The following is a 57,671-nucleotide window of genomic DNA, read 5'->3' on the forward strand; positions in this document are numbered from 1 at the left end:
TTGCAGAAACGGTATGTGCTGCCTGTCACGGTGTTGACGGTGTGAGTGCCATTCCAGCCCAGCCTAATCTTGGCGGTCAAAATGTAAAGTACTTATATAAGCAATTGGTCAACTTCAAGTCAGGGTATCGTAAAAACGGTATTATGCAGTCACAGGTTGCCAATTTGTCCCAGCAAGACCTTGCTAACGTGGCAGGATATTATTCTAGCCAAGCACCTTGGGGTGTAGGTTTTGGTAATCCTGCGACTAACCAAGAAGCGACTAAGCTGTACTTGGGTGGCGACAAATCACGCGGTGTGATTGGCTGTGCTGGTTGTCATGGTCCCGATGCTGCTGGTAATGAGTTTGCCGCTTTTCCACGTTTGGGTGGACAGCATGCTGAATATATCGCTACTCAACTGAAATTGTTCCGCGCTGCTGGCCGTGTAGATGATATTGCAAGCGATGACCAAAAACGTGTCAATGATGGAGCGAAAGAAGGCGAAATGGGTATGATGCAGACGGTAGCAGCAAGACTGTCAGATCGTGATATTCGTATTTTGTCAGACTATGTTAGCGCCATTCACTAAGCAGCTTTCATTTAGTTATTAAACCCCGTTTTCGGGGTTTTTTTATAGGTGCATATCCCCTATATTATAGAAAATCATACAGCGTCTTATAATTGGCCTGTACTATTACATTTTATTATTATTCACTTTAGATCGTTTGGATTGAGATTATGATGATCCGCTATGCCTCTTATTTTATGGCAGCATTGTTGCCGCTATTGCTATTTCGTTGGTTTGCACCAGCTTCAATTGGTGAGATAGACTTTTGGCTACTCTGGTTATTTGCGATGGTGCTGGTATCATTGCCAGTCATTTATGCAGAGATAGCTTTAGCCTATCGTAGCGTTGAGGCACCCTTAGCGGGCATGCAGAAACTCACTCGTGAGGCTGATGCTAGTCCGTTATGGCGTAGTTTTGGCTGGTTAGCAGCGATAGTAGCGATTATTATTGCTGCCCTCGTTATATCAGGAGCGAGCAGCGCTATATTAGCCGCTTTAATTGATCTTAATAGTGCACCTAACTTACCGAGCTTTGCAGTCGCTGGTGGCTTAATGGTCATTGCATTATTGCTCAGCTTACTCGGTGTCGCACCTTTACCAATAGGTTTGGGTTTGATGGTTGTAGGTTTGATGATGGGATTGGCAGGTGGTCTACCGCAAGTTGAATTTGCTATGACTAATATCAGCTTGACTGAATGGGCGCGTGCTGTTGCACTTGCTTTGGTAAGTGTAGGGGCAGGTACGGGGCTGTATTGGTTTGGTCAGCATTTGGTCGCAAAGCAGACGATAACGGCAGTAGAGTCCGGCAATCTAAACGCAGCTAGTTCGAATTCTCCTAAAGCTGCTAACGTTTACCGAGCTACTAAACTGGTGCTACCGATTTGGATACTACAGCTGGTTGTTGGGGTTGTAGCATTATTAAGTAGTGGCTTGGCGTTGCCACCCATTGGACAATTATTATACTGGGCTGGAGTATTGTTCGTAGCAAGCTATCTGTTGCATTACAGTGCTCAGCAACTGGCGCATAAATTTGGATTATTGGTCAGCTTGCTTATTACGTTGGCGGTAGGTTTGCTGTTAGTGATAGTGGTACCGACGTCTTGGTTGGTTGGTCTACTGGTTGTGATTAGTAGCGTAGCAGTATTATTGCTATCTGTATTTGCTGGTTGGCGTATGAAGATCAGTCATTTGCGTAAATCTTTAAACTTTGGCAATGAAGCCCTATACAATTTATGGCGAGTAGCTATTCGCCTTGTTGTACCGTTAGCATTGATTTTAGCATTGATAGGTTGGATGATACTGTGGTTGAGTTAACGGAGGCAATATCTAAAATACCACTCATGATAACAGTGCATTTGGCCTATGCTGAGGATATACAACAGCAACATTATATGACGTTGCAAGTGGTTGAGGGTACGACGTTATATGAAGCACTGGAACAGGCAGGCTGGCTGGCTCAGTTTCCTAATTTGGCATTGTGGTGTCAGCAGGTGGTAGATATCAAAACACCTGCTGCTAAGCTCTGGCACGTTGGTATTTATGCACAGAAGCAACCTACAAGCTATATACTACAACCATTGGATCGCATTGAGGTATATCGTAGCTTGAGCGCTGATCCAATGTCCCAGCGCAAAAGTAGAGGTAAGAAAAAGTAGCAGCGACCAGTTAAGACTGAGGTAGAGTTTCCATACCTTCAATACGGTTAACAATACCGTTTGCATCAAAGTAGATAATCAAATGCTGGCTGGCGTTTTTAACATTTGCTATACCTTTACGCTCACCCTCTGTGCCCGCTTGATAGTCATAGATATAATCCCAGCGATTGGGCGCTAATGTATCTTTGATAGCTGGGCTGCCAAGTATATACAGCACTTGGTTTTGATTCATTCCTACTTTTAACTTTTGCGCTTGAGTCTGTGTGATTGGCGTACCTTGCGGCAAATCAATTTTATAGACGCTAAACAATGAGCAACCAGATAGGGCGACAGTGGCGCCAAGAGTTGCTGTAATCATAAGTTTGCGCAGGCTACTGGAGTAGCTAAACGATTGGTGGCTAAGCGGAAGACGGTTTGATAGCTTTATCATGGTAAGATGACTCACAAAAATGGGTTAGGCGCGGCTAGGTGCATTTGGTGCAAGACTTGCCGGCAATCTTGGACAAATGATACGTCATTTACTTGCAATTGCCTACCACTTACGACATTATTTATCAAATGCTACCTGATATACTTAATGATTTATAGTGTTAATTCATAAGCTTATGGTCATACTATCAAGTGACGACAACCTATAATTTAGGTATGTTAGGTTAAATTATCAATATTATTATTTCAAATAGTTGGCAGCTGCTAACCTATCACAATTATTCATAATTTATTTTTGAGTTTTTATTTGCTAAGACTTTAATAGTCAGAAGGGACATTATGGCTTCTTTTACCAATCAAGATTTACGTAAAGCAGGATTAAAAGTAACTTTACCACGTATCAAAATTTTAGAGCTGCTTGAGCGCGCAGAGCTCCATCATATGAGTGCAGAAGAGGTGTACAAGGCACTAATTGAGCAAGGCGAAGATGTAGGGTTGGCAACAGTATATCGGGTGCTAACACAGTTCGAACAAGCTGGCATCGTTGAGCGTCATAATTTTGAAAATAACTTGTCAGTATTTGAGATTACCCAAGAAGAGCATCATGACCATCTGGTTTGTGATGTTTGTGGCAAGATTATCGAGTTTCATAATGAAGTCATTGAAGAAGAGCAGCTAAAAGTAGCGGCAGAACACGGCTTCAAACTATCTGGGCATTCGCTAGTGCTATACGGTATTTGTAATAATCAAGAATGTAAGGATAGCGCGAAGTAATAAATAGCATTAACTATAATAAAAACAGCCCTCAATTTGAGGGCTGTTTTTGGTTTAAGCATTTAGATTTTTCAGCATTTAGGCTTCTTTAATAAACAACCACTAGCCAATATTTAAAGACAAACCACTAGCATTTTCATCAATATCTTTACTACCGTTTTTACTATTCAGTTTGATTTTTAGGCGTAAGTCGTTTGGTGAGTCAGCGTGTTTAATCGCATCTTGGTAGGTAATATCACCATTTTCGTAAAGATCAAACAGCGCTTGATCAAATGTTTGCATACCACTATCACGTGAGCGCGTCATGACCTCTTTAATTTCATGTAGCTCACCCTTACGGATATAGTCACTAATTAGCTGCGAGTTCAGTAGAACTTCAATAGCGGCACGGTAGCCTTTACCGTCTGGGGTTGGAATAAGCTGTTGAGCAACAATGGCCTGTAAGTTAAGTGATAAATCCATAAATAACTGATTATGACGATCAGCCTCAAAGAAATGAATGATGCGATCAATAGCTTGGTTGGCATTATTTGCATGTAACGTTGCAAAAACTAAATGCCCTGTTTCAGCATATTGAATGGCATAATCCATAACTTCACGATTACGAATCTCGCCAATTAGAATAACGTCAGGGGCTTGGCGCAAAGTGTTTTTTAGACCTGCTTCAAACGATAAAGTATCGACACCAACTTCGCGTTGCGTAATAATACAGCCTTTATGCTCATGTACGAACTCTATCGGATCTTCGATGGTAATAATATGACCATGGGAGTTTTGATTACGATGACCTATCATCGAAGCAAGCGTTGTTGATTTGCCGGTACCCGTTGCACCTACCAATAAAATAATACCACGCTTTCTCATTGCCAACTCTTTTAGAGAGGGCGGCAAGCGCAGCTCTTCAACCGTTGGTATTTTATTTTCAATCTTTCTTAGAACCATCCCTGCCATATCACGCTGCATAAAAGCACTAACCCGAAAGCGTGCTAGCTGCGATTTATCTGAGATGGCAAATTGACATTCATTAGTGTCTTCAAACTCTTTTTGCTGATTGTAGGTCATAAGGCTTTTGACCAAAAGTAGCGTTTGCTCACCAGTCAATGGCGCCTGTCCCACAGGGCAGATAGTGCCATTTATTTTCATAGAAGGGGCTACGCCAGCTGTGATAAATAGATCAGAGCCGTTCTTTTTAACCATGAGTTGTAGTAGTTTGTCGAAGTCCATATCATATCCAAATTAAAAGTGTGTTATAAGAGAATAAAGTGAAAATATTAACAATATTGTAAAACATATTTGGGTGCCATCAGCACTATATAAACGCTTCAGGCTGCTTAGCATAAGGTCGGGCAACCTCTTTACTAATAGTACCTTTAGTCACTAAATTTTTGAGCGTTTGATCGAGGGTAATCATGCCGTCACCAGCACCAGTCTGGATAGCGGAATACATCTGGGCAATTTTGTTTTCGCGTATTAGGTTACGAATAGCTGGTGTACCTAACATAATTTCGTGAGCAGCAACACGTCCGCCTGTTTGTTTTGGTAGTAACGTTTGTGAAATAACGGCCTGTAAAGATTCAGATAACATTGCGCGAATCATATCTTTTTCAGCAGCAGGAAAAACATCAATCACACGGTCAATCGTCTTGGCAGCGGAGCTGGTGTGCAAGGTGCCAAATACTAAGTGACCAGTTTCAGCAGCGGTTAAGGCCAAACGAATAGTTTCAAGGTCACGTAGCTCACCAACCAAGATAACATCTGGATCTTCACGTAGCGCTGAGCGCAATGCAGGCTCAAAACCTAAGGTATCACGGTGAACTTCACGCTGGTTAATGAGGCTTTTTTTGGATTGATGGACAAATTCGATAGGATCTTCAATGGTCAAAATATGCTCTTTACGCGTATCATTGATATAGTCGATCATCGCAGCAAGTGTCGTAGATTTACCAGAACCAGTAGGACCAGTGACAAGAACCACACCGCGTTTGAAGTTCGATACACGCTTAAATACCTCTCCCATGCCTAGATCTTCTAAGGTTAGAACTTCTGATGGAATAGTACGAAATACAGCACCTGCACCGCGATTTTGGTTAAAAGCGTTTACCCGAAAGCGAGCTAGATTTGGAATCTCAAAAGAGAAATCCGTCTCAAAGAATTCCTCAAAATCTGCACGCTGTTTATCATTCATGATGTCATAAATTAGCTGATGTACTGCTTGATGACTCATCACTGGCATGTTAATACGGGTAATCTCACCATCGGCTCGAATAACGGCCGGCATTCCAGCTGAGAGATGTAAATCTGACGCTTTATGCTTAACAGTGAATCGCAACAGATCTTCGATGCTTAAATTGCTTTTTTCAGCCATGGTCAAACATTCCTATCAATCAATACAGTAAGTAAAACGAGTAACAAAGTAGCTCTATATCAAAATTATTTTGGCGCTTCCACAACCATATCAACGTAAAAGTGCTAAGTGGCCGCATTTAATAGAATAAGAATATCGAAGTTACTCTTTTTACAATCAATGCTAATTTTAGCAGCATAAGCTAGGTAAAGTAACAATATAATAACAATAATAGTCAAATTTAATCATAAAAGAAACAGATTAAATGTAAATATAGGCGACCAACGGTTCACTTTCCTAAAGTTTTTGATAATTGTGCGGTTTAAGCACTATTTAGTGGATAATATTTTTAATAAAGATGAGAGTAATATGAATGACGATATTTTGATTGCCAATTGGCAACGGGTGAATAAACAAGTTAGCGACGCTTGTGTACAAGCAGGTAATTTAACAGCAGATCATGAATCCTTTGATAAGCTAGAGTCTAGTAGAGTCATATCCAGCAAGGTAAAATTGCTCGCAGTCTCAAAAACCAAACCTGCAAGCATGATTGCGACACTAGCTAAGCAAGGTCAGCGTGACTTTGGTGAAAATTATCTTCAAGAAGCCATTGAAAAGATTAAAGCGTTGCAACAGCAACCCGAAACTGAGCAGATCGTATGGCATTATATTGGGCATATTCAACGTAATAAGACTCGTGATATCGCTGAAAATTTCGATTGGGTACAAACGCTTGAGCGCGACATCATTGCTAAGCGTTTGAATGATCAACGTCCAGAAGGTATGGCGCCACTCAACGTGTTAATTCAGCTAAATATAGATGACGAGGACAGTAAATCAGGTTGTCGTCCTGAGGATTTGCCAGACTTAATAGCGGCTATCAAAGAATACGAACGTCTGCAATTGCGAGGCTTAATGATTATTCCTGCCAAAGCTGACACCAATGCCTTTGAGCGCACTAAACAGTTATTTGAAGAGGTAAAGCAAAGACATCCTGACTTACAGTCGTGGGATACCCTAAGTATGGGTATGAGTAATGATATGGTTGCCGCCATTGCTAGTGGCTCTACTATGGTACGAGTTGGCACAGCAATATTTGGCGAACGTGAATGAATTAAAGTATCTGCTCATTAGCAATCAGTATGTTAGGCCATTCAGTCCTATATTAGCGAAAGAAGGTTTTATGCCCCTTACACAGTTTCTTCAAGTTTGGTCACTAACATTTGATTGATTTTTAACTTATCAGTATCTAATATTTCGAAGCGATAATTGGCATATTCGATAGTGTCAGTTTTCTTAGGGATTTTACGTAGCATGTACATCATAAAGCCGCTAATGGTTTCATAGTTTTGGTTACGAGGTAGGTTAACAATGTCTAAAGCACGAATCACGTCTTCAATTGGTGTCATACCATCGATTAACCAAGAGTTATCAGTTCGTTGGACAATAGGCTGATCTTCCAGAGTGACAAGCTCGCCCATGACGATACTCATGACATCCTTGAGAGTGATGACACCAACCACCATGGCATATTCATTGACGATAACAGCAAAGTCAGCACCAGTAGATTTAAACATCTCTAATACTTCAAACAAAGACAACGTATCAGGAACGAAGAGCGCCGGTTTCAGTAACGCTTTGTCTGTTAAGCTGACCTCTTGCTGATTAAGTACTAAAGCTAAAAAACTACGTGACTCTACATAACCAACAATATGTTCTAAATCATCATCGCTGCAAACCAAAAACTTATTATGCGGTTGCTCAATCATGACCTCGACTACTTTTTCAGTGCTTGTGTTGGTATCAAAATAAACGATATGTTCGCGTGGATTCATAACTGAGGTTACGGTACGCTCTTGCATCTCAAAGATATTTTCTATCAGGTGATGCTCTTGCTTCTTAAGGACACCAGCTTCGGCTCCAGCATCCATCATTGCATAGATATCTTCTGGCGTCATATCGTCTTGACGTGTGGTTGATATGCCCAGCATCTCAAAAATGATATTTGCTGCGCCATCAAATATCCAGATAACTGGTTTGAATATAAAAATTAAAAGCATCATTGGTCGTACGAGCCGTACAGCTATAATCTCAGTGTTAGACATCGCTAAGCGTCTAGGCATCAAATCAGCGAGCAGAGAGAACAAACTCGTGATTAATACGAACGATATAATGGAAGCCGCTGCTTCATTATTGAACAGAAGCTGTAGATAAGGACTAATTGCTGACTCACCCACCGCACCAGCTGAAATAGCAACTGCGTTTAGAACGACTTGCACCACAGTGATAAAGCTACCAGGGTTTTCCTGCATATGAAGAACATCAAGTGCACGGACTTCTCCTTCTTTTGCCATGATTTGCAGTTTAATTTTGCGGCCAGCTGCGATTGCAATTTCGGCAGCAGAAACAAAGGCGCTCAAAGCAAGCAATAAAAGAAGAAAAATACTAGCGGTTAGCAGACTCATGAAGTACTCAAAGGAAGGAAGGTTTGAAAATAAATGAAGGTATAGCATAATAAGTAATACTAAGCACAGTCATAGTTTATACATTGATAGATGCTATGCCAGATAGCCTTACTCAAATAAAGTCTTTAAAAAAAATACTTAAACTTAGTGTACTGCTACTAAAAAAGCTGAGCAAGTGCCCAGCTAATAATAAAAAGTGATGTCAATAATATAGTTTTACTAAAGCTTTAAGTACTTAGCCATTGACTGACCATTTATTAACCAATGGATAGCGACGCTCACGTCCAAAAGCTCTCTGGCTAATTTTAGTACCAATCGGTGCCTGACGACGTTTATGTTCGCTATTGTCTACCATCTTAATCACTTTGGCGACCATATCGGCATCAAAACCCTTATCGACAATCGCTTGATAACCCATATCTTCATCGACATACAAGGTTAAAATGCCATCTAATACGTCATAATCAGGTAAGCTATCTTGATCTTTTTGATCAGGACGCAGCTCAGCTGACGGCGGGCGAGTAATGACGCGCTCAGGAATCACTGGCGTATCTTCTAAGCGGTTACGGTAGCTTGCTAAGTTATAAACTTGCGATTTGTAAACGTCTTTTAGGACATCAAAGCCGCCAGCCATATCGCCATACAACGTCGAGTAGCCCACTGCCATCTCAGACTTGTTGCCCGTCGTGATGACTAAATGTCCAAACTTATTAGACAATGCCATTAAGATGACACCGCGCGCACGTGCTTGAATGTTTTCTTCAGTAGTATCAGCAGGTGACTTGTTAAATAGCGGCGCTAGCGTATGACGAATACCTTCAACTGCATCAAAAATAGGGCAAACCGTATAAGAGACATTTAAGCGGCGAGCTTGTGCTTGGGCGTCCTCTAAACTAATCTTTGAGGTAAACTCGTAAGGCATCATAACGGCATAGACCTTGTCCGCACCTAGTGCATCCACTGCAATACATAAGGTTAAGGCTGAATCAATACCGCCTGACAGACCAACGAGAACTCCGGTAAATCCTGAGTGATTAACGTAATCACGTAATCCAACGACTAAAGCTTGATACATCTCCGACTCACGGCTAAGTGTCAGCGGTGCTTTGGATTGAGTGTCAAACTTGCAAGTGTCAACGTTCAAGGTAGCAAGCATTAACTGATCCATAAAGCGCGATGCTTCGTGAGCGATAGAGCCATCGGCTTGCGTAACGATAGAACCACCATCGAATACTAAATCGTCTTGACCGCCAACGGCATTAACATAAACAATCGGCATTTTATGCTCGCGGCTACGCTTAGTCAGCATGGCTTTACGTACATTTTGCTTATCCACTTCGAACGGTGAGGCATTTAGACTAACAATAAGATCTACGCCTTGCTGCTTAAGATCAGCAATGGGGGTTTTTTCCCATAAATCTTCGCAGATAAGTAACCCGATAGTGATGCCTTTATAATCAAATAAAACTTGATTACGCCCTTTATCAAAATAACGGCGCTCATCAAACACACCATAGTTTGGCAAAAACTGCTTATGATAAAAGCCTTTTTGATGGCCATTATGTAAGATAGCTGCTGAGTTAAAGGTGCCATGGTGATCAACATGTGGATAGCCAACAATCATTACAATATCTTGGATATCACTCAAAGTCGATAAGGCGCTTTTAATACGTCCAGATAGGCTTGGGCGCAATAGCAAATCCTGAGGGGGATAGCCTAATAAGGCTAGTTCTGGAAAGATAATAACGTCAGCGCCTTGGTCACGCGCTTGAATAGCAAGTTGACGCATTTTGTCAGCATTGGCAGTAATATCACCTACTAAGAAATGTGATTGAGCTAAAGCAAAGGTGACAGCGTTGGGCGGTATATTGGTCGTATTAGCAGAATTTTCTGCCGTAAGGTTAGAGTTATCAGTGTCTTTTGACATTGTTGTTGTTCCTGTAGATATATCAATGAAAATTTGGAGGACTATTATTAGCCCAAAACAAGATATCTGTAGAATTGTGCTAGCAGTTATGCCCTGCCTAAGCACTTTGCCTTAAATGTTAGGCTGTATTCTAAGAGTTTTCCGTAGAATGGTGGTAATTAATCAATACTAATAGCATGTTTATAACCTACAATGCTGGCATTTGCTCAGGATATTGTACGAAAAATTTGCATAGTATTATAAAAAATAAAGTAATAGCTTTAGTATAACATCAATTTTATAGCCTACGAGAACGTAGCAGTGATTTACCTTTACAGATGACTCATCGGTTGTTTCAGCCTAGAGTATTTAACAGTAATCTTTATAAACCATCTAAACGTTCGTTTTTAATTGATAAAAACGAAATTGTAAGTAAAAATTACAACACATCATTGTTTATTTGCAGGACGCTATTGCATAATAGGTGCTCATAATTAAGTTTTTTTACTAAATTAGCACAGTTGAGTGGATAATTTTAATTAGCAAATTATTTGTTATCGTATGTGAGTTATTACGCCGTTAATAAGATATAGTTGATGGTATTAATCACAAAAATCGATGTTTGAGTACCTTTAAATTTATTGAACAACGTCCTCGTATATGGATATAGTTTATAGACGTCATCTATAGGCTGTTGCCTACACATTTATAAATTTTGCAGTAAAAGCGTGCTAAGTTTTTGCTGTCAGTTCTTGGTTCAAAAGCTATGATTGAAAACTGGACAAAAGAAGTTGTAATTCAACGCCTGCTCGCTATTACACTATTAGTAATGCTATTTATTTTGTGCTTTCAAGTGGTGCAGTTTTTTATTGTACCTGCATTATGGGCAGCGATTTTGGCCTACGTTACGTTTCCAATTTATAAGTTTTTTCATGAGAAAGTCAGGTTAAGTCCAGATTTCAGTGCTGCTATCATGACGATAAGTATCTCTTTGATTATTGGGGTGCCATTAGTAATAGGGGTGTTTATTTTGCAACAAGAGGCGCTTAGTCTCTACAGTAACTTAATTTACCGTGTCAAAGTTGGCTACCTCGATGTACCAGATTATTTCAAAGAGCTACCGGTAATCGGTCAGCAGGTCAAAGATATATTATGGCAAATTAATAAAAACCCTGAAGGTACGCTTGAAGCATTCCGCGCGTGGATTCAGTCGCATTTGTACTATGGTAAGGTAGCACTGGACGTGGTGCTCAGCACTTTAGCTAAACTTGGCATGGCGCTAATGACCTTGTTTTTCTTTTATCGTGATGGTACCAGCCTAGTTCGTCAGATTCGTCAGGCTCTGCGCAATATCATTGGCAATCGAATTGATGGTTATATTGACTCGGTTGGTACGACCACCCGCGCGGTAGTTTACGGTATCGGTCTAACAGCATTGGCACAAGCACTGCTTGCGGGCATTGGTTATTATTTTTCAGGATCACCAAGTCCTATTCTATTGACGATTGTGACCTTCATGGTAGCGCTAATACCTTTTGGTACGCCATTTGCGTGGGGTGCGGTAGCGCTTTGGCTGCTGAGTCAAGGTCATACAACAGAAGGTATCGGTTTAGCATTGTGGGGAATCTTAGTCATTAGCTGGGTGGACAATTTGATTCGTCCTATCGTTATTAGTGGCGCGACTAAAATTCCTTTTATTATTATTTTCATTGGTGTATTAGGTGGTCTTACGGCTTTTGGTTTTGTAGGTTTGTTTATCGGACCAGTAGTGCTAGCTATCGGGCTTGCTGTATGGCGTGAATGGATATCTCAGCATAGAGACGAAATTTTTGCGCCAAAAGAGGTGGTACTGACAGACAATCAGATGCTGTTAGACTTTGATGATCAAGTGAAGAATAAGAGAGTAAATAAAAATAGTTAAATCTCTACCTAGCAGTATTGCAAGCTATTTACTATTTTTCCCTATTGCGTATGCTAAGGTGGGTGTTGTAATTAGGCCTTGTTGGCAGCTCGGCAGTAAATATCACTACCTATCTATCAAAAGCATATATTAATATTATCTATCCACAATCAAAAGAGGCGCTCATCTATGCCTAATGTTATAAGCTCTGGCTCTGTTACACCTACCACTCTCTCATCTGACGAGTTAGCTCATAAACCATCTAAAGCTGCCAACAAGCTCACTATCATTGCTGATAGCAACATCGCTGGTCTTGAAGATTTTTTTAATGAGCAAACGCTAGGTCAAGATATTTATCAGACGGTCAATATTATCAAAGTTGCTGGACGAGATATCAACGCCCAGTTAGTTGACGAGCTGCAACCAGATGTTTTATTAATCCGTTCTGTGACAACAGTAGCCAAGCAGTTATTAGCAAATAATCACAGTGTTAAGTTTATCGGCTCAGCAACGATTGGCACCGATCATGTAGACCAAGGCTACTTAGCAGAGCGCAATATAACCTTTGCTAATGCGGCTGGTTGTAGCAAGCATTCGGTCGCGCAATATGTATTGACGGCTATCTTAACCTTACGTCCAGAGTATTGGCAGCAGACATTGACGCCACCAACATTGGGTATTATTGGGCTTGGCAATATTGGTAGCGTACTTGCGCAATACGCTACTGATCTTGGCTGGCAAGTAATGGGTTATGATCCGCTACTACCTGCATCGAATATTAATAATGCTAGCTTTGAGCAGGTCATTAGCCAAAGTGACGTTATCAGCTTACATGTACCGCTGACGGACAAAAAAGACAATAATAACTCTACTGGTAGCGATTATCCAACGCGGCACTTAATTAATAAAACTGCGCTAGATGCTATGCCGTCAGAAACTTTGCTGATTAATAGTGCACGCGGTCCAGTTATCGATGCAGCAGCATTACAAGCTGACATTGAGGAAAATAAGCGCCAAGTAGTGCTCGATGTATTTGAGCACGAACCACAAGTATCGGAGCAGTTATTATCAAAGTTGGCTATCGCCACACCGCATATCGCTGGTTATACCTTAGAAGGTAAGCTGCGCGGTACGCAAATGGTCTATGATGCATTATGTGAAGAATTTTCGGTCACACCTACACAATCTATGCAGCAGCTATTACCAGTCAATATGTATTTATGGTCTGAGCTTAAAACCTATCCAGATAGGCTGATAAAGTTTTATGACATTATGCGAGATGATAGAGATCTGCGCAAAAAAGTAACTGATGGGCAAGTAAGTGGCGCTGATTTTGATCAGCTGCGTCGTGATTATCATCTGCGCCGTGAGTGGCAGTTTTAAATCTTAAAAATGCTAATTTCAAAAATACATTGTTCAAAAATATAGTCAATAAACCATGTTGGATAGTAATGAATCAGTCAAGCAATACCTCTACCCATACTTCTAAGCCTACCTACGCCCCAACTATGACGCTTGCAATGGCACAAAAGCGCGCAAAATTGCTTAATGATATCCGCCAGTTTTTTGCAACGCGTCAAGTGCTCGAGGTGCAGACGCCACTGTTATCGCAAGCAGGCAATACCGATACCTTTTTGCAGTCAGTGGCTGCGCAAGTAACTTATCAAGATAGGCCACGTACTTATTATCTACATACTTCGCCTGAGTTTGCAATGAAGCGTCTTCTGGCCAGCTGGCAGGTTCCTATTTATCAGATTTGCTCTGTATTTCGCGATAATGAGATAGGGACACGGCATAATACTGAATTTACCATGCTTGAATGGTATCAACCGTATTACAGCCTGACAGATTTGGCTGACGAACTGGGTCAATTGTTAGAGATGTTATATGGCTATCCGGTGGTCATGAATCACTATCGTTATGTTGACGCATTTATGGACTTTGTAGGTATTCATCCGCTGACGGCTAGTATAGAAGCACTGAGAGCGGTAGCAGAAGACAAAGGTTTGACAGGTTTTGATTTCAGTACTGATATAGATAACAAAGAGGACAGTCGGCAAGGGTGGTTGGATTTACTATTCAGTCATGCTGTTGAGCCAAATCTAGGGCACGAGTTACCGACGTTAATTATCGACTATCCGCCTGCAACGGCGGCACTCGCAAAAACCGACCTAGACAAGGATGGCAACCTAGTCGCTAAACGATTTGAGCTATATATCAATGGGATTGAGATTGCCAATGCCTATGATGAACTGGCAGACGGTACAGCATTAAAGCAGCGTTTTGAACAAGACAATCTATTGCGTCAACGTCATGGCTTACCGCCAATGCCTATAGATGAGCATCTGCTTACTGCTTGTGATGATTTGCCAGCTTGTAGCGGTATTGCGTTAGGTCTAGATAGACTGCTAATGGTAATAACAGGAGCAACTTGCTTAGAAGAAGTTATTACTTTTCCAAGCGACTTAGCCTAGCACTAATTTGTCTAGCCACCAATTTGCCTTGCAACAATTCTCTCCGTTACTCTAGCTTTTAAGAATAAAATTACTTTACAAAACATTCCAAAATTAAAGCGAGCAAACCTTTCGGCTTACTCGCTTTTCTATTGCTTTAACTATTATAGCGCTACGCTTTATTATAGTTTTTCAATAGCGTCACTAATAGCGGTGTCACCATTCTGCATACTAAAGACTTGCTTGCTTGTATTATCTGCATTTAATACTGCAACTAACGTAGCAGCAACGTCTTCAATGGTATTTTCACCAGCTTCATTACTATTTACAGCGATTTTACCAGTACCAGCACGCTCTTTTAGAGCACCTGCCTGCACGATAGTGTAGTCAAGCGTACTATTATTGACTAACCACTGATCCGCATAATGCTTAGCAATATAGTAGTCTTTTAAATCAGTGATGGCAGGGCTATCCCATTTGCTAGTATCCAGTGAAAACACCGTACTTAACATGATATAACGCTTGATACCTTTGTCTTGCGCCGCTTGCATGGTCTTAACCGCACCATGCAAATCAACTTCTAATACACCCTTACCGCCAGACCCTGCTACAAAATATACTGCCTCGATATCATCAGCAATTTGGCTTTGGATAGCATCTTTCTCTGCGGTAATATCTAGATCTAATTGCGTGTAATTATCATCATTAAACAACTTTTCATCTTGACGAGTAGTACCGACCACTTGATGGTTATCAGCTAATAACTGCTCAACCAGATCACTACCAACGCGACCACTTGCACCTATGACTAAAATTTTCATAATTTTTCCTATTTTTGTTCGTATTGTCGTTATGCTATAAATTTTTATAATAAAAATACTTTTTATTCAAAGACTTCGTATTAAAAGTAAGTACTAAAAGTAAGTACTAAAAACTGTATATACAGTAACAAGAATAGATAGCACACTTCGTTATGAAGCGTGCCAGTTGCATAGTGTTTAGTTATAGAGTGTATAAGGTTTGCAAGGTAAATGGGATTAAGAACTAAAAAGTTAACGCACTAGTTTATTTAATCCATCGGCGAAAGCTTTTTTGTCACGGTCGCCATAAGGTTTTTGTCCGCTCATTTCTTGTAGCTCTAACACGCCAGTGCCGCGCATAGTATCCATAAAGTCACGCATATTGAGCTTTTGCTTGATATTGTTTTTATCATAGACCATACCGCGCGTTGTCAAAACCATGCCACCTTTGTCCAAAATATCATTGGCTAAAGGGATATCGCTAGTAATAGCCAAATCGCCTGGTTGTATTTGTTCTACGATATAATCATCAGCTTTATCAAACCCCGATGGCACCACTGTCATGACGAGTAGCGGTGACTTACGTAGTTTGATTGGCTGATTGGCAACGAATATCGCCACCGTTTGTGTACGCTCGGCAGTCTTTACGATCAAATCTTTAGCAATTAATGGTACCGAATCAGCATCCACCCAAATCTGCATTATTTTTTAGCCTTATCTTTCTTTGCCTTAACGTCTACCGCACTATCCATTTTACTGTCTTTATTTGCTAAGTCAGTGTTTGCGCTTGCTGTTTCATTTTCGCCACCAAGCTCTGGGACATCTTGATTGTCTGGCTCAGATGGCTGTTTTTGACTTTCTTGGATAGGCATATATTCTTTATCTAAGCCAACCTTGTTGGGTAAAACGGCCACCAATTTAGCCATTGAAGATTCCAAGTCGGTCACGTCATTAGGCATCAGGGTAATGTGGGCAATTTTACGATCTTCCCGTTCAGCTTTGTGATAGCTATGATAGTGAGCACCATCGATAGCCAGTACGGCGTTGATATCAGGATATTGTCCCAGCACGTTGATCATAATCGAAGGATGGACGTTATCTGTATCGCCTAAAGGTAAGTTAACTACTGCGCGGATATGGTTTTCGAATTGACTGGTAATCGCGCCTTCAATGCTCCAGTGTCCAGAGTTATGCACACGCGGTGCAATCTCATTGGCAAGCAGATAGTCATGACCGCGAGTGTCTTTAGTAACGAACAATTCTAGTGCCATAACACCTACATAACCTAAATGGTTCATGACAGTAGTGATGGCTTCTTTCGCTTGCTTAAATATGTGGCTAGTGCCAACGGCAGGTGCTTGGGTCTTGGCCAAAATACCATGATGGTGATGGTTTTCGACCAAATCGTAACAGCGTACGCTACCGTCTTGGGCGCGTGCTGCAATGATAGAGACTTCACGGCTAAAGTTAACAAAGCCTTCTGCAATGAGTGGTGCAGGGGTTGGCGTTAAACTGCCTTCACCGCTGACCGCATCTTTAAGATCTTGCCAAGCGGCTTTGATATCGCTGTCTTGCTTGATGACATACTGACCTTTGCCGTCATAACCACCGCGACTGGTTTTAAGAACGACAGGCAAGCCTAATTGTTCGCAGGCTTGTTGTAATTCAGCCTGAGTGCTGACCGCCATAAAAGGTACGGTAGCAATATCCAGCTCATTAAACATCTGTTTCTCTTTCAGGCGATCTTGAGCGATATCAAGGGCAATCGGCGGCGGAAACATGCCTTGTTTTTTACCAGTTACTGCTAAGTTTGCCAACTGCTCGACAATCGCTGTTGGGGTATTTTCAAACTCTAACGTAAACACATCAGCTGCAGCAATAAAACTATCCAACTGCTCATTACTATATACCTGTCCATAAAGACTGGCAGGACAATCAGGGTTGTCTTCTAAAAATACACATTGATAGCCGAGTGGCATAGCAGCTTGTGCAAGCATCATACCGAGCTGACCACCGCCTAAGATACCGATGGTATGGATAGTTTGAGTAACAGGATAAGCTTTGGCTGTGGTCATGAGGGACTCTTTGGATTAAAAATGAATTAAAACTAACGGTTTAAAATAGGAAAAGGTGCAACATATGCACCTTGTATTCAGTAGAACCTATCTAAAATTAAATATCAAGTGAAGAACAATTAAATTCAATTTATCTCAACGAAAAATTCAGAATGGTTAGAGGTTTTCGTATTCAGTAACTAATTCGATATCTAGTAATTAATAATACCAGGCGTTGGACTGGCTAAGATAGTTTCGGTTTGCGTTTGACGCAGGCTGTCCAGCTTAGTAGCAATTGACTCATCATGCAAGGCTAGCACTTGAATCGCAAGTAGGGCTGCATTATAAGCACCAGCGGTACCAATGGCTAATGTACCGACGGCCACACCTTTTGGCATCTGCACGATAGACAGCAAGCTGTCCCAACCGCTAAGCATCGAGGACTTAACTGGTACACCGAATACAGGAAGTGGCGTTTGACTGGCACACATACCTGGTAGATGGGCTGCGCCACCTGCACCAGCAATGATTACTTGAAGGCCTTTGCCTTTAGCCCCTTTCGCATAATCAAATAATCTATCGGGCGTGCGATGGGCAGAGACTACTTCGCAATCAAAGGCAATATCAAAATCTGCCAATAGCTGCGCTGCACAGCTCATGGTTGCCCAATCAGACTGTGAGCCCATGATAATACCAACTTTTGGTTGGCCAGCAGGAGAGGAGATAGAATTAGGGTTTTCGGTAGCCGATCCAGTACTCATGATGAGATATCCTCAAAACGACCATCATACAAAAATTATGGCATAGCCGTAAAGCCAAGTTTTAGCATTAGTTTAAAAGCTAGCTTAATCTTTGTGTCAATACAGGCTCAATTTGGTCTTAATGTCCAATTGATACGCAGTAATTAATCGTTGAGATATTGCACAAAATTCGCAGGACTTAGAGGTAATGGCTGGGTGGTATCAAGCTGATAACAAGTCAGATAGCCACTATCAACAGCCGCTGAATAATCCGTACAAACGACTTGCGCGCTAAGTGGTTCAGGCTCGCCTGTCAACCAATAATGTCCGACGAACACTGGCTTGTGAGTCTTTATAGCAAAGTCGATATTCTCAGCTAGGGCATCGATTGGAATCTGAGCAAGCGCAGATGTGGGCGCGCGAGCAATCTCATGAAGCGTGCGTGACCTCAGTTCATCGAGCCACCAACGTACCCGCACGCGCGAGCGTTTAGTACCTTCTTTATCTACCATTACTATGCCATCAGGTAGCGGTGTTTCCACTCCTTTTAGCACACGCTCTAGCGCATCAAACGGTTCGGTAAATTCTTCTGAAGTCGTTTGGAGGGCCTGAGCAGTCAGGCAATTATCAGCTGTGAGTAATGGCTTAAGCAGCGCCATACTGTCTACATCCCAGCAAGCATGGACAAAACAGGCGTAATCGGTCTCAATCCACAATGGAATCTCATAAAAACGCTGTAGCCAATATTGATGCGACTCTGAGCCAAATGGCACTTCAGCTAAAAAAGCTTCATGTTGGCGTGTATGCACGTCATTATGGGAGCGTAGATAACGTTCAGGATTGTTTGAATCACGCGTTGCAAAAGCAAGCGCATTATATTCATGATTACCCATCACTATATCAGCGACGCCAGCATCTAGCATGGCAAAGGCAATCTCAAGCGTGGCTACTTGCTGGGAGCCGCGATCAATTAAGTCACCAATGAACAGCGCACGATGACCGTCTGGCGGTACAAAGTACTGACCATTATGGACATAACCTAATTGCCCAAGCAGGCCAGTCAGCTTGTCTGCATAACCATGAACATCACCAATAATATCTATAATCATAAATCGTTGTCAAAACCTAAAAACAAATTGAACTAAAAAGTGAACTAAAAGCTAGGAGAGAGTAGTGCATTAATAAAATGTGGTAGTACTTGTGGTTCGAGAATGATTGTCGCTATTACACCAAACGCACCGCCCCACATATGTGCCATATGATTGATATTAGAGCCGCCACGCTTATCCGCATAGATGCTATAGGCGACATAAGCGACTGCAAATAGTATCGCAGGAATAGGAACAATGGCAAATAGATAAATGGTTTCCCAAGGCGCTAATAGTATAAAAGCAAACAATACCGCCGATACTCCGCCCGATGCACCTAAGCTTAAATAACTGGCATTTTTCTTATTCTTAATATAGCTTGGTATCATCGCAATAATGATGGCCAATAAATAAAAGACAATGAAACCATACCCACCCAAGAATGGCTGATACAGCCCTTCTATAGCGCGACCAAAAAAGTATAAAGTAAACATATTGAATAGCAAGTGCATGCTATCAGCATGAATAAAACCATGACTGACAAAGCGATACCATTGACCATCGCTCACTGCTGGCGGGTAGAATATCAGTCGGTTAAATAGCACTTTGTTTTGCCATGCTAACAAGCTCACGATGACCGTGACTATGATGATAAGAGTAGTGTGGTTAAACAAAGATTAATCCTTAGGTCAAGCCTGATAAACAAAGACGTTACAAGCCTAATCAATAAAGCTTTATAACATTGTTAGAGCTTACCATGCGTCGAAAATTATAGTTTTAATTTTATAGTGAGTAATAAGTACTTGCTACATACTCTCTGTTAAATATCTAATGTACAGATATATATAGTTGGGTCATTTTAAAACCGATACAGTAATGCTGGGGTAAATTTTTTGCAGCCTCTGTCATTCTTGCGAACAGCACGCAATAAAAATTTATACCAGTAGCACGTGACTATTAACGTATCGATTTTATTTCGAACTGACTATCTAGGTATCTATTATAAGAGTTACCAATGGAGCGGATTATAAAATCAAATCACAATCATAGGTTGAACAAATTTACATACGTATACAAATTATACTTAATAAGTGGTTAACTTAACGCACAAACATTATATCTTTTAAGTTTTGTAGATATGACTGGTAGCTTTTAAAACTGATATTATATTTTAATATGCATAACCATATTACAGCTGCTTAATTGGATAGCAATATATAAATTTGTGCTAAATCAGATAATCAAATAAAATCGCTGACTGAATATATAGTTATTGCACCTTGTACTTAAAATTCTAACAACTACAAAGCAGAACCAGTATTTTTATAATTAATCAATAACGATTAAATAATGACCGATTTTTAAAAATTTCTATTAATTTACTATCCACGCCGCCAAAGGCAGTATTTATGACTATCATTGACCAACTTGACCAAACTGTTACCACAGCCGTTTTAGGCGATGATAATAGCGTGGCGCACATCAGTTTGCTTGAGCAGTTTTATGCTATTTTAATCACCCGTTTAGCTCAGCCAGCTGTGTATTCACAATTGCTACGTGCTGATCAAGACCTACCAATACAGTCAACAACTACAAGCTCTACCTTATTCGAGCAGCTTTGGGAGATAGTCAGCCTGCGTAAATTATTGATTGATGAGTTGGCAGCGACCTATCATGTTGATACGCAGATCACTGAAAATCTTCTGATAAACGCGGCGCCTTTAGCCTATCAAGAGCTCAAAATTCTGGCTAATGGTCAGTTTTTACCTGCATTTTTACAAGCACAGCAACTGTCAGTAAGATCTTATTTGCCAGTATGGGCAGAAGAGGTGATATTACCAATAAATGCAGTCAGTAATGAGATGGGTTTAAACAAAGATACGCTCATTAATAATATTGAAGTAACCGATGCCAATGCCAACGCCAATATGATGTCAGAATCTGTTCGTGAGACACAAACAATACCCGAACAAGCATTTGTAACGAATAAGTTGTCTATTGACCCGCTAGAAAGCACTGAAGTCAAAAATGATAAATTACTATTAGATAAAGAGCCGCTCTTGACCAATACTGTAGATGCTCTTCATGCGAACCCATCAGATTATTATGATGCAGGTATCTCTGAGAGTCGGTTAAATGTACGCACTCGTAACCGAAGAAATGATCTAATGGTCCGAGTTTTGATACTAGCAGGTGCGCTAGCAGCAATCGGTCTTGTATGGGCGTTAGTTATTCAACCTAATTATATGACGCCTACAGCACCCGTTGTTACCTCGCCTGTTGTCATTACACCGGTAAGTGAGCCAGTCGCTAAGGTGTCGATACCAGCGGAGTTAATAGTTGGAGTAGATGACAGTGGCAGTCTATATAGTTGTACCGCGACTGTTGGCGATACAGAATTGCAAAATGCGCTTAAGCGAGCGCTGAGTATGAGCTTTGGAGAACAAGTAAATATTTGTGAGCTGAGAGTGCGCCAAGATGTTGCCAATAGCTTATCTAGTATTAATGTAGAAACTCTGCCTAGTATATTTACTCTACTGCGTTCAGTGCCCTTCGCGCGATTACAGTTGCAGCAGGACACTCTTAATCTAGAGGCACCCGATGATACGTTGCTCCAGCGCTTATTGATTGATATGCGAACATTAGTACCTGCTATAGCTATTACGAGTGCGACGCCTTTACCACTAGATAACAGCAATGGGCTAGCTCATGATGCTAACAACGATATGAGCATGATGAACGGTCGTAACAATGAATTCACAAATGAAAATATACCGTTAGACAATACTTATGACAGCACCTATCCCAACAATAACAATTTGAGTCGTCATCAGAACTATCAACCCTCAGACGACAATACGAACGACATCATAGAAGTAGCGCCGCCTCGTAATAATAATTCTGACGATAGCTTTAATAGCAATGCCAACAATAACCGGGCATTCACTACCCCAGCAGGCTCTATGTCAGCATCAGAAGTTAATGACTTGGCAAACACTACTATTGTCGCTGAAAAGTTGCGTAATGAAAGACCTGTTGATAAAAATCTAATCCAAGACAGATAGGTGTACTATAAAAAATAGAGAAAAGCGTTATTAGTGTCAGCTTTCAGGCATTTATTTTTAATATATAGTAGGTTTTGCCTCCAAAGAAGACAGTGCAATTTGACGTAAACTTGTTGATTTAAGTATAAATGGATGATGTGAATTAGTAGAGCCTTCCACAATCATATTCAAAACTTGGTAACTAGGTAATCTAATACTTAGCCATAAGCAGTTGCAAATGTTTGATTTCTTACACCATTTCTCGTATTTATGTTAGTAATTCGTACTTTATTATCAATATAGTTACGTGCTGCATCTGAAAAATTACCTAATGTATCATTTGCACAACAGCGCGTTTGTAGAGATGACTTATTCATTACTCTTATAATACTCATTAGCTGAAGATAATAAATGGTTAAGTGGATTTAAAAACTGACTTGTCAAAAGTGAATAATTCGAAATTAACTAATGTAAAAGTCAGTAACTAAAAAGTAAGTAAGTAAAAATATTTAGTAAATAGCAGATAAAACACTTAAATTTTCACTTTATGCAGTTTGGTTTTATTTATCCATTTATAAGTAAGCGCATAATAGCTAGTTTTTATATTTAATTGATTTAGATATACGTAGTCAACCCAATGTAGCATTAATAAAAAAACTGATCCCAAGTGATGTCTTAATATGGCTAGCGCGGTTGAAGTTGCAATGGTTTTACAGCGGGAAGGCTATACAAAACAACAGTAATTGGAGGGGATATACTATGGATATTATTAGTCATTTGACACGCACTGTTAGCCCAGCAGTCTTAGGAGATGATCGATCTCCAGCTAAGAAAAACTTACTTGAACAGTTTTATGCCATTTTTGCTGCGCGTTTAGCAGACAAAGAGACTTATGGTCGTTTCTCTAATGAAACCATTGCTCGTGACGATCAGGGTTTTTATGATCGCGTCTGGACTGATGGCTCGCACCGTGACAATATTTCACGTGAGCTTGCTGGTGCTCATAATGTCGATGCAACTGCGTCGCGTGGTCTAGTAGCTATGGCAGCACCACTTGCTTATCATGAAATTAAAAGTTTAGCAGGTACGACGCCAGTACCGCAGTTCTTGAGTGACAATTTCGCTGATTATCAGCACCATATTCCTGCATGGGCCAGTGCTGTGATACCTGCTGGTATGCTTGCTGCTGTTCCTGCTGGTACACGTATCTCTGATACTACAAGCATGGCTCCGCTACAGCACAAAGAAGAAGAGTCAGGCAGTTTTATGAAAGCGTTACTACCTATTATAGGTCTGATTATATTAGGCGCTTTAGCCTGGGCATTGTTGAGAGGATGTCAGGATAATCCCGAGCCTGTCGCAACGCCAGTTGTCACTGAGCAATCAGCTGCCACTGATGAACAAACCGTAGTAGCAGCCGATGTTGAGCCAGCCGCGCTGCATATCTCTACTGGTGAAGCAAATACCTTATATGCTTGCCGTATGAATGTCGGTGATGAAGCGTTACAAACAACAGTTATGAATGCGATGAGTAGCACTTTTGGGAATGAAGCTGATAAGTGCCGAGCGGATGTAGATGATGGCTTTGCAACTGATATGCCAGCTGCTGCTCAATTGGCTTCTATCTTACCAATCATTAAAAGTGTACCAAACGCTAGTATGATTATTAAAGGTAATGAGATTGTTGTTAACTCTGCTGATGCAAGCATACTCGATAAGCTAGTTGCTGACTTGCAAGCCGCTGCTCCAGCGATGACAGTAAGAGCCGAAGGACCGTTAGATTTACAAGGTGAGGTTGATGACAGCCTAGTGGCAGCAGATGCCGCCATTGACAACCTTGGTGAAAATCCAAATCCCCGCGACGTTGCTCGTGCTTTGAGTATACAGGTGGTTAATTTTGAGCTTGATGCGGCACTTATTCCAGAAGCAAATAAACCATTCCTTGATCGTGCCGCCACTCTTATCCAAGAAGTACCTGATATGGAGCTGATGATTATCGGCCATACGGATAATCAGGCTTCTAACGCTTATAACATGAAATTGTCTCGTGATCGTGCTGAAGCGGTAAAAGAATATCTTATATCTAAAGGTGTTGATGCGACCAAGCTTACGACTAAAGGTATGGGTGAGAGCGATCCTATCGCTGATAACTCAACCGAACAAGGGCGCTTCCGCAACCGTCGCATTGAGTTTACTGTGTACGATGAAGCTGCCTTAAATAATAATGGAACCAATGGGGCAATCACTAATAATTCTATCGATCCAGATTTGAATCCATTAGATAGTAACAACGATGATTTATTACCTGATGGTGATGATCCAAGTAAAGGTACTGCATTAGATCCAAATGCTCAGTAAAACTAACTACGTCATTAAATTTTAAGAAAGAAAAACCGCACTTATAATTAAGATGCGGTTTTTTATACTGTATATAATATGGCTACATGGGCAAAAAGCCGATTATCTATAAGCCGTCGGATCTAGAGTTTCGCTATTCTCAGTTTCAAACAGTGAACTGTCAGACTGAGCATTAAAGAACGTGTTCAGCACATTGTCTTTAGCTTGCTGCCAGTATTCAAATTGGCGACAAGTAGACTCAAGATCACCTTGCCATGAAGGCACCTGCCCGCACATGGTTTTGATTCGGCTTTGATTAGGATAGGGCAGCTCTTGAGCAGCTTTGGCCGCTTCATGGGCTGCAACACGATCATTACATACGAGTGCAATATCACAGCCTGCTTCAATAGCTGCACGCACACGTGCACTGATATCACCAGCTGCTTGCGCTCCTGCCATACATAAGTCATCAGAGAATAAAACGCCATCGAACTTAAGTTGATCGCGAATAATGTCTTTTAGCCAAATTTTCGAAAACCCTGCTGGCTTGTCATCTACCTGCGAAAATATCACGTGTGCTGGCATCAACGCATCGAGCCACGGTAGGGTCTGAGCAAAAGGCTGCATATCACTGGCTAAAATTTCATCAAGGCTACGGTTATCAATGGCTTCTGCTACATGAGAATCAGGAGCGATAGCGCCATGTCCAGGGAAATGCTTACCCGTAGTCGCCATACCAGCCGCCCTCATACCACGCATAAACTGAGTCGCTAAGGCAACGATTACCTGTGGATCTTTATGAAAACTGCGATCACCGATTACTTGGCTAATACCGTCTCTATCAAGCACAGGAGCAAAGCTTAAATCGATACCTACCGCCAATACCTCAGCTGCCATCAGATAACCACAATCATAGGCGCAACTTAAGGCTTGAGTAGGATTGTGATCGAATAACTCGCCAAGCTTACCCATAGCCGGTAGCGGTGTGAACCCATCACGTAATCGTGCGACGCGTCCGCCTTCTTGATCGACCCCGATTAGAATGTCAGGATTATGACAACGAATATTATCGCAAAGCGTGCGAACTTGAGCCGCATTTGCTACATTGCGAGCGAACAATATTACTCCGCCAACTTGTGCTTGTTTGAGCAAACTGACGTCTTCATTCGTCAGTGCGGTGCTATCGATATCGATCATTAATACACCATACATTGCAAAATCCTTAGAGTGCTGTGCACTTATATTGTTAGTTTTTAATGCTAATTTCTGTTGTTGTCTGATACTAGTTTCTGTTATTGATTGTGTTATTGAGTCAATTGATCAAAATGAATAAGCACTATTCTTTAGTTATCAACATATTATGCCAGTTATCAATCCTAAGACCTATCTTGATCTTGCAGGTAGTGTTTGAGGTAGCCAATAGATTTAACTTGATTACCGTTCAAGTATTGAACCTTGGCTACACAGTACCTTAGATGACTATAATAAATATGATGGCAAGCACAATAAAGATGACAGAAAGTTTGGTATGTGCAGGCGTAGCGTGTAAGATTGTTTATACAGTTTGAGACAGTCGTAAACTAATGACCATGATAATATTAAATGCTTTTTAATTAGGCGTTGTTAGTAAATTATACTGGCTCGTACAGAAAAAATAAAAACAACGGTAGTGCGTTTGCTAGCTTTTAATGCTAGCTTGATTGATATTACAATCTTAAAAATATGATGAAATTCGTTTTTATTATTGTTCAATTGTATTGGATGCGAATTGGCTTCAATGCTCTCTACTAATAAGCTAAATCAAGAAAAGATATACTTTAGGTATTTTATCACTTAAGACAACTAGGTACATATAATGAAAAAACAACCAGCACAGTGGTTACTCAGCGTAGCGTCAGTTGGCGTCGCGGGTCTTATTTTGACGCAAAGCTATGGCACAGCAGTGGCAAACACTGATATCACAGGCTTTGCCCAAACTCCTGAACAGAAAATTACAACTAGACAAGTCGCTGCACTACTAGATCGCAGTCATTATCTGAACCAGCCGCTTGATAGCAAGATGGGCAGTGAAATTTTATCTATGTATATTGATAATCTTGATCCCAACCATACGTTGTTTTTGCAGTCTGATGTTGATGAATTTAAAGAAAAATATGCTAGTGAATTTGGTAATCGGCTCAAGCGTGGTGATTTATCTGCCGGCGTAGATATCTTTGAACGCTATCGCAAACGCTCAAATGAGTATTTTGAGATGGCCACAAGAATGCTCAAAACCGACCTTGATTTGACCAGTGATGAAACCATTATTCTCGACCGTGAAAAGCTTAGTCATTTTAAAACCAAAAAAGACCAACGCGATTATTGGGCGCGTCAGCTAAAATTCCAGTTGATGAGTATTACGTTGGGTCAAGAAAGCGAAAAAGGTAAAGAGCAAATATTCTTAGATAATCCAGATATTACGCGTGGTCAAGATTTAGTTCGTGATGATCAGCGTACGCCAAGCGAGATTTTACTGAACCGCTTGTCACGTCAGCAAGGGCAGATGAAACGTCTTAAAGATAACGAAATCATGGAAACGGTACTAAATACCGCTATGCTTACCTATGATCCACATAGTAATTATTATGCACCCATTCAAGCAACCGAACTACAGATTCAATCGAGCTTGCAGTTAGAAGGCATCGGTGTTTCTATTCGTCCAGATCGCAAAAATCCAGACTATACGCGTATCGTTACTTTAGTCGATGGCGGACCTGCAGCCAAAACTGGGCAAATAAAGCCTAACGATTTGATTGTTGGTATTGCTGAAGATGGCAAGACCATGACCGATGTGGTCGGCTGGTCGACACGTGAGATTGTAGGCTTGATTCGCGGTAAGCGTGGAACGTCAGTAACGCTCAAGTTGCGTCAACCTAGTGCGCCGGAGGCAAGCGCCCGTACCGTCACTGTGGTTCGCGATATTATTCAGCAAGAAGAATCGGGCGTAACCCAGCGTGTCGTAGAAGTACAGCGTCCTAATATTGATGCGACACCAAAACGTATTGGTGTGCTTGAAATACCAAGTTTTTATCTAAATTATCGTGCCCGTCGTAATGGTGAAGATTATCGCAGTGTCAGTGTCGATACTGAAAAGGCTTTAAAAGAATTAAACAAAGAAAATATCGATGGCCTCGTAGTCGACCTACGTAATAACCCTGGCGGCTCATTGGATGAAGTTGCGAAGATGTTAGGGCTATTTATTAAGAGTGGGCCATTAGTACAGATTCGTGATAACCGTGGCAATATTCAAGTGTATCGCGATGACGATGGCGGCAAACAGCTATATGATGGCAAGATAGTTGTCCTTACTAACTTAGCCTCGGCTTCTGCTAGTGAGATATTTGCCGCAGCGATTCAAGATTATGGCCGAGGCCTAGTTGTTGGTAGTACCACAACTGGTAAAGGCTCTGCACAAATTCAGCTAGATAATCTGGCTTTGGGTTCTGCGACTTTGACCCAGCGTAAGTTCTACCGTATCACTGGTGGTAGTACACAAAATAAGGGCGTCGTACCTGATATAGAGTTGGTCAATATCTATGATGATGCTACCTTTGGTGAGCGCGCACAGAAAAAAGCATTGCCATGGGATACTATCAGAACGGCTGCATACAAGCCTGAGGGTAAGTTCAGCTCAAACACGCTTGCAACATTAAATCAGCAATCTAAAATTCGTCAGCAACAAAATCCGCAGTTTGTCTATCTATCGACCTTGAACGACATTCGTGATATGGAAGATGAGAAAAAACCTATTGAACTTGATATCGACAGTCGCCGTGCGAAAATGAGACTAATCGAAGAGCGCTCACTACAAGCTGAAAACAAGCGTCTAAAAGCTACTGGTGAGCGTCCGTATGCCAATTGGAACACTTATCAGGCAGCAATGGATGCAAAATTTGAAGAACGTAGTCAGATGAAAGCTGATAAACGTCCGCAGTTACCTGAGGATGAAGCTTTCATCAATGAAGCGGCTTATTTGATGCTTAGTGCTGATCCCAAACTGACAGCTAGCCCTGAAGAGAAGCTGGAAACGGCTATAAAACCTTAGATAAAAAGCAGTGTAAGTATATGCTTACACGCAATGACGCTATAGCCTCTTACCACAGATAGGGTAATCTGCGATTATAGACCCACTGCACAGTTTGACGATACTATTTTTGATACTAGGGATTGGTATTTATAGGTTGTCTATAAATTGTTTCAGGGATGGCTTGCTGATTACGGATGATAAGGCTGGATGCCTGTCAGTTATACTGTATCTTGGGATTGGATATGGCATAGCATTAACAAGGATGGTTAGTAACAGAAACCGCGTAGCGCTTGCCGTTATGCGGTTTTATTACGTTTAAGAAAGCATAATCTAGGTGAAACAAACGTTTTCAATTATTGTAGTTGAGTCTTACTAAAAGTTTTTTATTTAGTAAAATGAGCCCATTAAAAAAGCCAGTAGCAATATCTACTGGCTTTTCTCATTTAAACAACAAGTAAATTAATTTACCCGTCGTTTAATTCTCTATACAACTTACGATAGATTAATGCTCAACGCCACCTGCACCATGTACATGGCCGTGGTTTAGCTCATCTTCAGTTGCTGCACGTACTTCTTGAATTTCTACATCAAAAGTTAGACGCTTGCCAGCTAGTGGATGATTAGCATCAACAGTAACTTCGTCATCAGTAACTTCAGTAACCGTCACTAGCATTACTTGGCCGCCAGCTTCTGACTGGAACTGCATACCAGGCTGAATATCATCAACGCCTTGGAAGTTATCACGTGGCACATGCTGCACTGCTTGTTCTTGATACTCACCATAGCCATCAGCAGGCTCAACAACTGCATTGACTCGTTCGCCAGCAGATTTACCTTCTAGCTGTTGCTCAAGGCCTGGAATAATGTTGCTATGGCCATGCAAATAAGCAAGTGGTTGACCTTCTGGAGATTGGTCAAGAATGTTGCCTTCGTCGTCTTTTAGGGTGTAATTGAATTTGACGGCAGTGTCTTTTGCGATAGTAGTCATAAATTATCCTAAATATATCTATATAAAAAATTAAATGCGGTTGCAATAAACCTAAAAAAGCCAATCAGCAAGCTCAAAGCCATATCATTAGTCAATTATCATCAGTTTATTTTAGTTTATCAAAGTAACTTTAGCAGTTAGCATCTTTAATAGAGATGGTCGTAATAACTTTCAAGGCAAAAAACATAAAAAATATAAATATTAATGAAATTAATCCAATTATTACTATATAAGTTACTTATAGGCAGTTCGGAATAATATAAATACGGCTCTGTTAACTTGTTACTGGTATAAATTTTCCTCGCTTGCTGTGCGCTTTGCCAGACAGAGGCTTGAAAAAATTTATCCCAATATAGCCAAACCCATTTAAAAGTGTTATAAACTAATTATTAAACCCAATTGTTATCATAAAGACCATGACTTACTCACTAGATTTTCGCAAACAAGTACTAAAAAGCTTAGACGAGGGTATGACCTTTGCCGGGGCGGCTGAGTTCTATAATCTCAGCCCAACCACCATACAAAACTGGAAAAGACGTGTTCATAGCAAAACAATCAGGCAAACCAAACCCTATAAAATACCAGATGACGTGCTACTTAATGATGTCAAAGAACATCCTGATGATTACCAGTATGAGCGAGCACATCGTTTAAATTGTAGTAAAACAGGCATTTATCATGCCCTAAAGCGCCTAGGCATCAGTCAAAAAAGACCTTAGAGCATCCAAAAGCTTGCCCAATAAAAAGAGCGGCGTATCAGGGAAAGCTTGATAGCTTTACGCAGCAAGGCTATCCCATTGTCTATATGGATGAAAGCGGCTTTGAGCACGAGACCATCCGCTCTCATGGCTATGCGCCGATCGGTAAGCCTTGTATCGATAGCTACAACTGGCAAGGTAAAAAGCGAACCAACGTTATTGGTGCTCTGTATGAAAAGATGCTGTTTGCGCTTGATTACTTTGAGACAAACATCAACAGCATCGTCTTCTATCACTGGCGCAAACACAAGCTAATCCCAAGTCTTAAAACCAAATGCGTGATTGTGATGGATAACGCCAGATTTCATAAGAGCAAACGCATTCAAAAGCTACTAAACAGGCACGGGCATCGTATTCTTTGGTTGCCGCCGTACAGCCCAGACCTAAACCCTATCGAAAAGAAATGGGCTCAAGTGAAGTTTCTACGCCAAGGTTGGATGCAAAATGACTTATCCAAATTGTTTTATGATATTTGTCCAAGGCATAACATTTTTATTTTGAACTGACTATAACTCTGTATTCTTTTCAAAGTGTATTGACTATATGACTCTTTTCTTATCAGTTGCGTTTTCTTCTCGAGGCTTCTACCATAACCTTAAACACCATAATAAGAATTTACTATGACTTCAGTATCTAGTTCTTCAGACAACCAATCAAATCAGCATGATTTGCGTAAATCGGCCACTGACATCAGTTATCGACTCGATTTCACTCGCTTTTCTGAGCATTTAGTCGATATTACGCTCAGCTTTATCGCAGAGACGACATCGCCGTGTTTATGGCTGCCAGCATGGATACCCGGCAGTTATTTGATGCGTGAATTCGCTCGCAATATTACGGCAGTTCATTATCAAATAGAAAACGTAGCTAATAGTAAGGATAGTCATCCTAAACATCGCGCCCATAAAATTGATAAAAACACTTGGCAATTACCACAGGTTGAAGTAGGGCAGACGTTGAGGGTGCATTATGAAGTCTACTGCTACGACTTATCGGTACGCACCGCTTATGTCGATCAGCAGCGTTTGTATGGTAACTTTACTTCGCTCGCATTAGCCGTTGAAGGACAGGAGCTTAAACCAGTACAAGTGAGTCTTATTGTGCCCACAGCATTTACAGCCGGTCAACAGGTAATGGACGATGATTTGAAAGGCAAGGATAATAGTGATGTGGTGCTGGCATGTGGTCTTGAAGCCACTCATCTACACATTGATGCGCAGGATGGGAGTAGTAAGCATGGCTACAGTCTACAGGCAGACAGCTACCATGAGCTAATAGATCATCCGTTTGAGATTGCAGCTCAAGAGTCGTTTAGTTTTATTATTCAGGATGATGGGCATCAGACATTGAGTCATCGCTTTTTTATCTCTGGCAAACACCATGCAAACATGGGCCGGTTGCAGCAAGATGTGACTCAGATTTGTCAGGCTTATGTGAATTGGCTAGGCGATGCGCCATTTGACGACTATACCTTTATGACTTATGCCAGTGGTCAAGATTATGGTGGCCTTGAGCATATTAATTCAACCAGCCTAATCACGCCGCGTCGTGACTTGCCAAGTGTTGATGAACCTAAAATACCAAGTACCGACTATCAGCGCTTTTTAGGTTTATGTAGTCATGAGTACTTTCATTCGTGGTGGGTCAAGACCGTGCGTCCAGATGTCATGCTAGACGTAGATCTGCGTAAGGAAGCCTTTACGCCATTGCTATGGGTGTTTGAAGGCTTTACTTCTTATATTGACGACTTTATGTTGCAAGCCTCAGGGGTAATTGATAAAGCAAGTTACCTCAAATTATTAGCCGAACAAATTAATCGCTATTATCAGACTGATGGTCGCGCGCACCAAAGTGTCGCAGAATCAAGCTTTGATGCTTGGATTAAGCTTTATCGTAGCGATGAAAACACCGGTAATGCAGGTATCAGTTATTACAATAAAGGCGCATTGGTCGCGTTATGCTTAGATCTGACGTTGCAGCAAAAAAGTGCTGGTCGCTATCGTCTATTCGATGTGGTGAAGGCGTTTTATAATCAAGCAAAGAAAAACGACAATAAGCGTATTGGTATCAGTAGTGCCGATATGAGTACGGTGATTGGTCAGTTTATGCCAGTAGCAGATTGGGAAGATTTTGAGCACCGCTATGTCAATGGCGTAGAAGAGTTACCTCTTGAGCAACTACTGACAGCCAATGGCATTAAAATCCATGATGACGTTAAAAATACAGCAGATAAAAAAGTGCCTTGGGGGATGCGCTGTAGCGAGACGCCAGCAGGTTTAAAAGTCAATCGAGTACAACGCGGTAGTGCTGCTGCAAAGTCTGGAATATCTGCTCATGATGTGATTATTGCTATTGATGATATCAAGGCTGATAGTAAGCAACTAGCATCTCTAAGCAATGCTCAACACGAAGTTAGCTGTCATTTATTTCGGCGTGATGAGTTGATGTGTGTGTCCGTATTACCTACTACTGTTGTACAAGCGCAAGAGGATATAGAAAAAGCGTTGCCATATAAAATAAATCTGAGTTTGGCAAGAATGGATAAGTTTTCAGAAGAGAGCGTAGGCAGTACTGACATCGCTCCAGCTTGGCAAGGATGGCTTGACGGGATGAAGCGCTATCAGCAATAAACCTACTAAGCTGCTAGCGATTAATAAAATAGCAATTATCTATCTATGGTAATGAGAGGAATTAAAAAACCCTTGCTAAGCAACGATGCCTAGCAAGGGTTTATATTAGTAGATGTTTAAACAAAGTATCGAAACATATTATTAAACCTTCAATGAGTTTAATGGGCTTTAGCTAGTAGGTTGCTTAACTTGTTCTTGCGTATCAGCTTCATGATCAATAGTGCCATCCTTAACAAGAACATCGTTGGTATCATGCTTAGCAATCCAGTCTTGCATGATTTCAATCTCAGGCTGCTGTTCATCAATAATCTGCTGTGCCAGCTTACGCATTTCTGTATCAGTACCGTATTTTAGCTGAACCATTGCCATATCTACTGCGCCTATATGATGTGGTAACATGCCGCGAGCGAACGCCATATCAGGTACAGGGTTTGCGATACCCAGTGTCATCTCGCCATGCATTGCATCCATACCCTTGGCATACGCTTGCTGCATTGCCTGAGTATCAGGTTTAGGTTTAGCCGCATCAGGGTGGCTGGCAAGCCATTTGTTCATGATATCGATTTCAGTTTGCTGCGAATCAATGATTTCTTGCGCCAGCTTACGCATCGCCTGATTAGTACCGTATTTCAGCTCAATTTTTGCCATTTCCACCGCACCACGATGATGTCCCAGCATTCCCTTAGCAAATGCAGTATCTGGATCGTTATAGTTCATCCCAATCATCATCTCATCATGCATTCTAGTCATCGACTTGGTGTAGTCTTTGAGCATATCGCTCATTTGTATATCATCAGCGCTCATGTCGACATTTGACATGTCATGGCCTGCATGTGCCTCTATCGTTTGAGCGTCGTCTGTTTTAGATGTCTCGATTGAGGGTGCTACCACCTCTTCTATTTTGGTAGATTCAGTATTTTCAGTCGCTGGCTGACAGGCACTCAGCGCGAGTACCGATGCTACGCTAGCAGCGAGAATAGCGAAACGATAGTGATAAGAAGAGGTCATGACATATCCTTAACATAAACAAGCAAGTCAAACAGTCAAATAGATTAACAGTTTGACGAATTATAGAGCTGAAACACAACAAATAATGAATCTTAGCAGATTAACCTTACCAATTCGAGACGCTACCGTTTTAAATGTCGTTGCCAAATTTGCGCTAATATACATTCGGTTACATCATAATACCCAGTTGTTGGCAACGCTCGCTATTTAGGTGAATACGTACAAATTCACCAACTTCTAGATCGCCTAATTCAAATCCTGCTACAGACCAGCGAATGAGGCGTAAGCAAGGTAAGCCAACATGCGCCGACATTCGTCTTACTTGACGGTTTTTACCTTCATAGATAGTCAGCATCAGCCATGAGTCTGGCACGCTTTTACGCTCGCGTATCGGTGGGTCACGTTGCCATAGGGACATCGGTAACTCATCTTCACTTAACTGTTTGACTTTGGCAGGTAGGGTTTTTCCATCTTTAAGAACAACGCCTTTTTCAAGCTGACTTAGTTGCTGAGGAGTAGGGATGCCCTCAACTTGTACTAAATAAGTTTTACCTTGTTTGTGCCCATCATTGGCTTTTGGCGGGTGCGTAATGGCTTTATTTACCCGTCCATCACTTGTCAAAATCAGTAAACCTTCTGAGGTCGCATCAAGTCGACCGGCGACTCTTAAGGACTTGTCAGTGAAGTATTGCGATAAAGTGGTATGGTCGTTATTACTATCGTCCCGAAACTGACTTTGCACCCCGTAAGGCTTATTGAATAAAATGAGGCTTGATGTCGACATAGAGCAGATATATCCAAACAGAAGAGTAAATTAAGAAAGTTTAATAAAATAAAAAAGGAGAACAGATGAGAAAGAGAAACAGGGGTAAATACTATTGTCTGACATTTTGAAACCAAGCAATCAAACGATAGGTGTTAGGGTGTACTTAATTAGGTATTTAGTAATTATAGACCGTGTTAATTAATCTATTACTATCATACAATAAAGAGATAATATTAAAACCATACTAAAATAGTGGTATTTGCAATATTGATATTTGTATATGACCTATGTATCAGAGAAATTATCATCTAGCACCTTATTTTAGTACTATGATCCTGATGATTTATAACATTTTTTACAGATTTTTATATAACTCACAACTAAAAAAACCAACCATTGTTAAATTTGTGCAGTAGGAAATTAGCTAGCATAACAGAGTGATAAGCGTGCTTGCGACCTATAACATACAACCAAGGAGTTTTATTCATGTCCTATGATAAGGTTATCGTACCAAGAGACGGAGAAAAAATCACCGTAAACGCTGATTTATCGTTGAATGTCCCTAATAATCCAATCATCCCATTCGTTGAAGGTGATGGTATCGGTGTAGATATCACTCCTGTCATGATAAAAGTGGTTAATGCTGCAGTGGATAAGGCATATCATGGCAAAAAATCAATTATCTGGATGGAGGCTTACTTAGGTGAAAAAGCAGCCAAAATTTACGATGGTGATTACCTGCCAAGTGAAACGCTAGAGATTTTAAAAGACTATGTTATCAGTATTAAAGGCCCATTGACCACGCCTGTTGGCGGCGGCTTTCGCTCGTTGAACGTGGCAGTACGTCAAGAGCTTGATTTATATGTCTGTCAGCGTCCAGTACGTTGGTTTGAAGGCGTACCAAGCCCAGTTCACCATCCGGAGCTAACTGATATGGTTATTTTCCGCGAAAACTCAGAAGATATCTATGCAGGTATTGAGTGGAAAGCGGGCAGTGATGAAGCCAAGAAAATCATCAAATTCTTAAAAGAAGAAATGGGTGTCACGAAGATTCGCTTCTCTGATGACTGTGGTATCGGTATCAAGCCAGTATCAAAAGAAGGCTCTCAGCGCCTAGTGCGTAAGGCCATTCAACATGCTATCGATAATGATTTGCCAAGTGTGACACTGGTTCACAAAGGTAATATTATGAAGTTCACCGAAGGTGCGTTTAAAGAGTGGGGCTATGAGATAGCCGCAGAGCGTTTCGGTGCTGAGCTATTAGATGGTGGTCCTTGGATGACGATGAAGAACCCAAAAACGGGTAATGATATTATCATCAAAGACGTGATCGCTGATGCGTTCTTACAACAGATTTTGATGCGCCCTGCTGATTACTCAGTAGTCGCAACACTGAACCTGAACGGTGACTATATCTCGGATGCACTAGCAGCTGAGGTTGGTGGTATTGGTATCGCACCGGGAGCTAATAAAGGTGGAGCTGTCTCTGTCTATGAAGCGACTCATGGTACTGCGCCTAAGTATGCTGGCCAGAACAAAGTAAACCCAGGGTCACTGATTCTATCGGCTGAGATGATGTTACGTGATATGGGCTGGGTCGAAGCAGCAGACCTCATTATCGAAGGTATTCAAGGTGCTATCGCTAATAAGACGGTCACTTACGACTTCGAACGCTTAATGCCAGATGCTATCTTGCTTAGTACTTCTGAGTTTGGTAAGGCGATAATTAAGCATATGGATGCATAGTCATCGCTCTATCATGAGCTAAAAGCAATTTAATATAAGTGTTGAACAAGCCATCTACAATAATGTAGGTGGCTTTTTTTATCGTCGTTTTTAATGGTGTTTTTTCACAGTTAGCTTTTACAAAAATTTTATAACTAGCACAAAAAAACGCCCCAAAGATCTAAGACCTTTGGGGCGTTCTACAGGCTTGATAAGTTAAGGTGCAAATCTACCTAACCTTACCTACATAAGACTAATAACTCTAACAATAAATTATAACGATGCTAAAGTGTCATTGAATAAAGCACTTGGACGCATTACTTGCTTGGCTAATTCTTCATCTGCATAGTAGTAGCCTTTGATGTCTACAGACTTGCCTTGAACCTTACTAAGCTCTTTAACAATTGCGTCTTCATTGTCTTTCAGCTTTTGCGCAAATGGCGTAAACTGCGCTTTTAGTTCGCTATCTTGCTCTTGTGCCGCTAGCTCTTCGGCCCAGTACATGGCTAGATAGAAATGGCTGCCACGGTTATCTATTTCACCAGTTTTACGTGATGGTGACTTGTCATTTAGCAACAGTTTTTCTGTCGCTTTATCTAGCGTATCTGCCAATACTTTAGCTTTAGCATTGTCATCGTTGCTAGCCAAGTGTTCTAAAGATACCGTCAATGCTAAAAACTCACCTAGTGAATCCCAACGTAAGTGGTTTTCTTCTACTAGCTGCTCAACGTGCTTCGGAGCAGAACCACCTGCACCCGTTTCAAACAAACCACCGCCTTTCATTAACGGTACGACAGATAGCATCTTGGCACTCGTTCCCAACTCTAGAATTGGGAATAAGTCAGTTAGATAGTCACGTAAAATGTTACCAGTTGCTGAGATAGTATCAAGACCACGAGCAACGCGCTCTAAGGTATAACGCATGGCGCGAACCTGTGACATGATTTCAATATGCAGGCCGTCAGTGTCATGATCTTTCAAGTAAGTGTTAACTTTTTTGATTAGCTCATTCTCATGTGGACGGTATGGGTCTAACCAGAAGATGACAGGGGTGTCTGACTCGCGCGCGCGGCGTACGGCAAGCTTAACCCAATCTTGGATAGGTAAGTCTTTGACTTGACACATGCGCCAGATATCGCCTTTTTCAACACGCTTTTCAAGCAATACTTCATCGGTATCAACATCAACAATACGTGCAATACCCGCATCACTAGATTCAAAGGTTTTATCGTGCGAGCCATACTCTTCGGCTTTTTGTGCCATGAGGCCAACGTTAGGGACAGTACCCATAGTGGTTGGGTCAAAGTTACCATGCCATTTACAGAAGTTGATCATCTCTTGATAAATACGGGCAAAGGTAGACTCAGGCATGACGGCTTTACAATCATATAGTTTGCCATCAGCGCCCCACATTTTACCACCATTTCGAATCATAGCAGGCATCGATGCATCGACAATAATGTCGCTTGGTGAATGGAAGTTGGTGATACCTTTTGCAGAATCAACCATGGCGAGACGTGGGCGATGCTCTTGACAAGCATGCAAATCTTGCTCAATCTCTTCACGCTTTGATGCCGGTAGTGTTGATATTTTGTCGTATAGGTCAGCCATACCGTTGTTGACGTTAATGCCTAACTCATCGAAGAAAGCACCATGCTTGTCAAATGCATCTTTATAATAAATTCTGACGGCATGTCCAAACACGATAGGGTGTGACACTTTCATCATAGTTGCTTTTACGTGCAGTGAAAACAAGATGCCAGCTTCGCGGCAATCTTCCATTTCTTGCTCATAAAACTCTAATAATGATTTTTTGCTCATGACCATCAAATCAATGACTTCTTTGTCTTGTAGCGCAATTTTAGGCTTCAAGACCTTACTGGTACCATCATCAAGTAACAAGTCCATACGTACAGTACGGGCTTTGTCCAAGGTCATCGATTGTTCGCCATCATAGAAGTCGCCGCCATGCATGTGTGACACGTGCGTGCTTGACCACTGTTTCCATTCACCCATAGAATGCGGATGTTTGCGAGCATAGTTCTTGACGGCTTTAGGAGCGCGGCGGTCTGAGTTACCCTCACGCAATACGGGGTTAACCGAACTGCCTAGGCTTTTACCATAACGCTTACGTAGCTCTTTTTCTTCGTCAGATTGTGGATCTTCAGGAAAATCAGGTAACGCGAAGCCTTTGCTTTGCAGCTCTTTGATAGCAGCTTTAAGCTGCTGCACAGAAGCACTGATGTTTGGCAGCTTGATAATATTGGTGTTAGGGTCTTGTGTTAGACGACCAAGCTCAGCTAAATTATCTGGAACGCGTTGTTCTTCTGTTAGGTATTCAGGAAATTCAGCCAATACTCGTGCGGCAACAGAGATATCACTGGTTTCAACAGCAATCCCTGCTGTTTTTGTAAAAGCTTCAACAATAGGTAAGAAGGATAGGGTTGCTAGAGCAGGGGCCTCATCAGTTTTGGTATAAATAATCTTTGACATTTATAATTGTTCCTCTAGTCTGTAGTGAATAATAGAGCTTAAATATGACTTAACAAGTCTATGCAATAATGATTATGCGGTTAATTTGAACAAATCGTAGGTAGTCTTAAAACACTTGGAAACTTCTGAAAATCTTCAGTCGCTAACATTCACTAAAATAAGACTTAGAACATACGCTCTAAACTGTTTGAAAGTGAACTGTTGACGGCATATCATAGTGAATCCACTATAAATACGATACGATGTCAATCTTATATAATGAACTAAGTGTACCGTTTTCGCTCATATCCTATGTATCGGAATTATATTAAGCTAATAACAACGTTATTCTACCAGTCATCAGCCTCGATATCATCTTTTCCATTCAAGTACCGCTCTTTAACCCTGTTTTTTAAAGTAAAAGCGATAAAACCGGTATATATATACACATTGCAAATACAATTGACAGACAAACAGCACTTAATATTGTTATTAAATAATAAAACGTCAAGTAAAGTCATCTGCATTTTTGTAGGTGGCTTTTTTATGCTTGGTTGGAAACCATTATGATAATCTCTCTATTTGCGATGTTCATTTTATCTGCATTTTTTGCAAATTGTGACAGCAAAATATCTGACGTTTGATAGGCTAAACGATAAAGAAAAAACAGTGTGAGTCTTATGAATCTACAGTATGCGCTACTTAACGATACTAGTTGGCAGAGTCGAGCCGATTGGCAACTGCCTGATACCCCTTTTATGTCGTTTGCCTTTTGGCAGGCATTGATAGATACCGGTGCGATTGGTGAGCGGGCAGGATGGTTGCCTATCTTCATTTTGGTCTATCGTACAGATGGTGCTGAGAGTGAAGCGTTAGATGATCCAACCACAACAACCACAGCACCAGTGGACATCTCTCAGCCTGTCGCTGTCATGCCAGTCTTTGTAAAAGATCATCATCGTGGGGAATTCGTCTTTGATCACGCATGGGCACAGGCTTATGCGCATTATGGCATTGACTATTACCCGCGTCTGGTCACAAGCTCACCTTATACACCGATTACCGGTCAGCGATTGTGGTTGGCAGCTGGTGAAACGCTTAACGCCGATATTGTAAAAACTGCGATAGCAGGGGTGGACGATATTGCGCAGCAAGTAGGAGCATCAGGCTGGCATGGATTGTTTGTGACGCCAGAATTAGCCAAACTTGCGACGTCATCAATGCCTGCCAATAATATGGTTGATCCAGCACAGGTGACCAATACTGAAATAGTAGAGCTTACTGCAAACAATCCTATCCTTGAGCGCCAAGGCTGTCAGTTCCTATGGCAGAATGAGGACTTACTACAAGACGGCAAGCCCTTTGCAGACTTTGATGCGTTCTTAATGACATTGACGGCTAAAAAACGTAAAAATATCCGCGCTGAGCGTAGGAAGGTTGCTGCACAAGAAATTTACTGTGTTCGTAAGTGCGGAGATGAAATTACTGATGCGGATTGGAAGGCGTTTTATCATTGTTATGTGATGACCTATGCCGTTCGCGGACAGCAGCCATATCTAAAAGAAGCGTTTTTTATGGCATTGGCAAAAGACATGCCTGAGTATCTGTTTTTAGCGCAAGCTTATGATAGTAATGATAAGATTATTGCCAGTAGTTTGTTCTTATATGATAAACCTCATAGTGAAAATGCGACTTTATATGGTCGTTATTGGGGAGCGCTTGGTGAGTATGACAGCTTGCATTTTGAGCTGTGCTATTATCAAGGCATTGAGTTTGCCATTGAGCAGGGTCTGAAAAATTTTGATCCAGGTACTCAAGGCGAGCACAAATTAATACGGGGTTTTATTCCAACCAAAACGCATTCTTTGCACCGTATTTATGATCCGCGTTTTGTACCAGCGATTGCAGACTTCTGTACAAAAGATCGACTACAAATGACGCGATATCGCCAGCAAGCACATGATGCATTACCATTTAATATTGATAATATGCCCAAGTTTATTGATCATGATGAATAAGGTTTGATAATCATGATCAATATTGGTTTTTCTTTTCTAACCTCTCACATTTAGTCACTTATGCCCAGTCACTCCTTTGATTATTCCAATACTTTGATACCACCAATTGAGCTACTATCGTGGCTCAATGCCGAAGGCTCTTTGACTGCAATGCTCGAAGAAAGGGCAGGACAGCCATTACGCGTAGAGCTTAGTTTTGAAGGCTATCGTCAGCTTACGTTAAGCCAAAAGCAGCAACTAGGTCTGCACGGCTTAGCACTTAATCGTCCAATGATAGCGTGGATACGTGAAGTCCAGCTGTATGGTAATGACGATAGACCTTGGGTACAGGCGCAAAGTGTCCTTCCTTTATCAAGTTTAAAAGGACGCGCGCGCCGTCTACAGCAACTAAAAGGTACTCCTATCGGCTACGTTCTATTCAAACGTAGTCGAACCTTACCTAATAAGCGTTTTGTCTGCTTCACCGAAGATGGTTGGCAACGCCAAACACGTTATGATTGGTATGGACGCAAATTACTTATCAGCGAGACCTTTTTGCCAGCATTTTTGTCCGGCAATGCTTGAGGATTTTTAATAAATATACGTCTTATAGATAAACGTTGCTAAATATGACGTATCTAACATGTGCTGGCATGTATTAAAAATAAGTAAAACAGTTATTTCGTTGGCAATTTATGCCCGTTATAAAGGCGTTTAATTCATTCAGCTTAAGGCAAGGTTTTTTTGCGCTCATAACGTGAAATTTCATGTTACACTTGGTCATAGCGATACTCTGAATGCAGAAGCACATCAAAACTATTGCTGATACCGAGACGCCGATTCTAGGCGTCTTCCTTCTACTAGCTCCCCTCTAAAAATAGTCAATATATAGGACATTAATATGTTTAAAGATATATCTATCAAGGATTATGATCCAGAACTTTCTAAAGCCATGGAAGCTGAAAGCGTGCGTCAAGAAAACCACATTGAGCTTATTGCATCAGAGAACTATTGCTCGCAAGCAGTGATGGAAGCACAAGGCACAGATCTAACCAATAAATATGCTGAAGGCTATCCAGGCAAGCGTTATTATGGTGGCTGTGAGCACGTTGATATCGTTGAGCAATTGGCTATTGATCGCGCAAAAGAATTGTTCGGTGCCGAGTATGTAAACGTACAGCCGCATTCAGGTAGCCAAGCAAACTCAGCGGTATTTTTAGCATTACTTGATGCCAACGATACGGTACTAGGAATGAGTCTAGATGCGGGTGGTCACTTGACTCATGGCGCGCATATCAACTTCTCAGGCCTTAACTATAATGCCGTACAATATGGCCTAGTTGAAGAAACAGGTCTGATCGATTATGACGAAGTTGAGCGTTTGGCAAAAGAGCATAAGCCTAAAATGATTATTGCTGGTTTTTCAGCGTATTCACAAGTGGTTGATTGGGCGCGTTTCCGTGAAATCGCCGACGAAGTAGGTGCGTACTTACTGGTAGATATGGCACACGTTGCAGGTCTTATCGCTGGTGGCGTTTACCCAAGCCCAGTACCGTTTGCTGATGTAGTGACTACTACAACCCACAAAACCTTACGTGGCCCGCGCTCAGGTATGATCTTGGCACGTGATGAGAAGCTGGCGAAAAAGCTCAACTCTGCTGTATTCCCAGGCAACCAAGGTGGCCCGTTGATGCATGTAATCGCTGCTAAAGCGATCTGCTTTAAAGAAGCCTTGGAAGATAACTTCAAAACTTACCAGCAGCAAGTCGTTAAAAACGCCCAAGCAATGGCTAAAGTCATCCAAGAGCGTGGTTATGAAATCATCTCTGGTGGTACTGAAAACCATCTGATGCTTATCAGCTTAGTTAAGCAAGAAATGACTGGTAAAGAAGCGGACAAATGGCTTGGCGATGCACATATCACTGTGAATAAAAACGCAGTACCAAATGATCCAAAATCTCCGTTCGTCACTTCTGGTATCCGTATTGGTACTCCAGCAATTACTACTCGTGGCTTTAACGAAGCACAAGCTAGTGATTTAGCTGGTTGGATCTGTGATGTCCTAGACAGCCGTGGTGATGAAAAAGTCCTTGCTGAAATACGTGGCAAAGTAGAAGCTATCTGTAAAGAGCTGCCAGTTTACGAAAAAAACCAGTAAACTTTAAATAAATAAAATCAGATAATATAAAAACCGCTTAGCTTTTGCTAGGCGGTTTTTTTGTTTTCTTAAGCAATTAGGTCTGATGCTATTACACTCTTAACTTACATAAACGGCAACTTCGTAAATATCTGCAATATCGTAGCGTTGACGATATCAACGAAGAAAGCACCAACCATTGGCACAATCAAAAACGCTTTAGGTGATGGCAAGTAGCGATCGGTGACTGCCTGCATATTGGCAATCGCAGTCGGCGTTGCGCCCATACCAAAACCACAATGTCCTGCTGATAACACAGCTGCATCATAGTTTTTGCCCATTACTTTGAACGTTATAAAGTAGACATACACAATCATAATCGCTGTCTGCACCAGCAAGATAATTAATACAGGACCCGCTAGATCAGTCAACTGCCAAAGTTTTAATGACAGCAATGCCATCGCTAAGAATAGACTCAAAGAAGCGTTACCAAACACATCAATGGAGCGGTCGAACATATCAAAATCAAACACCATCGTTAACACATTACGGATAATGACACCGCCTGCCAATGCCCAAACGAAGGTGGGTAACTCAAACCAAGTATCTGCTGCAACGAGTGTCATAGCATCTGCAAATGCCAATGCACCAGCAAATAGCGCTAACGTTTCAATAGTAGAGGAGGCAGTGATAAAGCGCATACTGTCAGGTCTTTCAAAGATTTCTTTATTGCTATGCGCTGAATCTTCATCATGTTTGGTACTGTACAATGACTGCGCACCAGCGACCTTTTCGATGTCACTAGGATTTGGATTGGCTGGTGTAGGTTTTAGACCAAGCCTTTGAATCAAGCGCCGCGCAACAGGACCACCAACGATACCACCTGCTACCAAGCCATAGGTTGCAACCGCAATACCAAGCGTCGTCGCTCCAACCACGCCATAATCTTCTTCTAAAGTAATGCCCCAAGCACCTGCTGTGCCGTGTCCTCCGGTAAGAGCAATAGAACCTGTTACTAATCCGAGTAGAGGATCAAGTCCCAATGCGCTTGCCATGGCCACGCCAACGACATCTTGCAAGACAATAAAAACCGATACCACAATAGTGAAAATCAATAACGGCGAACCACCCGCTTTAAGCCTACCAAAGTCAGCACTGAGTCCAATAGAGGCAAAGAACATGAGCATAGTTGCCGTCTGCAAACCTTGATGAAAGTTAAAGGTATATCCCCAAAAGATATTTAAAATATAGACAACAATTGCAGCAACCAAGCCACCAGCAACTGGCTCTGGAATGTTAAAGTCTTCTAAAAACTTAATTCTCTTAACCAAAAAGCGTCCCAGCAGTAGCACTAAGGTGGCTAATATCAATGTGTAATAGCCGTTTAAAGTAATTTCCATACGTTAATCCTTTCTCTAAATATTAATTAACCTGAATCCGGGATAAATATGGCTTTATCTCGAAATCAGGTTTTTGTGATAATTAGCGACTAGTCCTTATCTTCGGACGACACAATTTCGGACGAAACAATCACCCACAATTGCGGCTTACCAAAATCTTTGTAGGCATCTTCAATAATGCTTTTAAAAACGTTAAAGTCTTTAGTATTGATGGTTTCTGTCTTAGTTAAACTGAGCTGTAAATGAGTGACATCACTATCCGTCAAGCAGTCCCAAGCACTGTCCCAATTATGGACAAAGTAGCTAGGAAAATCGCACGCTTTGGCTAAGCTGGTTAAGAGATTTTCTTTATCAAGCACTTTACCGATGGGGATGTTAACAGCCTGCTCAGGAATGCTGTCACTAAGTGTTGTACCGTTTTGGTTAATGCCGTTTTGATTAATATAATAAATGGCTTGGCTCATATTAATTTACCTCCAATTTTCGAAAGCTATCGTAGTGGTCGACGGTCAAATAATATATGGTTGGAGGATTACCACCAGTGACAATGCGCCGCGCCCCGCGATGAGAAACCCCAGGCGTAGGTACGGTATATTCACGGTAGTAGCCTTGGGACTGCGCGGGTAGTCTGCCTTCTCGATTATAAAAAGTAGTACCGTCCTTATTAGGATATGGAAAAGGTCCACCTTGTTGAATAAGCGCGATGGTTTGGTCTATCTGAGGGTCGCCAGTTATGCCACGTGCCTTTGATTGGCTCGTTTCCGATGAGGTTTGTGATATAGAGGTCGGTTGGACGCTATCTGTAAAAAAAGTAGACTTTAAATCGGCAAAGAAATAAACAGCAACTGCAATGATAGTTATCAAACTAAATAGGGTAGATAGCGAGCTTTTCTTATCTTGGCTACTACGATGGTGGTTGCGATTGCTATGATTGTTTCGATTATTCTGACTATTGTGAAAGCCATTATTTTGGCTAGTATTGTTTTGATTGGTATTGCTTGATGGGCGTTTGGGAGAATCCGAATCTGCCCTTTCTTGAAGGCTCAATGATGTATCAGTGACTTCAGTTGCTCTTAACTGGTTTTTATCGTTACGTTCACTGTTGAAATAGACTCTTTGACCTACAGCAATTGGTTGCGACAACTTCACTTTACTGACATGAAAAAACACGTCTTCACTTTGATTATCTACCTCGATAAAGCCATAGCCTTTATCTTGTTTCCAGTGTTTGATTTCGCCACTTTGCATGCGTATGTCGTCCTGTAAGCTTCCTGTTTTTATAACTAATAAAAAACGCCAGCAATTAGGCTGACGTTTTTTGTGGATTATACTTTAGGTTAAGCTACAAATGGTAGGTTAAAGCATAATAAGTTAGGCGCGGGTCTCACCATGTCCATAGACGATCCATTTTTGTGAGGTCAAACCTTCAAGACCTACAGGACCACGCGCATGAATCTTGTCGGTTGAGATGCCAATCTCTGCACCCAAACCATATTCAAAGCCATCAGCAAATCGGCTAGAGGCATTAATCATCACGCTAGCTGAGTCTACTTCACGGATAAAGCGCTGCGACTTAGTATAGTTATCAGTGATAATGACATCGGTATGATGGCTGCCATGGGTGTTGATATGTTCAATCGCTTCATCAAGGCCTGCCACGATTTTAATCGCTAAAATAGGTGCTAGATATTCGGTATCCCAATCCTCATCTGTCGCTGCTGTTAAATGTCCATCAAGCTTAGCGTTGTCATTTAAGATAGCTTGCGACTTATCATCAAGACGCAGTTGCATAGCATCATCAGCTTGGATAATAGCTTCAGCGATCTGTGGTAGTAGCTCATCTGCAACTGCTTCATCGACCAGCAATGTCTCCATCGTATTGCAAGTACCGTAACGATGGGTTTTAGCGTTGACGCTGACTTCGATGGCGATATTAGGCTTGGCATCGCTATCAATAAAGGTATGACAGTTACCGTCTAAATGTTTGATAACTGGAACTTTAGCGTCATTACTGATACGTGCAATCAAACTTTTACCACCACGCGGTACAATTACATCTACATACTCTGTCATGGTGATAAGCTCGCCAACCGCTGCACGATCTGTCGTTTGTAGTACTTGGACGCTATGTTCAGATAGACCCACATTTTTTAGGCCTTGGTAAATACACTTAGCAATTGCTTGATTAGATTCGAATGCCTCTGAGCCACCGCGTAAAATAATAGCGTTGCCAGATTTTAGGGCAAGAGATGCCGCTTCTAAAGTAACGTTTGGACGTGATTCATAAATCATGCCGACCACGCCAAGTGGCACACGCATTTTACCTAAGTGAATACCTGATGGACGAAAGGTCATGTCAGTCACTTCGCCAATAGGGTCAGGTAGGGTAGAGACGTCTTTGAGACCTTGTAGCATACCCTCAAACCGAGCGTCGTTTAGCTCTAAACGATCCAGTAGGGCAGCATCAAGGTCATTTTTTTGACCATTGTCCATATCAATTTGATTGGCGGATAAAATATCTTGTTTGGCATCAACTAATACATCATGAATCGCCATAAGTGCTGAATTTTTATCGCCAGTATTAGCAGCGGCAAGAGCACGAGATGCTGCACGGGCTTGTTTGCCAACTTGTTGCATGTAAGCGGTGATATCTGTGGTATTTGGTTGACTCATAGATCATTTTCCTTATATCTGTGGATAGAAGTTATTGTTCGTCATAATAATAGGTTATACAAAATAAACATGCCAAAGAAGGCAAAAGTGCACAAAGAAGCGCTAATAATGGGTGAAAAGGTAAGTTTTATCACTGTTACAGCGTTATGCTATTTAACATAGAGGAGTTACAGTCGATAGTAAAGACGAATTTGTGAACAATATCTGCTTCTAACCTATAGTTACTGGCTTTTAAAGGCATGTATTTAGCTTTGTATTGAAGTTGGGTTATAAAGTGCTTTTATTAAAGAGGCCCTTATCAAAGAAAGTTTCATTAATGATATTTTATGATAAACATTTGATACTTATACAGTTACGCATTTTTAACACAACTATGCTGTAACTACTAAGGTAGTAATCGGAAGTTGTCAGTATAGTTGAACACTAAATCGTTAAGTATGCACTAGGCTCAATATTGATTGGGTGTGTTTATAAAACTTTTAAATCCCATTATTGCTGATTGAGCGACGGAGAGTTGAGATGAATACCACTAAAAACATGAAAATGATAGAGAAGACCACTCATAAATCTATGCATAAAAAATGGTTGTATGCATCACTAGCAGCAGCGGCTTTAACATTGAGTGCTTGTGCAGATAAAGAAGCACCTATGAGTGAAGACGAAACCGCTATGGATGCTCAGGCAGAAGTAGAGCAGGGTGCAACTGGTGTGGCTAATGATAATCATATGGCAAATGAAGATGTTGCAGTAGCCTCTGAAGATATGGATATGGCTAGTGATGCCAATACCGATATGATGAACGACGATGTCGCGGTTGCCGAAGCTAATGATGGCGTAGCGGTAGGTGTTGATGACTCCGAGATGCTAGATGGTAGCGAATCAGAAGAGCATGTTTCTACCTATTAGTATTTTTCATAAAATAAAGCTGATAATATAAAAAAAGCTCAGACACGTTAATGCGATCTGAGCCTTTTTTATGGATGACGCAATTAGAGATATTAAGCATGAAAAAAGATAGAAAGTTTGCCTTTTAGCCCTGTTTTAAGCGACAATGTGGCGCAAACGACTGATGAGACTTGTCATTATATTGATACGCTACCAGTCCCTATTTTTTTAAGTTATCATAACTTTGTTATTACGCTTCTCTTTTTAATCATTTTTAATGGAAATCCGCTAACCCATGCTTGAGACTGCCGCAAACTCGACTCGCCCTATCGCCTTAGAGTTACAAGATCTTCATAAAAGCTTCGGCTCATTGGCTGTGCTCAAAGGTGTATCACTGACTGCCTATGATGGTGATGTGATCTCTATCTTGGGGTCTTCTGGCTCTGGAAAATCTACTTTATTACGTTGTGTTAATTTGCTCGAAAAGCCAAATCAAGGCCGTATTATTATCGGCAATGATGAGCTCATGCTAAAACCAACAAAGTCCGGTGAGATGCAAGCAGTAGACAACAAACAGCTTGAGAGTTTACGTGCACGCGTGGGTTTTGTATTTCAAAACTTCAATCTATGGCCGCATAAAACCATCCTTCAAAACATTATTGAAGGGCCAACGCAGGTCTTAAAAATTAAAAAAGATCAGGCCATCAGTGATGCTGAAAAGCTACTAGATAAAGTCGGCTTACTGGACAAAAAAGACGCTTATCCTGCCAACTTATCAGGCGGTCAACGTCAGCGTGTTGCTATCGCTCGTGCGCTAGCTATGCAGCCGCGTGTATTATTATTTGATGAGCCAACTTCTGCGCTCGATCCTGAGCTGGTTAATGAGGTACTCGCTGTCATGCGAGATTTGGCAGAAGAGGGACGTACGATGCTAATTGTCACCCATGAAATGCGCTTTGCCCGTGAAGTGTCAAGCAAAGTGGTGTTTTTGCATCAAGGCGTTATTGAAGAGATTGGCACGCCTGAGCAAGTCTTTGACAATCCAACCTCAGAGCGAGTTAAAGAGTTTATGGCATCGCATAGTCAAAACCAGTCATAATAATTTGTTCAATACTCAACACCTTCAAGCATTAAATCATTAAATAACTATTTGATATCGCCAAATATCGATGGCATCAAATAGTTATTCATCATGCTATCCGTCCTTGCTTAATACTTTATTACTCAATAATGACAGTCAATATGCAAAACGTTTGTTTTTGATATTTTAGTCAGGTATTATCGAGTAGTCTATAAAATGTCAATATTTGTTATTACATTTATTATTTGGCAAGGATGTCAAAAGTTAAAACAACATAATTATCTATCAGAAACCCTATTAAAAAATGAGGAACGTATGATGTCGAACTCTCGTCTATTGTGGTCGTCAATGACCATCACTGCAGCCATTGCGCTTAGTGCTTGTAGCCAACCTGCTAATGAAGCCACTGATACTAATGCTGATGCACCTGCGGCGGACGCGGCTGGTAAGACCATTCGCATCGCGACTGAGGGCGCTTATCCTCCTTTTAACTATACTAATGCTGATGGTAGCTTGGCAGGCTTTGATATCGATGTTGCTAATGCTTTATGTGCGCAAATGCAAGCAAAGTGTGAGATTGTCGCTCAAGATTGGGACGGTATTATTCCAGGTCTACTAGCACAAAAATACGATGCCGTAGTCGCTGGTATGTCAATTACTCCTGAACGTCAAGAAAAAGTCGATTTTACTGAACCTTACTTTGCTAATACGATGGTATGGCTGACCGATACTAACAGTAGCTTTAATCCAGTGGCTATGAAAAACCTAACTTTAGGTGGCCAGCGTTCAACGACTCCAGGCGCTTATCTGCAAGAGAATTACGAAGGTAAAGACGGTAATACCGTTCAGTTATACGATAACTATGACAACGCCTACTTAGATTTAAAATCAGGCCGTAGCGATGCAGTATTGGCTGAAAAAGTCTCTGCCAAATCTTGGTTAGCAGATAATACTGAAGGCTTTGGTATTGTTGGTGATGAAATAGACAATGATGACAATATTGCTATTGCTGTGCGTAAAAATGACTCTCTCAGAGATGACTTCAATAAGGCATTAAGCGAAATACGTAGTAACGGTGAGCTTGCCCGTCTTGAGCAAGAGAATTTTGGTCAATAATCTTCTGATTTAGAAATAAGAGAATAGCAATTATGACAATATCTATGACATCATCATTCGTAAATAGAGCCAAATGGTTGGCACCGCTTAGTGCAGCGATGCTAATGCTGGCTGGCTGTAATAATAGCTCTGCACCAGAGGAAAGTACCGCATCTGATACAGCGACTACTGACACTCCTATCAATATAAAAATTGCTACGGAATCAAGCTACAAGCCATTTAGTTATACTGACGCTGATGGCAAGCTTATCGGTTATGAGGTAGAACTGGTCGATGCGCTATGTGCGCAAATGAAAGCAGAATGTGAGCTAATATCACAAGACTGGGATGGCCTCATTCCTGGTCTCAACGCACAAAAATTCGATGCCATTATTGCTGGTATGTCGATTACGCCTGAACGTAAAGAAGTGGTGGAATTTACTGATCCGTACTTTCATACTGGTATTATTTTGATCGGTAAAAAAGGTGACGCTATTAGTGTTGCAGATCTAAAAGGGCAGCCTGTTGCTTCACAGCGCTCAACGGTTTCATCACAGTACTTGCAAGATGAATATCCAGACGCTGATATCAAACTTTATGATACCCAAGATAATGCTTATTTAGATCTAACTTCAGGTCGCGTACGTGCGATGATGTCAGATAAAGTGACGGGTATTGATTGGCTAAAGACAGAAGCTGGCAAGGACTATGAAGTCAAAGGGCAAGAGATCAGTACTGAAGAAGACGCAATGGGTATGGCCTTTCGTAAAGGTGATCCTTTAGTTGCTAAATTCAATCAGGCTTTGACTGAGTTGAAAGCTAATGGCGTCTATGATCAAATCACTGGTAGCTACTTTGGTACTAGCACTACAGCTGCTGCCCAAAAAGCAGTTGCAACGGGTGGTGTTGAGAAAGTAGTGGTCATCGATGATGGTGATGTCGATGCTAATGCTATGATTGCTAAAGAAGAACAAACAGAAGCGGCGACCAACTAATACAGCGTCTACCTTATAAAGGTAGATATTGTTTTTTACTAAGTAAACATCAAGGATGATTATGAGCAACTATTTTGTCCCAGTCATCGTCATGACTCGTGCATCAGTCATCAAATCGGTTAGGATGAGTCGTTTTTCAGCATCTTTGCTGGCCATGGCTGCTGTCTTTGCATTAGCTGGTTGCAGCAACAGCCAAGATAGCACTGATGATGTTAATCAGAGCGCTACTGAGACGACGACAGTTTCTGAAACAGGTGATGTGCTACGGATTGGTACCGAAGGTGCCTATGCGCCTTTTAACTATACCAATGCAGATGGGACACTTGGCGGCTTCGATGTCGATATGGCCAACGCTATCTGTGCCGATATGCAAGTCACTTGTGAGATTACGGCGCAAGATTGGGATGGTATCATTCCTGGACTTAAAGCTGGCAAGTATGATGCGATTGTAGCTGCGATGTCTATAACACCAGAACGTGCACAACAAGTCAGCTTTACCGATCCCTATTTTAGTAATACTTTGGTGTTTTTAGCTAGAAAAGAGAGTAGCTTTGATCCAAGTAAAAGTAGCGATATTGATGCCCATTCTATCGCCGCCCAACGCTCAACAATCTCCTCACAGTGGTTAGAAGGCGAATATCCAAAAGCCAACATGAAGTTATATGATACGTTGAGCAATGCGTTTCTGGATTTAGGATCCGGTCGCGTTGATGCGATGATCTCTGACAAAGTACCAGCGCTGGAATGGTTAAGCTCACCATCAGGTAGTCCTTATATGATTAAAGGTGATGAGATTGATATTAATGATAACTTCGCAATAGCTGTTCGTCCTGGTGATGCTTTGCACGCTAAGATTAATCAATCATTGGCTAATATAAAAGCTAATGGAACTTATGATGAACTTAATCAAAAATACTTCGCGATGCCAGCGACCGAAACAACGGTAGCTGCTGAGCCCGCAACGGATACCGCTGGTCAGTAGTAATTTACTAGCTAGTCACGAAATACTTATTTTATTAGTCAGAAGGATATTGCCATATTGGTGATATCCTTTTTTATTTATGAATTTTTTGTTTTTATCTATAAAGAGCAACTGCTCTGATAAAACTGACTGCACAGTATCGCTAGATTGGTCTTAGCAGTGTCGTTTTGGCACGATTAGCATCCGTCTAGATACAGGTTTTGCGTATGAGCAGTAACATAGAGCTTGCCGATTATGATAAAATCACGGCTCATTTTTGCCGAGTCAATTAATCATAGTCTATACGCGAGCTCAAACGCGGTGTTGCCATACATGGTGCAAGGCTATTGGTACTGATTCGTTCAACTAATATTCTGCTAATTTGCTGATATAAAGAGACTGAGTGGACAACTGTGTTTGACTTACAAGGATTTGGCGCGCTATTACTGAGCGGCGCAACCGTCACTATCAAGCTTGCTATGACCAGCTTAATTATAGGTATGGTCTTAGGGCTTTTAGGTGCCACAGCCAAGCTGTCCAATGTCTGGATACTACGTAAAATTGCGACTGTTTATACAGCGACAATGCGTGGTATTCCTGAGTTGCTATTGGTACTGTTCATTTATTATGGCGGCTCTATTCTGCTGATGAGCATCCTCAAAAAATTCGGTTACAACGACTATGTCGAGATTAGTGCGTTTTGGGGTGGGGTCATGGCGCTATCCATTGCCTTTGGCGCTTATGCGACCGAAATCTTTCGGATGTCCATTCAAGAGATTCCTATAGGGCAGAGTGAGGCCGCGCAAGCGATTGGCATGCGTCCTTTTCAGACCTTTTACCGCATTACTTTACCGCAAGTATGGCAAATTGCCTTACCTGGTCTAGGTAACTTATTCTTGGTATTGCTAAAAGATACTGCGCTAGTATCGGTCATCGGTCTTAAAGATATTATGTATCAGTCATCGCGCGCCGCCCAGTCAACGCAGCAGCCTTTCACCTTTTATATGGCAGCAGCGATTATTTATTTAGGGCTGACGATGCTCATTACAGGCTTTATGATGTGGCTTGAATGGCGTGCTAATCCAGCAGCGCGCTATGCCAAAAAGCTTAGCCGTCAACCAAATCCCCGTCAATCGACCACAGGGTAGAGGAGAGATACTCATGGATTGGAATTGGCAGGTTATTTTTGATCATATCCCAGATTTATTAGGCGGCGCAGTATTAACTGTACAGCTAGTCGTAATATCAGGCATTATTGGGCTATTTTTTGGTTTGGTTTTGGCGTTATTGCGACTGTCCAAAAGCTGGGTAGTACAAATAATACCTTTTCTTTATATCTTCTTCTTCCGTGGCACACCGCTGCTGGTACAGATATTTTTGATTTATTATGGTCTTGGGCAGTTTGAAGCGGTACGTGATTCGTTCTTATGGGAGCCAGTACTCAGCCAAGCTTATTGGTGCGCTATTATTGCCTTTACGATGAATACTAGCGCCTATCTCGCTGAAATTATTCGCGGGGCTATTCAGACTATCCCAGTTGGCGAGCTTGAAGCTGCCGATGCTGTCGGTATGTCAAAATGGCAGAAGCTTACCCGTATCACCTTACCGCGAGCATTTGGTATTGTGATTCCAGCTTATAGTAACGAAGTTATCTTTATGCTCAAAGGCAGTGCCTTGGCATCAACCATTGCACTGATGGATATCACTGGAGTGGCACGTACGATCAGCGCGCGTACCTATACCTTGATGGAGCTGTTCTTTGCTGCTGGTATCGTCTACTTGCTATTGTCATGGGTTATTTTATTCACTTTTGGCATGTTTGAAAAAAGAATGAACCGCCATGCCAGTTATGTACCGCCAGATGTCGTGACGCGTACTATTCCATAGTCAGAAAATACATTTCTGCTAAATGTATCAGTACGAGCTATGATGATTGTGAATTATGATAAGTTTATCAAGTAGTCGCAATCGAAGCGGTAAAAGATAGCGTACTATAAATGACCCTATGACTTCCCCTGTTTGTGAGAACCTACTATGAGTGAATCACCCCATGTGTCTTTGATTAATGACGTTTTCGCTCATGCTGACGAGGGAGATGTTAAAGTCAAAACTGGCCGTATCTCGATTGGTAAAGTTGTCTGCGTCGGTCGTAACTATGCTGCCCATGCGCAGGAGTTAGGCAACGAGATACCAAAGTCGCCAATTTTATTTATGAAGCCTGCATCATCAGTGGCTTTTATGCGCAACGATATCATACGACCAGATTCAGATCGCTATGGTGATACTCATTATGAAGCAGAGCTTTGTATTCAGTTATCTGCTGACTTGAGCAATGCAACGGTAGCGCAAGCACAGCAAGCAATCGGTAGCGTCACTATAGGGCTTGACTTGACCTTACGCGATTTACAGACTGAGCTTAAACAAAAAGGTCATCCTTGGGAGCGTGCGAAGTGCTTTGATGGCGCGTGCGTACTCGCTGATTGGGTTGACCCACAAGCATTTGGTGATTTTAGCAATGTGCATTATCAGCTTTATATTAATGATGAGCTTAAGCAAGATGGTGACAGTACGTTGATGCTTTTCCCTGTGTATGAATTACTTGCTGAGATTAGTCATGCTTTTAGTTTGCAAGCAGGTGATGTGATTATGACTGGCACCCCAAGCGGCGTTGGTATACTGCATGCAGGCGATGAGTTAAAATTGGTATTGGGCGCGCATGAGTGGCAGACGCGGGTACAATAGCGTTACTTTAAATATAGGCTTAAATAAAAATTTGATGTCTGAAAATACAAAATCCTGAGCCAATACTTAGGATTTTTTTTGTTTAAATAAAGCCTGTTATTTAAATGTCATCTTATCGTCATGAAAGTTCAATAGACTCAAGCGTAATCCGCATTTTCGTAGTGGTAATTACAAAGCTGCGACTGAACCCTTTATGCTAATCTAGCCTAACAGCAAGGTGATTGACTATGACATTATTGAATAAAATGACATTACTGAATGATAAGCAAAATCTTGCCCACGAAGTTGTTGAAGACTCCAATCCTACTCATAATACTGACTTTCAAAGCATTATCAATCGTCGTCTGAACCGCCGTAGTATTCTAAAAGGTGGTACAGGATTGACAGCTGCTGCTTTCTTTGGCGCACTTCCTTTAGTCGGATGTGCTGACAATGATGAAAGTAGTGCTGGAAGCCCCCTTGTCAATAATGATAATGATGCTGCTATTCCTGCACAAGGTGATTTAAAGCGTCCTGAGACTTTAAAGTTTAAAGCAGTTGCGCATTCCACTGCCGAAACAATGAGCGTGGCGGAAGGTTATAAAGCTGAAATTATATTACCACTGGGCACGCCATTAATTTCTGGCATTGATGATTGGAAAGACAATCGTGAGCAGTCTGCTGAGTCGTTTGATTGGCGTATGGGTGACAACCATGATGGCATGTGGTTCTTTGGCAAAAAGGGCCATGGATACGATGCTAAAGCGTCAGAGAATGGTCTGCTGGTCATGAACCATGAGTACGTGAATAGTAGCGAGCTAAGCCCGTTTGGCTACCATGTAATCCAAAATAATAATGCTGCACCCATATTTAAAAATCGTCGCCTCGCCAGTGATGTGCGCCGTGAAGCCAATTGTCATGGCGTGGCTGTGGTTGAGATGACTCGCCGCGCCAATGGCATAGGTTATGAGATGGTGCTCAATTCAAAATACAATCGCCGCATTACTAGCAGTACTCAATCGCAGTTGGCAGGGCCAGTTGCTGGCTCTGATTTGGTCAAGACCAAGTTTGATCCGACAGGCTTTCAGACTCGTGGAATCAATAATAATTGCGGTGCAGGACTATCGCCTTGGGGCACGTATTTGACGACCGAAGAGAATTTTTTAGGAGTTTTTGCCCGTGGTCAAGATGCCAGTCAATTAACTGTCGCACAGAATTACGGTCGTGAGCGTTATGGTGCAACAGAAAATTTTGCCAGCTCAGGGTACTTATGGCATACCCCAGAAGCCAAAGACGCCAAAATCTCTGATGAATTTTCCCGCTGGGACATGACTGCTGTCGGTGCAACTGCGACTGACGATTACCGCAATGGTTTTAACACCTTTGGTTATATCACCGAAATTGACCCTTTTGACCAACATTCTATGCCACAAAAACGTACAGCGCTGGGTCGTTTTGCTCACGAAAACTGCGCCTATGCGCCTGTTGAGCAAGGCAAACCAGTGGTTTTTTATATGGGTGATGATGCCCGCGGTGAGTATATCTATAAGTTTGTCTCTAAAGCCCTGTGGTCAAATAAAGACATAGGAGCGGGCTTAAAAGCTGGTGACAAGTATATGAATGAGGGCACGCTATACGTTGCAATCTTCCATGACGATGGTAGTGGTGAGTGGCAGCCGCTGGTTCATGGTCAAAACGGACTAGATGCCTCTAATAGCGTGCTGCCCTTCAATGGACAAGATGACGTTTTAGTGTTTGCGCGTGCTGCTGCTGACACGTTAGGGGCAACCAAGATGGATCGTCCTGAATGGGTATCGGTCAGTCCCATTACTGGTGAAGTTTATGTGACTTTGACCAATAATAAATATCGCGGTGAACGTGATGATCAACCAGTGTCTGCAACCAACCCGCGCAGTTATCAGGCTCGTGGTAAAGCGCGCGGCAATGACAATGGTCATATTATCCGCTGGGCAGAAGCAGGAGGCGAGCATGCGGCAACGAGCTTTGAGTGGGATATTTATCTATTTGCTGCACCGAGTGCTTTGTCAGCAGAAAACTTATCGCAATTAAATGATAATAACGATTTTTCTTCACCAGATGGTTTGTATTTCGACCCACGTGGGGTATTGTGGATTCAGACTGATGACGGCGCTTATACCGATACCAGCAGTTGCATGTTGCTCGCAGCACTACCGGGTAATGTCAGCGATGGCACGCTCAAAACTACTTCGGCAGGACAGCAAACTCGTGTCGGTATGAAAGCAAATAATGACAATATTAAACGATTTTTTGTCGGTCCTGAAGGCTGTGAGGTGACCGGTATTACCATGACCCCAGACTTTAAAACGTTATTCATTAACATTCAGCATCCCGGTAATAATTGGGGCGCAGTCGCTGGTGGCAGTACTCCGCGCTCAGCTACAGTCATGATTACTCGCGAGGATGGAGATGTCATACTAGCAGAATCGTTTGCAACGGATATAAAAACGACATAGAAGTTAAGCTGTTCGTATTTAGTAAATACCTAATAAATAATCTCAAGCCATGACTTGGGATTTTTTATTAGGTATTTTCACTAAGCGATATTTTAGAAAGCTAGCGTGACAGTATAAATGTTTTGTTTACCGCATTTACAGGATAATATGTAAGAGTATCCTTATCACTAAATACATCAAAACTATGAACAATCCAGATTCTATCGATAGCATTCACGATTTATTTGCTAAAAATCAGCCTAAGTTTAATGTTAATGCTAATTCTGACTCTGAAGCTAGCGC

Annotated in this window: 48 protein-coding genes (2 of these 48 running past the window's edge); 28 read left to right on the forward strand and 20 right to left on the reverse strand. The window is 41.6% G+C overall.

The features are described from left to right. The 3 genes from AK823_RS01720 to AK823_RS01730 form a co-directional block, all read left to right on the forward strand. Positions 1 to 569, forward strand: the 3' portion of a protein-coding gene (locus AK823_RS01720; RefSeq protein ID WP_068034196.1) for a c-type cytochrome. Its footprint begins 100 nt before the window's first position; the window shows 569 of its 669 coding nt (coding positions 101–669); the start codon falls outside the window, past its left edge; the stop codon is at positions 567 to 569. A gap of 149 nt (positions 570 to 718) precedes the next feature. Next, positions 719 to 1,861: a hypothetical protein gene (locus tag AK823_RS01725; protein WP_068034198.1), complete on the forward strand. Its 1,143-nt coding sequence runs from the start codon at positions 719 to 721 to the stop codon at positions 1,859 to 1,861. Beyond that, the gene (locus tag AK823_RS01730; RefSeq protein WP_228138897.1) at positions 1,849 to 2,202 is read left to right on the forward strand and encodes an RnfH family protein; all 354 of its coding nucleotides are present in this window, start codon (positions 1,849 to 1,851) and stop codon (positions 2,200 to 2,202) included. The genes AK823_RS01725 and AK823_RS01730 overlap by 13 nt, the downstream gene beginning before the upstream one ends. Before the next feature lie 10 nt (positions 2,203 to 2,212). On the opposite strand, the gene bamE is transcribed toward AK823_RS01730, so the two are convergent. Next, entirely contained in the window at positions 2,213 to 2,647 is a 435-nt protein-coding gene (bamE, locus tag AK823_RS01735) for an outer membrane protein assembly factor BamE (RefSeq protein WP_082785598.1), read from the reverse strand. Between the two features lie 323 nt (positions 2,648 to 2,970). Here bamE and fur point away from each other — a divergent pair, with 323 nt between their 5' ends. Next, positions 2,971 to 3,405 carry a ferric iron uptake transcriptional regulator gene (fur, locus tag AK823_RS01740; protein WP_068034202.1) on the forward strand — a complete coding sequence of 145 codons (435 nt, stop codon included), beginning with the start codon at positions 2,971 to 2,973 and terminating at the stop codon, positions 3,403 to 3,405. 102 nt (positions 3,406 to 3,507) lie between these two features. On the opposite strand, the gene AK823_RS01745 is transcribed toward fur, so the two are convergent. Together AK823_RS01745 and AK823_RS01750 are read right to left on the reverse strand one after the other, a co-directional pair. Further along, entirely contained in the window at positions 3,508 to 4,629 is a 1,122-nt protein-coding gene (locus AK823_RS01745; RefSeq protein WP_068034204.1) for a PilT/PilU family type 4a pilus ATPase, read from the reverse strand. 85 nt (positions 4,630 to 4,714) lie between these two features. After that, positions 4,715 to 5,770: a type IV pilus twitching motility protein PilT gene (locus tag AK823_RS01750; protein ID WP_068325723.1), complete on the reverse strand. Its 1,056-nt coding sequence runs from the start codon at positions 5,768 to 5,770 to the stop codon at positions 4,715 to 4,717. Positions 5,771 to 6,118: 348 nt separating this feature from the next. On the opposite strand from AK823_RS01750, the gene AK823_RS01755 reads away from it, so the two are divergent. Continuing rightward, on the forward strand, positions 6,119 to 6,862 hold the full coding sequence (locus AK823_RS01755; protein WP_068330055.1) for a YggS family pyridoxal phosphate-dependent enzyme: 744 nt from the start codon (positions 6,119 to 6,121) through the stop codon (positions 6,860 to 6,862). Positions 6,863 to 6,939: 77 nt separating this feature from the next. Here the strand turns inward: AK823_RS01755 and AK823_RS01760 are convergent, their stop codons facing one another. Both AK823_RS01760 and AK823_RS01765 read right to left on the reverse strand, forming a co-directional pair. Next, entirely contained in the window at positions 6,940 to 8,214 is a 1,275-nt protein-coding gene (locus tag AK823_RS01760; protein ID WP_068325726.1) for a hemolysin family protein, read from the reverse strand. 235 nt (positions 8,215 to 8,449) lie between these two features. Then, positions 8,450 to 10,141, reverse strand: coding sequence for an NAD+ synthase (locus AK823_RS01765; protein ID WP_068325728.1), 1,692 nt, complete (start codon positions 10,139 to 10,141; stop codon positions 8,450 to 8,452). 745 nt (positions 10,142 to 10,886) lie between these two features. Between AK823_RS01765 and AK823_RS01770 the strand changes: the two genes are divergently transcribed. From AK823_RS01770 to epmA, 3 genes are all read left to right on the forward strand, one after another. Next, positions 10,887 to 12,041 (forward strand): AI-2E family transporter, encoded by a 1,155-nt coding sequence (locus tag AK823_RS01770; RefSeq protein WP_068325729.1) that lies wholly within the window; start codon positions 10,887 to 10,889, stop codon positions 12,039 to 12,041. 168 nt (positions 12,042 to 12,209) lie between these two features. Continuing rightward, complete coding sequence (locus AK823_RS01775; protein ID WP_082785599.1) at positions 12,210 to 13,403, forward strand: 4-phosphoerythronate dehydrogenase; 1,194 nt, start codon at positions 12,210 to 12,212, stop codon at positions 13,401 to 13,403. A gap of 68 nt (positions 13,404 to 13,471) precedes the next feature. Beyond that, positions 13,472 to 14,494, forward strand: coding sequence for an EF-P lysine aminoacylase EpmA (gene epmA / locus AK823_RS01780; RefSeq protein WP_068325730.1), 1,023 nt, complete (start codon positions 13,472 to 13,474; stop codon positions 14,492 to 14,494). A 161-nt stretch (positions 14,495 to 14,655) separates the two neighbouring features. Here the strand turns inward: epmA and AK823_RS01785 are convergent, their stop codons facing one another. The 6 genes from AK823_RS01785 to AK823_RS01810 form a co-directional block, all read right to left on the reverse strand. Continuing rightward, positions 14,656 to 15,294 carry an NAD(P)H-binding protein gene (locus AK823_RS01785; protein WP_068325731.1) on the reverse strand — a complete coding sequence of 213 codons (639 nt, stop codon included), beginning with the start codon at positions 15,292 to 15,294 and terminating at the stop codon, positions 14,656 to 14,658. A gap of 231 nt (positions 15,295 to 15,525) precedes the next feature. Beyond that, positions 15,526 to 15,975 carry a DUF188 domain-containing protein gene (locus AK823_RS01790; protein ID WP_068325736.1) on the reverse strand — a complete coding sequence of 150 codons (450 nt, stop codon included), beginning with the start codon at positions 15,973 to 15,975 and terminating at the stop codon, positions 15,526 to 15,528. Then, complete coding sequence (locus tag AK823_RS01795; RefSeq protein ID WP_068325738.1) at positions 15,975 to 17,348, reverse strand: 5-(carboxyamino)imidazole ribonucleotide synthase; 1,374 nt, start codon at positions 17,346 to 17,348, stop codon at positions 15,975 to 15,977. Before AK823_RS01795 ends, AK823_RS01790 begins: the two co-directional genes overlap by 1 nt. Before the next feature lie 191 nt (positions 17,349 to 17,539). After that, positions 17,540 to 18,088, reverse strand: coding sequence for a 5-(carboxyamino)imidazole ribonucleotide mutase (purE, locus tag AK823_RS01800; RefSeq protein ID WP_082785600.1), 549 nt, complete (start codon positions 18,086 to 18,088; stop codon positions 17,540 to 17,542). Between the two features lie 143 nt (positions 18,089 to 18,231). Further along, positions 18,232 to 19,176: a metallophosphoesterase gene (locus AK823_RS01805; protein ID WP_068325740.1), complete on the reverse strand. Its 945-nt coding sequence runs from the start codon at positions 19,174 to 19,176 to the stop codon at positions 18,232 to 18,234. A gap of 44 nt (positions 19,177 to 19,220) precedes the next feature. Beyond that, positions 19,221 to 19,829 carry a rhomboid family intramembrane serine protease gene (locus AK823_RS01810; protein WP_068034222.1) on the reverse strand — a complete coding sequence of 203 codons (609 nt, stop codon included), beginning with the start codon at positions 19,827 to 19,829 and terminating at the stop codon, positions 19,221 to 19,223. Positions 19,830 to 20,564: 735 nt separating this feature from the next. Between AK823_RS01810 and AK823_RS01815 the strand changes: the two genes are divergently transcribed. Beyond that, complete coding sequence (locus AK823_RS01815; RefSeq protein WP_068325742.1) at positions 20,565 to 22,220, forward strand: hypothetical protein; 1,656 nt, start codon at positions 20,565 to 20,567, stop codon at positions 22,218 to 22,220. 738 nt (positions 22,221 to 22,958) lie between these two features. Continuing rightward, positions 22,959 to 24,557: an OmpA family protein gene (locus AK823_RS01820; RefSeq protein ID WP_068325744.1), complete on the forward strand. Its 1,599-nt coding sequence runs from the start codon at positions 22,959 to 22,961 to the stop codon at positions 24,555 to 24,557. A gap of 102 nt (positions 24,558 to 24,659) precedes the next feature. Here AK823_RS01820 and nagZ read toward each other — a convergent pair whose 3' ends face one another. After that, positions 24,660 to 25,748 carry a beta-N-acetylhexosaminidase gene (gene nagZ / locus AK823_RS01825; RefSeq protein ID WP_068325745.1) on the reverse strand — a complete coding sequence of 363 codons (1,089 nt, stop codon included), beginning with the start codon at positions 25,746 to 25,748 and terminating at the stop codon, positions 24,660 to 24,662. Between the two features lie 643 nt (positions 25,749 to 26,391). Between nagZ and AK823_RS01830 the strand changes: the two genes are divergently transcribed. Beyond that, a complete protein-coding gene (locus AK823_RS01830) occupies positions 26,392 to 28,620 on the forward strand; it encodes a carboxy terminal-processing peptidase (RefSeq protein ID WP_068325746.1) in 2,229 nt (742 codons plus the stop codon). Between the two features lie 484 nt (positions 28,621 to 29,104). On the opposite strand, the gene AK823_RS01835 is transcribed toward AK823_RS01830, so the two are convergent. Next, the gene (locus AK823_RS01835) at positions 29,105 to 29,590 is read right to left on the reverse strand and encodes a peptidylprolyl isomerase (protein WP_068034232.1); all 486 of its coding nucleotides are present in this window, start codon (positions 29,588 to 29,590) and stop codon (positions 29,105 to 29,107) included. 416 nt (positions 29,591 to 30,006) lie between these two features. On the opposite strand from AK823_RS01835, the gene AK823_RS01840 reads away from it, so the two are divergent. The 3 genes from AK823_RS01840 to AK823_RS01850 all read left to right on the forward strand — a co-directional run bounded on the left by AK823_RS01840 (position 30,007) and on the right by AK823_RS01850 (position 32,978). Then, entirely contained in the window at positions 30,007 to 30,309 is a 303-nt protein-coding gene (locus AK823_RS01840) for an IS630 transposase-related protein (RefSeq protein ID WP_068325749.1), read from the forward strand. A gap of 20 nt (positions 30,310 to 30,329) precedes the next feature. Continuing rightward, positions 30,330 to 30,854: an IS630 family transposase gene (locus tag AK823_RS01845; RefSeq protein WP_149031832.1), complete on the forward strand. Its 525-nt coding sequence runs from the start codon at positions 30,330 to 30,332 to the stop codon at positions 30,852 to 30,854. A gap of 114 nt (positions 30,855 to 30,968) precedes the next feature. Continuing rightward, positions 30,969 to 32,978 (forward strand): PDZ domain-containing protein, encoded by a 2,010-nt coding sequence (locus tag AK823_RS01850; protein WP_068325754.1) that lies wholly within the window; start codon positions 30,969 to 30,971, stop codon positions 32,976 to 32,978. A gap of 168 nt (positions 32,979 to 33,146) precedes the next feature. Here AK823_RS01850 and AK823_RS01855 read toward each other — a convergent pair whose 3' ends face one another. Beyond that, a complete protein-coding gene (locus AK823_RS01855) occupies positions 33,147 to 33,986 on the reverse strand; it encodes a DUF305 domain-containing protein (RefSeq protein WP_082785601.1) in 840 nt (279 codons plus the stop codon). 169 nt (positions 33,987 to 34,155) lie between these two features. Then, positions 34,156 to 34,770: a pseudouridine synthase gene (locus tag AK823_RS01860; protein ID WP_068034237.1), complete on the reverse strand. Its 615-nt coding sequence runs from the start codon at positions 34,768 to 34,770 to the stop codon at positions 34,156 to 34,158. A gap of 468 nt (positions 34,771 to 35,238) precedes the next feature. Here AK823_RS01860 and icd point away from each other — a divergent pair, with 468 nt between their 5' ends. After that, the gene (gene icd / locus AK823_RS01865) at positions 35,239 to 36,498 is read left to right on the forward strand and encodes an NADP-dependent isocitrate dehydrogenase (RefSeq protein ID WP_068034238.1); all 1,260 of its coding nucleotides are present in this window, start codon (positions 35,239 to 35,241) and stop codon (positions 36,496 to 36,498) included. A gap of 252 nt (positions 36,499 to 36,750) precedes the next feature. Here icd and AK823_RS01870 read toward each other — a convergent pair whose 3' ends face one another. Further along, complete coding sequence (locus tag AK823_RS01870) at positions 36,751 to 38,970, reverse strand: NADP-dependent isocitrate dehydrogenase (protein WP_068325756.1); 2,220 nt, start codon at positions 38,968 to 38,970, stop codon at positions 36,751 to 36,753. A 659-nt stretch (positions 38,971 to 39,629) separates the two neighbouring features. On the opposite strand from AK823_RS01870, the gene AK823_RS01875 reads away from it, so the two are divergent. The 3 genes from AK823_RS01875 (at position 39,630) to glyA (ending at position 43,104) form a co-directional block, all read left to right on the forward strand. After that, positions 39,630 to 40,967, forward strand: coding sequence for a GNAT family N-acetyltransferase (locus tag AK823_RS01875; protein WP_068325759.1), 1,338 nt, complete (start codon positions 39,630 to 39,632; stop codon positions 40,965 to 40,967). Between the two features lie 60 nt (positions 40,968 to 41,027). Next, the gene (locus tag AK823_RS01880; RefSeq protein WP_068325762.1) at positions 41,028 to 41,531 is read left to right on the forward strand and encodes a chorismate lyase; all 504 of its coding nucleotides are present in this window, start codon (positions 41,028 to 41,030) and stop codon (positions 41,529 to 41,531) included. A gap of 316 nt (positions 41,532 to 41,847) precedes the next feature. Beyond that, positions 41,848 to 43,104, forward strand: coding sequence for a serine hydroxymethyltransferase (gene glyA, locus AK823_RS01885; protein ID WP_068325766.1), 1,257 nt, complete (start codon positions 41,848 to 41,850; stop codon positions 43,102 to 43,104). Positions 43,105 to 43,208: 104 nt separating this feature from the next. On the opposite strand, the gene gltS is transcribed toward glyA, so the two are convergent. The 4 genes from gltS to AK823_RS01905 form a co-directional block, all read right to left on the reverse strand. After that, positions 43,209 to 44,483 carry a sodium/glutamate symporter gene (gene gltS / locus AK823_RS01890; RefSeq protein ID WP_068034247.1) on the reverse strand — a complete coding sequence of 425 codons (1,275 nt, stop codon included), beginning with the start codon at positions 44,481 to 44,483 and terminating at the stop codon, positions 43,209 to 43,211. Between the two features lie 89 nt (positions 44,484 to 44,572). Further along, entirely contained in the window at positions 44,573 to 44,947 is a 375-nt protein-coding gene (locus AK823_RS01895; protein ID WP_068325767.1) for a barstar family protein, read from the reverse strand. A 1-nt stretch (position 44,948) separates the two neighbouring features. Further along, positions 44,949 to 45,731, reverse strand: coding sequence for a ribonuclease domain-containing protein (locus tag AK823_RS01900; RefSeq protein ID WP_082785602.1), 783 nt, complete (start codon positions 45,729 to 45,731; stop codon positions 44,949 to 44,951). A 123-nt stretch (positions 45,732 to 45,854) separates the two neighbouring features. Next, entirely contained in the window at positions 45,855 to 47,156 is a 1,302-nt protein-coding gene (locus AK823_RS01905; RefSeq protein WP_068325769.1) for a glutamate-5-semialdehyde dehydrogenase, read from the reverse strand. A gap of 519 nt (positions 47,157 to 47,675) precedes the next feature. Between AK823_RS01905 and AK823_RS01910 the strand changes: the two genes are divergently transcribed. The 10 genes from AK823_RS01910 to AK823_RS01955 all read left to right on the forward strand — a co-directional run. Beyond that, entirely contained in the window at positions 47,676 to 48,062 is a 387-nt protein-coding gene (locus AK823_RS01910; RefSeq protein WP_068325770.1) for a hypothetical protein, read from the forward strand. Between the two features lie 274 nt (positions 48,063 to 48,336). Next, positions 48,337 to 49,140 (forward strand): ATP-binding cassette domain-containing protein, encoded by an 804-nt coding sequence (locus tag AK823_RS01915; RefSeq protein ID WP_068034258.1) that lies wholly within the window; start codon positions 48,337 to 48,339, stop codon positions 49,138 to 49,140. Positions 49,141 to 49,437: 297 nt separating this feature from the next. Beyond that, positions 49,438 to 50,238 (forward strand): transporter substrate-binding domain-containing protein, encoded by an 801-nt coding sequence (locus tag AK823_RS01920; protein ID WP_203226483.1) that lies wholly within the window; start codon positions 49,438 to 49,440, stop codon positions 50,236 to 50,238. Between the two features lie 32 nt (positions 50,239 to 50,270). Beyond that, complete coding sequence (locus AK823_RS01925) at positions 50,271 to 51,212, forward strand: transporter substrate-binding domain-containing protein (RefSeq protein WP_068325771.1); 942 nt, start codon at positions 50,271 to 50,273, stop codon at positions 51,210 to 51,212. A gap of 61 nt (positions 51,213 to 51,273) precedes the next feature. Next, positions 51,274 to 52,194, forward strand: coding sequence for an ABC transporter substrate-binding protein (locus AK823_RS01930; RefSeq protein WP_228138898.1), 921 nt, complete (start codon positions 51,274 to 51,276; stop codon positions 52,192 to 52,194). 392 nt (positions 52,195 to 52,586) lie between these two features. Next, a complete protein-coding gene (locus AK823_RS01935) occupies positions 52,587 to 53,321 on the forward strand; it encodes an ABC transporter permease (RefSeq protein WP_068034264.1) in 735 nt (244 codons plus the stop codon). A 13-nt stretch (positions 53,322 to 53,334) separates the two neighbouring features. Further along, entirely contained in the window at positions 53,335 to 54,060 is a 726-nt protein-coding gene (locus AK823_RS01940; RefSeq protein ID WP_068034266.1) for an ABC transporter permease, read from the forward strand. A gap of 147 nt (positions 54,061 to 54,207) precedes the next feature. Next, positions 54,208 to 54,915, forward strand: a complete 708-nt coding sequence (locus AK823_RS01945) for a fumarylacetoacetate hydrolase family protein (protein ID WP_082785603.1) — start codon at positions 54,208 to 54,210, stop codon at positions 54,913 to 54,915. A gap of 245 nt (positions 54,916 to 55,160) precedes the next feature. After that, positions 55,161 to 57,389 carry a PhoX family phosphatase gene (locus AK823_RS01950; RefSeq protein ID WP_068330065.1) on the forward strand — a complete coding sequence of 743 codons (2,229 nt, stop codon included), beginning with the start codon at positions 55,161 to 55,163 and terminating at the stop codon, positions 57,387 to 57,389. Between the two features lie 184 nt (positions 57,390 to 57,573). Next, on the forward strand, positions 57,574 to 57,671 hold the 5' portion of the coding sequence (locus tag AK823_RS01955) for an alpha/beta fold hydrolase (protein ID WP_068325774.1). It continues 1,402 nt past the right edge of the window; 98 of the gene's 1,500 nt are visible here — the first part of the coding sequence; the start codon lies at positions 57,574 to 57,576; its stop codon lies beyond the right edge, outside the window.

It is taken from the genome of Psychrobacter sp. P2G3, assembly GCF_001593285.1.
Taxonomy (GTDB): domain Bacteria; phylum Pseudomonadota; class Gammaproteobacteria; order Pseudomonadales; family Moraxellaceae; genus Psychrobacter.

Excerpts from the sequence above, each read along its gene's own strand:
- AK823_RS01725 (WP_068034198.1), top strand. The coding sequence starts at position 719 with ATGATGATCCGCTATGCCTCTTATTTTATGGCAGCATTGTTGCCGCTA.
- fur (WP_068034202.1), top strand. The coding sequence starts at position 2,971 with ATGGCTTCTTTTACCAATCAAGATTTACGTAAAGCAGGATTAAAAGTA.
- AK823_RS01745 (WP_068034204.1), bottom strand. The coding sequence starts at position 4,629 with ATGGACTTCGACAAACTACTACAACTCATGGTTAAAAAGAACGGCTCT.
- AK823_RS01750 (WP_068325723.1), bottom strand. The coding sequence starts at position 5,770 with ATGGCTGAAAAAAGCAATTTAAGCATCGAAGATCTGTTGCGATTCACT.
- AK823_RS01755 (WP_068330055.1), top strand. The coding sequence starts at position 6,119 with ATGAATGACGATATTTTGATTGCCAATTGGCAACGGGTGAATAAACAA.
- AK823_RS01760 (WP_068325726.1), bottom strand. The coding sequence starts at position 8,214 with ATGAGTCTGCTAACCGCTAGTATTTTTCTTCTTTTATTGCTTGCTTTG.
- AK823_RS01765 (WP_068325728.1), bottom strand. The coding sequence starts at position 10,141 with ATGTCAAAAGACACTGATAACTCTAACCTTACGGCAGAAAATTCTGCT.
- AK823_RS01770 (WP_068325729.1), top strand. The coding sequence starts at position 10,887 with ATGATTGAAAACTGGACAAAAGAAGTTGTAATTCAACGCCTGCTCGCT.
- AK823_RS01775 (WP_082785599.1), top strand. The coding sequence starts at position 12,210 with ATGCCTAATGTTATAAGCTCTGGCTCTGTTACACCTACCACTCTCTCA.
- epmA (WP_068325730.1), top strand. The coding sequence starts at position 13,472 with ATGAATCAGTCAAGCAATACCTCTACCCATACTTCTAAGCCTACCTAC.
- AK823_RS01785 (WP_068325731.1), bottom strand. The coding sequence starts at position 15,294 with ATGAAAATTTTAGTCATAGGTGCAAGTGGTCGCGTTGGTAGTGATCTG.
- AK823_RS01790 (WP_068325736.1), bottom strand. The coding sequence starts at position 15,975 with ATGCAGATTTGGGTGGATGCTGATTCGGTACCATTAATTGCTAAAGAT.
- AK823_RS01795 (WP_068325738.1), bottom strand. The coding sequence starts at position 17,348 with ATGACCACAGCCAAAGCTTATCCTGTTACTCAAACTATCCATACCATC.
- purE (WP_082785600.1), bottom strand. The coding sequence starts at position 18,088 with ATGAGTACTGGATCGGCTACCGAAAACCCTAATTCTATCTCCTCTCCT.
- AK823_RS01805 (WP_068325740.1), bottom strand. The coding sequence starts at position 19,176 with ATGATTATAGATATTATTGGTGATGTTCATGGTTATGCAGACAAGCTG.
- AK823_RS01815 (WP_068325742.1), top strand. The coding sequence starts at position 20,565 with ATGACTATCATTGACCAACTTGACCAAACTGTTACCACAGCCGTTTTA.
- AK823_RS01820 (WP_068325744.1), top strand. The coding sequence starts at position 22,959 with ATGGATATTATTAGTCATTTGACACGCACTGTTAGCCCAGCAGTCTTA.
- nagZ (WP_068325745.1), bottom strand. The coding sequence starts at position 25,748 with ATGTATGGTGTATTAATGATCGATATCGATAGCACCGCACTGACGAAT.
- AK823_RS01830 (WP_068325746.1), top strand. The coding sequence starts at position 26,392 with ATGAAAAAACAACCAGCACAGTGGTTACTCAGCGTAGCGTCAGTTGGC.
- AK823_RS01835 (WP_068034232.1), bottom strand. The coding sequence starts at position 29,590 with ATGACTACTATCGCAAAAGACACTGCCGTCAAATTCAATTACACCCTA.
- AK823_RS01840 (WP_068325749.1), top strand. The coding sequence starts at position 30,007 with ATGACTTACTCACTAGATTTTCGCAAACAAGTACTAAAAAGCTTAGAC.
- AK823_RS01850 (WP_068325754.1), top strand. The coding sequence starts at position 30,969 with ATGACTTCAGTATCTAGTTCTTCAGACAACCAATCAAATCAGCATGAT.
- AK823_RS01855 (WP_082785601.1), bottom strand. The coding sequence starts at position 33,986 with ATGACCTCTTCTTATCACTATCGTTTCGCTATTCTCGCTGCTAGCGTA.
- AK823_RS01860 (WP_068034237.1), bottom strand. The coding sequence starts at position 34,770 with ATGTCGACATCAAGCCTCATTTTATTCAATAAGCCTTACGGGGTGCAA.
- icd (WP_068034238.1), top strand. The coding sequence starts at position 35,239 with ATGTCCTATGATAAGGTTATCGTACCAAGAGACGGAGAAAAAATCACC.
- AK823_RS01870 (WP_068325756.1), bottom strand. The coding sequence starts at position 38,970 with ATGTCAAAGATTATTTATACCAAAACTGATGAGGCCCCTGCTCTAGCA.
- AK823_RS01875 (WP_068325759.1), top strand. The coding sequence starts at position 39,630 with ATGAATCTACAGTATGCGCTACTTAACGATACTAGTTGGCAGAGTCGA.
- AK823_RS01880 (WP_068325762.1), top strand. The coding sequence starts at position 41,028 with ATGCCCAGTCACTCCTTTGATTATTCCAATACTTTGATACCACCAATT.
- glyA (WP_068325766.1), top strand. The coding sequence starts at position 41,848 with ATGTTTAAAGATATATCTATCAAGGATTATGATCCAGAACTTTCTAAA.
- gltS (WP_068034247.1), bottom strand. The coding sequence starts at position 44,483 with ATGGAAATTACTTTAAACGGCTATTACACATTGATATTAGCCACCTTA.
- AK823_RS01895 (WP_068325767.1), bottom strand. The coding sequence starts at position 44,947 with ATGAGCCAAGCCATTTATTATATTAATCAAAACGGCATTAACCAAAAC.
- AK823_RS01900 (WP_082785602.1), bottom strand. The coding sequence starts at position 45,731 with ATGCAAAGTGGCGAAATCAAACACTGGAAACAAGATAAAGGCTATGGC.
- AK823_RS01905 (WP_068325769.1), bottom strand. The coding sequence starts at position 47,156 with ATGAGTCAACCAAATACCACAGATATCACCGCTTACATGCAACAAGTT.
- AK823_RS01910 (WP_068325770.1), top strand. The coding sequence starts at position 47,676 with ATGAATACCACTAAAAACATGAAAATGATAGAGAAGACCACTCATAAA.
- AK823_RS01915 (WP_068034258.1), top strand. The coding sequence starts at position 48,337 with ATGCTTGAGACTGCCGCAAACTCGACTCGCCCTATCGCCTTAGAGTTA.
- AK823_RS01920 (WP_203226483.1), top strand. The coding sequence starts at position 49,438 with ATGATGTCGAACTCTCGTCTATTGTGGTCGTCAATGACCATCACTGCA.
- AK823_RS01925 (WP_068325771.1), top strand. The coding sequence starts at position 50,271 with ATGACAATATCTATGACATCATCATTCGTAAATAGAGCCAAATGGTTG.
- AK823_RS01930 (WP_228138898.1), top strand. The coding sequence starts at position 51,274 with ATGAGCAACTATTTTGTCCCAGTCATCGTCATGACTCGTGCATCAGTC.
- AK823_RS01940 (WP_068034266.1), top strand. The coding sequence starts at position 53,335 with ATGGATTGGAATTGGCAGGTTATTTTTGATCATATCCCAGATTTATTA.
- AK823_RS01945 (WP_082785603.1), top strand. The coding sequence starts at position 54,208 with ATGAGTGAATCACCCCATGTGTCTTTGATTAATGACGTTTTCGCTCAT.
- AK823_RS01950 (WP_068330065.1), top strand. The coding sequence starts at position 55,161 with ATGACATTACTGAATGATAAGCAAAATCTTGCCCACGAAGTTGTTGAA.